32 protein-coding genes and 1 pseudogene are annotated in these 44,239 nt (G+C 59.3%); 10 read left to right on the top strand and 23 right to left on the bottom strand.

What is annotated here, in order from left to right; genetic code table 11:
* From PSV43_RS10560 to PSV43_RS10545, 4 genes and pseudogenes are all read right to left on the bottom strand, one after another.
* Nucleotides 1-2,270: pseudogene (locus PSV43_RS10560) on the bottom strand (hypothetical protein); the annotation flags it as partial.
* Between the two features lie 290 nt (nt 2,271-2,560).
* Nucleotides 2,561-3,163, bottom strand: coding sequence for a flavin reductase family protein (locus tag PSV43_RS10555; protein WP_300196533.1), 603 nt, complete (start codon nt 3,161-3,163; stop codon nt 2,561-2,563).
* A gap of 26 nt (nt 3,164-3,189) precedes the next feature.
* Nucleotides 3,190-4,512 (bottom strand): (Fe-S)-binding protein, encoded by a 1,323-nt coding sequence (locus tag PSV43_RS10550; protein WP_300196531.1) that lies wholly within the window; start codon nt 4,510-4,512, stop codon nt 3,190-3,192.
* 1 nt (nt 4,513) lies between these two features.
* Nucleotides 4,514-5,917 (bottom strand): FAD-linked oxidase C-terminal domain-containing protein, encoded by a 1,404-nt coding sequence (locus PSV43_RS10545; RefSeq protein ID WP_345784660.1) that lies wholly within the window; start codon nt 5,915-5,917, stop codon nt 4,514-4,516.
* A gap of 53 nt (nt 5,918-5,970) precedes the next feature.
* Between PSV43_RS10545 and PSV43_RS10540 the strand changes: the two genes are divergently transcribed.
* Nucleotides 5,971-6,915 (top strand): type I phosphomannose isomerase catalytic subunit, encoded by a 945-nt coding sequence (locus PSV43_RS10540; RefSeq protein WP_300196527.1) that lies wholly within the window; start codon nt 5,971-5,973, stop codon nt 6,913-6,915.
* A 93-nt stretch (nt 6,916-7,008) separates the two neighbouring features.
* Here PSV43_RS10540 and PSV43_RS10535 read toward each other — a convergent pair whose 3' ends face one another.
* The 4 genes from PSV43_RS10535 to PSV43_RS10520 form a co-directional block, all read right to left on the bottom strand.
* On the bottom strand, nt 7,009-7,368 hold the full coding sequence (locus tag PSV43_RS10535; RefSeq protein WP_300196525.1) for a hypothetical protein: 360 nt from the start codon (nt 7,366-7,368) through the stop codon (nt 7,009-7,011).
* On the bottom strand, nt 7,365-8,651 hold the full coding sequence (gene hisD, locus PSV43_RS10530; protein ID WP_300196523.1) for a histidinol dehydrogenase: 1,287 nt from the start codon (nt 8,649-8,651) through the stop codon (nt 7,365-7,367). The genes PSV43_RS10535 and hisD overlap by 4 nt, the downstream gene beginning before the upstream one ends.
* Nucleotides 8,652-8,768: 117 nt before the next feature.
* Nucleotides 8,769-8,972 carry a hypothetical protein gene (locus tag PSV43_RS10525; RefSeq protein ID WP_300196521.1) on the bottom strand — a complete coding sequence of 68 codons (204 nt, stop codon included), beginning with the start codon at nt 8,970-8,972 and terminating at the stop codon, nt 8,769-8,771.
* A gap of 20 nt (nt 8,973-8,992) precedes the next feature.
* Complete coding sequence (locus tag PSV43_RS10520; RefSeq protein WP_300196519.1) at nt 8,993-9,943, bottom strand: hypothetical protein; 951 nt, start codon at nt 9,941-9,943, stop codon at nt 8,993-8,995.
* A gap of 126 nt (nt 9,944-10,069) precedes the next feature.
* Here PSV43_RS10520 and uvrA point away from each other — a divergent pair, with 126 nt between their 5' ends.
* Nucleotides 10,070-12,964: an excinuclease ABC subunit UvrA gene (uvrA, locus tag PSV43_RS10515; RefSeq protein WP_300196517.1), complete on the top strand. Its 2,895-nt coding sequence runs from the start codon at nt 10,070-10,072 to the stop codon at nt 12,962-12,964.
* Between the two features lie 161 nt (nt 12,965-13,125).
* Nucleotides 13,126-13,572 carry a hypothetical protein gene (locus PSV43_RS10510; protein ID WP_300196515.1) on the top strand — a complete coding sequence of 149 codons (447 nt, stop codon included), beginning with the start codon at nt 13,126-13,128 and terminating at the stop codon, nt 13,570-13,572.
* 45 nt (nt 13,573-13,617) lie between these two features.
* On the opposite strand, the gene PSV43_RS10505 is transcribed toward PSV43_RS10510, so the two are convergent.
* Nucleotides 13,618-15,270 (bottom strand): alkaline phosphatase family protein, encoded by a 1,653-nt coding sequence (locus PSV43_RS10505; RefSeq protein WP_300196513.1) that lies wholly within the window; start codon nt 15,268-15,270, stop codon nt 13,618-13,620.
* A gap of 158 nt (nt 15,271-15,428) precedes the next feature.
* Between PSV43_RS10505 and PSV43_RS10500 the strand changes: the two genes are divergently transcribed.
* Nucleotides 15,429-16,181, top strand: a complete 753-nt coding sequence (locus PSV43_RS10500; RefSeq protein WP_300196511.1) for an ABC transporter ATP-binding protein — start codon at nt 15,429-15,431, stop codon at nt 16,179-16,181.
* 13 nt (nt 16,182-16,194) lie between these two features.
* On the opposite strand, the gene PSV43_RS10495 is transcribed toward PSV43_RS10500, so the two are convergent.
* Nucleotides 16,195-16,524 (bottom strand): VF530 family protein, encoded by a 330-nt coding sequence (locus PSV43_RS10495; RefSeq protein WP_300196510.1) that lies wholly within the window; start codon nt 16,522-16,524, stop codon nt 16,195-16,197.
* Between the two features lie 19 nt (nt 16,525-16,543).
* Nucleotides 16,544-17,287, bottom strand: coding sequence for a lysozyme inhibitor LprI family protein (locus PSV43_RS10490; protein WP_300196508.1), 744 nt, complete (start codon nt 17,285-17,287; stop codon nt 16,544-16,546).
* A gap of 635 nt (nt 17,288-17,922) precedes the next feature.
* Here PSV43_RS10490 and PSV43_RS10485 point away from each other — a divergent pair.
* Both PSV43_RS10485 and PSV43_RS10480 read left to right on the top strand, forming a co-directional pair.
* The gene (locus PSV43_RS10485; protein ID WP_300196507.1) at nt 17,923-20,166 is read left to right on the top strand and encodes an autotransporter domain-containing protein; all 2,244 of its coding nucleotides are present in this window, start codon (nt 17,923-17,925) and stop codon (nt 20,164-20,166) included.
* 159 nt (nt 20,167-20,325) lie between these two features.
* Nucleotides 20,326-20,907, top strand: a complete 582-nt coding sequence (locus PSV43_RS10480) for a pentapeptide repeat-containing protein (RefSeq protein WP_300196506.1) — start codon at nt 20,326-20,328, stop codon at nt 20,905-20,907.
* A gap of 30 nt (nt 20,908-20,937) precedes the next feature.
* Here PSV43_RS10480 and polX read toward each other — a convergent pair whose 3' ends face one another.
* From polX to PSV43_RS10445, 7 genes are all read right to left on the bottom strand, one after another.
* On the bottom strand, nt 20,938-22,680 hold the full coding sequence (gene polX, locus PSV43_RS10475; protein ID WP_300196504.1) for a DNA polymerase/3'-5' exonuclease PolX: 1,743 nt from the start codon (nt 22,678-22,680) through the stop codon (nt 20,938-20,940).
* Nucleotides 22,681-22,728: 48 nt separating this feature from the next.
* On the bottom strand, nt 22,729-23,748 hold the full coding sequence (lpxD, locus tag PSV43_RS10470) for a UDP-3-O-(3-hydroxymyristoyl)glucosamine N-acyltransferase (RefSeq protein WP_300196502.1): 1,020 nt from the start codon (nt 23,746-23,748) through the stop codon (nt 22,729-22,731).
* Between the two features lie 26 nt (nt 23,749-23,774).
* Nucleotides 23,775-24,803 carry a fatty acid desaturase gene (locus PSV43_RS10465; protein ID WP_300196500.1) on the bottom strand — a complete coding sequence of 343 codons (1,029 nt, stop codon included), beginning with the start codon at nt 24,801-24,803 and terminating at the stop codon, nt 23,775-23,777.
* An 85-nt stretch (nt 24,804-24,888) separates the two neighbouring features.
* Nucleotides 24,889-25,665, bottom strand: a complete 777-nt coding sequence (locus PSV43_RS10460) for a YdcF family protein (protein WP_300196498.1) — start codon at nt 25,663-25,665, stop codon at nt 24,889-24,891.
* Nucleotides 25,662-26,432 carry an ABC transporter permease subunit gene (locus tag PSV43_RS10455; protein ID WP_300196496.1) on the bottom strand — a complete coding sequence of 257 codons (771 nt, stop codon included), beginning with the start codon at nt 26,430-26,432 and terminating at the stop codon, nt 25,662-25,664. Before PSV43_RS10455 ends, PSV43_RS10460 begins: the two co-directional genes overlap by 4 nt.
* The gene (locus PSV43_RS10450) at nt 26,429-27,286 is read right to left on the bottom strand and encodes an ABC transporter permease (RefSeq protein ID WP_300196494.1); all 858 of its coding nucleotides are present in this window, start codon (nt 27,284-27,286) and stop codon (nt 26,429-26,431) included. The genes PSV43_RS10455 and PSV43_RS10450 overlap by 4 nt, the downstream gene beginning before the upstream one ends.
* Complete coding sequence (locus PSV43_RS10445; RefSeq protein WP_300196492.1) at nt 27,283-28,389, bottom strand: ABC transporter ATP-binding protein; 1,107 nt, start codon at nt 28,387-28,389, stop codon at nt 27,283-27,285. Before PSV43_RS10445 ends, PSV43_RS10450 begins: the two co-directional genes overlap by 4 nt.
* A gap of 88 nt (nt 28,390-28,477) precedes the next feature.
* Between PSV43_RS10445 and PSV43_RS10440 the strand changes: the two genes are divergently transcribed.
* From PSV43_RS10440 to PSV43_RS10430, 3 genes are all read left to right on the top strand, one after another.
* The gene (locus PSV43_RS10440) at nt 28,478-29,668 is read left to right on the top strand and encodes a protein kinase (protein WP_300196490.1); all 1,191 of its coding nucleotides are present in this window, start codon (nt 28,478-28,480) and stop codon (nt 29,666-29,668) included.
* Between the two features lie 101 nt (nt 29,669-29,769).
* The gene (locus PSV43_RS10435; protein WP_300196488.1) at nt 29,770-30,129 is read left to right on the top strand and encodes a DUF3147 family protein; all 360 of its coding nucleotides are present in this window, start codon (nt 29,770-29,772) and stop codon (nt 30,127-30,129) included.
* A gap of 36 nt (nt 30,130-30,165) precedes the next feature.
* The gene (locus PSV43_RS10430; RefSeq protein WP_300196486.1) at nt 30,166-31,272 is read left to right on the top strand and encodes a Gfo/Idh/MocA family oxidoreductase; all 1,107 of its coding nucleotides are present in this window, start codon (nt 30,166-30,168) and stop codon (nt 31,270-31,272) included.
* 79 nt (nt 31,273-31,351) lie between these two features.
* Here PSV43_RS10430 and PSV43_RS10425 read toward each other — a convergent pair whose 3' ends face one another.
* Complete coding sequence (locus PSV43_RS10425; protein ID WP_300196484.1) at nt 31,352-33,649, bottom strand: hypothetical protein; 2,298 nt, start codon at nt 33,647-33,649, stop codon at nt 31,352-31,354.
* Between the two features lie 98 nt (nt 33,650-33,747).
* Nucleotides 33,748-36,051 carry a hypothetical protein gene (locus PSV43_RS10420; RefSeq protein ID WP_300196482.1) on the bottom strand — a complete coding sequence of 768 codons (2,304 nt, stop codon included), beginning with the start codon at nt 36,049-36,051 and terminating at the stop codon, nt 33,748-33,750.
* 415 nt (nt 36,052-36,466) lie between these two features.
* On the opposite strand from PSV43_RS10420, the gene PSV43_RS10415 reads away from it, so the two are divergent.
* Nucleotides 36,467-37,891, top strand: a complete 1,425-nt coding sequence (locus tag PSV43_RS10415; RefSeq protein WP_300196480.1) for a sulfatase-like hydrolase/transferase — start codon at nt 36,467-36,469, stop codon at nt 37,889-37,891.
* Between the two features lie 533 nt (nt 37,892-38,424).
* Here PSV43_RS10415 and PSV43_RS10410 read toward each other — a convergent pair.
* The 3 genes from PSV43_RS10410 to PSV43_RS10400 form a co-directional block, all read right to left on the bottom strand.
* The gene (locus tag PSV43_RS10410) at nt 38,425-40,290 is read right to left on the bottom strand and encodes a hypothetical protein (RefSeq protein ID WP_300196478.1); all 1,866 of its coding nucleotides are present in this window, start codon (nt 40,288-40,290) and stop codon (nt 38,425-38,427) included.
* A gap of 155 nt (nt 40,291-40,445) precedes the next feature.
* Entirely contained in the window at nt 40,446-42,812 is a 2,367-nt protein-coding gene (locus tag PSV43_RS10405) for an FtsX-like permease family protein (protein ID WP_300196476.1), read from the bottom strand.
* A gap of 89 nt (nt 42,813-42,901) precedes the next feature.
* Nucleotides 42,902-44,038: a transposase gene (locus PSV43_RS10400; RefSeq protein ID WP_300196474.1), complete on the bottom strand. Its 1,137-nt coding sequence runs from the start codon at nt 44,036-44,038 to the stop codon at nt 42,902-42,904.
* Nucleotides 44,039-44,239 lie beyond the last annotated feature (201 nt).

Here is a 44,239-nt window from a genome sequence, read left to right as displayed (position 1 = left end):
CCCGTGCCCGTACTCGTGGCCATTAATGTCAGTATGCCACTGCCTTCCTTGGTGAGAATGCCGGAGGTAGCAGTGATGGCACCATGCACTTCAAAGTCGCCGCTGCCGGAAAAGGTGTAGCTGGTGGCACTGATCTGAGCGGCAATGCCACCCGCAAAAATGAGCGTGCCGCTGTCGGAGCTAAACCGCGTGGTGGACTGAAAGCGTACCGTGGGCGTGATGGTGTTGATGCCACTGAGATTGCGGATGGCCCCGTCGAGGGCGATGCCGTGGCCGTTAGCCTGGATCATTTCGTTCAAGGCAATACCGCCGGAAAGGTTCAAAGACGCACCTGCCATGATTTTGGTGATGCCGGTCGAGCCTGATGTGCCGAGCGCGCTGCTGTTGCTCACTTCCAGCACGCCGCTATCCACCGTGACCGTGCCGCTGAAAAAGTTTGCAGCCGTCAGCACCGTACGCCCGACACCATTGATGTTGAGGCTGACACTTCCGTTCCCGTTGTCGATGATGGCGGAGTTGATCGTGAGTGCGTTTGTGGTGGACATGTTGGTCAGCATCAACTGCCCGACGGCATTGTCCGCACCGCCAGCCGTCAGGTAGCTACCGTCTCCGGACGAACCAACTGCCAGCGCCTGCGCGCCCTGAATGACCTGCACGCCGCCGCTGTCGGCAAGCCGCAGGGTTTTGCCTGCCAGATCAAGCTGGCGTGCGCTGGCGGTGCCAGTCATCGAGAGCGTGGCCAGATCCGTGACTCCGGCGGCGAACAGTACATCTCCGCTGGACTCGTCTGAAATTTGCAGATTGGCAGCAGCCGTGTAACCCAGCAGCGCGGTGACTTCAGCGCCTGCCTGATAGGCGAGATCCCCGGTGTAAACGCCGACAACTCCACCGGTCATGCCGGCCCAGCCGCCGACAAGACCGTTCGCACTGCGGTAGGTGGCCCAGGTTCCCACCAAGCCCTGGACGGCACCGCCGACGCTGCCGGTGATCTGGCCAGTCACGGGCGCGGTGATGGCCACCACCCCGCTGCCCGTGCGGGAGATGTCTCCCAGGTCCATGCTCATGCTGCCGCCAAAGCCCGACACAAGCTTGATCGCAGTCGCGCTCTGCTGCACGCGCAGGCTGCCAAACGTCTGGCTGTTGGCCTTGCCTGCGGCACCGATGAGCTGCAGCTCCGTGCGGGTGGTGAGGCCGCCCAGCAATTGCAGCTCACCCGCCGTTGTGCCATGATACAGCATGTCATGGTCTGCCGCCGTCGCAGCGGTAAAATCGAGAATGTTCACCCCGCCTTCGGTGCCCGCGTTTTCGGTGGTGCTGACATAGCTGAGCACACGCCCCAGGATGGTGGCGCCGGTGTAGGTGCTGGGAGCCGCGTACGTAAGGGTCAGCGGAAGAAGTGTGTTGACGGGGGCGTAGGCGGTACGGCTGAAGCTCCAACTGCCCCCGGTCTCGCCAATGCCGCCGCTGATGGTGGTGTTGACCGTGTTGATATGCGTATGGAAGCGGGCGTCACCACTTAGAGTGATGGCCCCGCTGAACGTGGTGTTGGAGGGGTCCACGCGGACGGCACCGTAATTGGCGGCTCCTACGCCGGCAATGGTGAGAGCCGTGGTGTAAACACCTGCGCCCGTGGGATTAAAAATGGAGAGGGCCTTCACATCAATGCTGCCGAGACTGCTGATGTAGGTGGGGAGGCCAACGCTGAGGTAAATGCCACTGGTGGCCCCCGTTGCGCTGCTGAGTGTCAGCGTGCCGGTGAGATCCGGATTCACCGAACTGATGCGCACAAAGGCCGTAGTGGAGCCACCCGACTTTTGAAAGGTGAGATCGCTGCCTTTAAGCAAGGACGTAAAGGTGATCCACTGGCCACCCGTGCTGCCACCCGATGCCGCATTGGCAATGCTCACGAGCCCCCCGGAACCGAAATTGAGCGTGCCGCCGGTAAACGCGTGAGCGGTGGTTCCGAGCGGTGTCCCCAGCGAGTCGAAGATCATTCCGGCCAGTTTGATCTCACCATTCAGGGTGATCGTGCCGCCCGAGGTACTGTTGGTGTAGCCAAACTCGGCCACGCCCAGCCCGCTGTTGTCCCAGGCGCTGTACGCACCCTCTTTATACCACCTCAAATTGGTACTGACACCGGCATCCGTGCTCCAGACACCGTTGCCATTTTGAAGACCTGTCGTGGTGAGATCGCCATCCCATTGATAGGTTTGCGCTCCGGCCCAAGACGTCATTAACAACAGGCTCAGGAGTACTGGAGGTCGTTTCATATGAGAGGATGTGTTTGCCCTCCCCGCCACATGACCGTGGACTTCCATGACCAGCATGGGGCTGTTCTTTGACTCAAGTTTCGGGGGGGGACCTAACTACTTAGCATCCGCCATGCCCATCACGTTCATCCGGCAACACCTCGGCACAATAGTACCACTTTATGCTCCTGCTGTTTTGATTGTGGCTGAATGAACCACCTTCCTCTCATTGCACGCTAAGGACGATTAAATTCCCCTTCCAAATTCAGTCCCTAAAATCACCTTTCACTGACGCCTGCGTGCGAAAAAAGTCACTTCGGCCGCTTCATTTCAAACATGTCCTGCGTGCGACAGTACCAGCTCGGGCTCTGCATGCGGCCGATGGGGTGGTAGTTGCCGGGGTTTACGAGCCAGGTTTCGGGATCCAGAATGCCATCACGCACATGCACGCGCAGGACTTCGCCGATGATGAGGCGGTTGTCGCCGATCTCGATGATGCTGTGGCTGCGGCATTCGAAGCTGACAGGAGATTCGGCGATGCGTGGTGGTTTGACGACTGTGCTTGGCACGGCGGTGAGCCCAGCATGGAGCAGTTCGTCTTCACCGGGTGATAGTGTGGCGGCGCAGAGATTCATTTTTTCAGCGAGCGCTTCATCAACGAGATTCACCACAAACTCATGCGTGAGGCGGATGTTGCGCGCAGTATCCTTCGGCACACCCGCTGAGCGATCTCCAGGACAAAGGCCGACGATGGGTGGGGAATCTCCCAGTACGTTGAAGAAGCTGAACGGGGCTGCATTCACGCGGCCTTCGAGATCGACAGTGGTGGTGAGTGCAATCGGGCGCGGGGTGACGAGTCCGGCGAGGATCATGTAGGCGTCTTCGCGAAGCGGGCCGGTGAGGTCGAGTTCCATGAGAGGGGCAAAGGGTCAAAGAATCGTCAAGAGTGGGTCAAGGCGGGCGACTCGGCGCGGTACGCCTGCGCCAGCAAGGTCACGGGCTGCGTAACTTCGTGACAAGGATGATCACCACATGCTCGCAAACCGTTGGCAATTTGAAGATGGCAGCCGGGATTGCTGGTGGCGACGACGGGTGCTCCGGCCTGACGCAGGTTGGCGACTTTGCGGTCCAGAAGCTTCTGGCTCTGCTCAGGCTGCGTGATGTTGTAGATACCGGCACTGCCGCAGCACCAGTTTGACTCGGGGAGTTCCTTGAACACGAGTCCGGGAATGCTGTTGAGGATTTGGCGTGGCTGCGAGACGACTTTCTGGCCGTGGCAAAGATGGCAGCTTTCGTGGTAGGTGACTTCACTCACTCCGGCACCTGCGGTGGGTTTGCGGAAGCGGATTTGCACCAGCCATTCGTGGATGTCCTTCACCTTTTTGTCCCACATCTGCGCCTTGGCCGCGTAGAACGGATCCTCGTGCAGCAGGTGGCCGTAGGTCTTCAAATGCGAGCCGCAGCCACCAGCGTTGGTGATGATGGCATCGAGTTCGTCGAGATCAAAGCTGTCGATCTGCCTGCGAGCAAGTTCACGCGCGAGTTCGAGTTCGCCATTGTGCGCGTGCAGCGAGCCGCAGCAGCTCTGGGAGCGCGGCGTGATGACCTCGCAGCCGTTGGCGAGCAGGACGTCGGCGGTGTCGCGATTGATGTTGGAGAAAGCGAGATCCTGGATGCAACCGGTGAGCAAACCGACGCGGTATTTCCGGCCCGCTTGGGGCGACTCCTCCGGCCAGATAATGTCATCAGAGAACTGCGGCGAAATCTGCGGTGTCTGCGGCTCCAAGGCCGCCAGCGAGCGCGGCATGAGGCCGAAGAAGTGCACCTTGCGCATCAGCTTTTCGAGTCCGGTGCTTTGATACACGCGCAGCCCACGACCGATCAAACGTAGCAGCCATGGGCGCATGAAGATGACGTTCAACGAGAGCCAGCGCCAGAAGCCTCGCTGCATGCCGTCATTCACCTGCGCCTGCTCGACTTCGGCACGCGCCGTTTCAAACAGCTCGGCGTAGTTCACACCCGCCGGACAAGCCGTCTGGCAGGCGAGGCAGCCGAGGCAGTAGTACATTTCATCGGAGAGTGCCTTGGTGACTTCGAGTTCGCCATCGGCCACCGCCCGCATGAGCGAGATGCGGCCACGTGGGCTGTTTCGCTCCATCTTCGTCTCCACGTAAGTGGGACAAGTGGGCAGGCACATGCCGCAGTGCATGCACTGCTGCAAAACGGAGTAATCGAGGGATTTGAGGAGATTGGCAGATGGCATGTTAGTTCCTCGGATCAAAAATCTTCCCGGGGTTCAGCAGGCCCTGGGGATCAAGGGCTTGTTTAATGCTGCGCATGAGTTCGTAGCTGCCTTCGCCGAGCTGGCGTTTGAGGAAGGCTTTTTTGGCCAGGCCGACGCCGTGCTCGCCGGTGACGGTACCGCCAAGTCGGATGGTTTCATCGACAATTTCTTCGAGCGCGATTTCGATGCGGTGCATCTCTTCGAGATCACGTTCGTTGGTGAGGAAGGTCGGGTGCAGGTTGCCATCGCCAAGATGACCGAAGGTGCCGATCTGCAGCTTGTGCTTCTTCGCGACGCTGTCGATGAAGGCGACCATGGTGGCAAGTTCGCTGCGTGGCACGGTCACGTCTTCGAGAATCGTGGTAGGGCGCACGCGGGCGAGCGCGGAGAAGGCATTGCGCCGCGCAGCGGCGAGTCTGGCTCCTTCAGCTTCATCCGCAGCGGCGACGACAGCGCGTGCGCCGTTGGCTGTGGCGAGCGCCATCATTTGCGCGGCTTCTTCTTCGACGACGACGGGATGACCGTCTGTCTCCATAAGCACGAGGGCCTCCACATCGGTAGGCAGGCCGATCTTGGCGTAATCTTCGACGCATTGCACCGTGACGCGGTCGAGGAACTCCAGAGTACAGGGGATGATCTTCGCGGCGATGATGGCGGAGATCGTTTTCGCGGCGGCGTCCATGGAATCGTAGAGCGCGAGCATCGTCTTGCGTGCTGTGGGGCGCGGCAGTACTTTCAAGATGACTTCGGTGATGATGCCGAGCGTGCCTTCGCTGCCGATGAAGAGGTCCTTCATGGAGTAACCCGCCACGTCTTTGACGCACTTGTTGCCGAGGAAGGTCAGCGTGCCGTCTGGCAGCACCACTTCGATGCCCATGACGTAATCGCGCGTGACACCGTACTTGAGTCCACGCAGGCCGCCGGAGTTTTCGGCCACGTTGCCACCGATGGTGGAGATTTTCATCGAACCGGGGTCCGGCGGGTAAAACAGCCCCACCTTCGCTGCGGCATCGTCGATCTCCTTGGTGATGACGCCGCTTTGCGCACGCAGCGTGAGGTTTTTTTCATCCACTTCGATGAGCTTGTCCATCTTCACGAGGCAGATAACAAGGCAGCCTGATAGAGGAACGCTACCACCACTCAGACCGGTGCCTGAGCCACGGGTGACGACGGCGACGTTGTTTTTGCGGGCGAGTTTGACGCATTCGGACACTTCTTCGGCGGTCAGCGGGAAAACGACTGCGCCGGGACGCTGCTTGAGGGCGGCGGTGCCATCAAAACTGTAGGGCACGATGTCCTCGGCTGAGGTGAGAACTCTGTCAGGAGGTAATATTTCCTTCAGAGACTGGATAAAGCTGGCGTCAATTGGGTTCACGGAGGGCATTCTGGCGAGATCGTGGTAGAGCGTCAACGCAGGCTGTGGTTGATTCTCATCACATGAAATTCAATCGCCTCATTCGTTTCACGCCTATTTATCAAAGCCGCGTTTGGGGTGGCCGACGCATGGAGACTCTGCTGGGTGCCACGCTGCCGGATACAACGACGCCCTTTGGCGAAGCTTGGGCGGTGTCAGACCGTCCAGAGGCCCCGAGTGCGACGGCGGAAGGCGTGTCTCTGCATGAGCTATGGACGAACCACCGCGAAGAGGTGTTTGGCACAGCGCTGCTGGCTTCCACCAGCCCCACCTTCCCGCTGCTGATGAAGATTCTCGATGCCTGCGATGATCTCTCCATCCAGGTACATCCGCCAGCGAGCATGGCCACCGAATTGAAAGGCGAGCCCAAGACCGAGATGTGGTTCATCGCCCATGCCGATCCGGGCGCAAAAATTTATGCTGGCCTAAAACTGGGGACCACGCGGGCGAATTTTGAAGCCTCACTGCAAAACGGCACCGTAGCCGAGGTGGTACATGTGATCCAGGCACACACGGGCGACTGCCTGTTCATTCCGAGCGGTCGCGTGCATGCCATCGGCGCGGGGCTGCTGATCTATGAGATCCAGCAGAACAGCGACACGACGTATCGCGTTTTTGATTGGAACCGTGTCGGGCTGGATGGCAAGCCGCGCGCACTTCATTTGCAGGAGTCCATGCAGAGCATCGACTTCACCGATTTCGAGCCGAGCATGCAGCAGATCGCGGCGGATGGCACGCTGGTGACCTGTGAGTACTTTGACGTCAAATTGTGCAGCGGCTCCAAGCAGGCCGGAGCGGTGGGGGAAAGTATGACGCTGGCCGTGGTGAGTGGTGAGATCAGCGTTGGCGGCACAGTGCTGAAGGCTGGCGACTTTGCGCTGATGCCGGTCGCAATGGAGGCTGCTGCGCGGGAAGTGACGCCTGCGGATGCGAAAAGCCAGTGGCTGGAGATTCGGGTGCCGGTGTGAGGCATCGCGCTTGGCACAAAGTACTCCAGAGCTTTAGCTCGCTCTGGAAAAGGCCCCGCAACTCTCAAAACCTGGAACGAGCTACCGCGTAGCCTAATGCTGCGCAGGTGCGGCCTTCTCGTCCTCAGTAGCGGGCGGCTCGGCAGGCTTCGTTTCGACCGCAGGAACTGCCACTTTCTTAGTCTCAGTGACTGGTGTCTCAACCCTCTTGATCTCCGTCAAGGGCTTGTCCACCAGCTTAATCTCGGGATCTTTCGGGGTGCTGGGCACAGCGATGAACTTGGCTTTCTCGGGTTCCATCTTGGGCAGCTTGCCTTGAGGGACGGGAGGCAGCTTCTTCTCCGGAGCAGGCTTGGGAGCCGCAGCAGTAGCTTGGGCTTTGGGCTGGGGCTTGGCCTCCTCTTTGCCACAGGCAACAAGCAGCAGGGCGATGAGACAGAGACAGTGTTTCATGAGCAGCGAATGGATACCGAACGGGCGTGCGCATCAAGCCCCTCAACGGCACTGATGGCGCTGACGATGGGGTCCGACTTCGCGCAGCTTTCGCGATCCAAACGAATGATGCTGGTGCGGCGCTGGAACATGTCTGCCGTAATGCCCGGGAACGATTTGCCGGAACCGCCGGTGGGCAGCGTGTGGCTGGGGCCCGCGAGGAAATCGCCCACCGCGACAGGCGAGTGATTGCCAAGGAAGATCGCGCCTGCCGTGCGAATGAGCGGCAGGATGGCGTCTTCACGCGTGGTGATGAGCGTGAGATGCTCGGGCGCGAAATCGTTGGCGAGGCGTGCGCCTTCTTCCAAACTGGGGACCAACATGAGGAAGACGCCTTTTTCCAGTACCGGTGTTAGCTGGGCCTGACGACTGAGCGTTTTGGACTGTTCCTCTACCTGTACGACCACCGCAGCGAGCAGCGCTTCATCATCAGTGAGGAATCCCGCCATGCTGTCTTTGCCGTGTTCGGCCTGCGCGAGGATGTCCGCAGCGATGAAGGCGGGGTTGCCGGACTTGTCGGCAAGAATGAGTACTTCGCTGGGGCCGGGCAGCAGATCGATGGAGACAACGCCGAAGGACTGGCGCTTGGCTTCGACGACGTAGCTGTTCCCAGGACCGAAAATTTTAACGACGGGACGAATTGTCTCTGTGCCAAAGGCGAGTGCGGCGATGGCCTGCGAGCCGCCGATTTTGTACACCTCGGTGGCACCGGCGAGCTTCAGCGCAGCAAGCAGCCCCGGATTGACCGTGCCGTCGCGCCCGCAGGGGGTACAAACGACGATCTCCGGCACCCCCGCAGCGGCGGCGATGGCAACGGTCATGAGCGAGGTGGAGACGAGCGGCGCGGTTCCTCCCGGCACGTAGCAGCCGACGCGCTGGAAGGGGTGGAAGACTTCGCCGACCGTGGCCCCCTGCTCATTGGTGAACTCCCAGCCCTGACGCATGCTGCGTTGCGCAAAGGCCGTTACATTGCGGTGGGAAGATTCGAGGGCGCTCTTAAGCGGGGCATCTGCGGCGTCCCATGCAGCGTCGAGCTCGGCCTGCGGGATGCGCATCAGCTCATCGGTGAGTTTGGCCCCGTCGAATTTCTCGGTGAGTTCGAGCACGGCGGCATCGCCCCGCTCACGCACGGCCTTGATGACGCCCGCCACGACTTCACGCACGGCATCGCTGGCCTCGGCACGGCGGTTGAGAGTGGCAGCAGCGGCGGCATAGTCGGAGTCGGTGTGGCGGATGATCTTCATCGGAAGGAGTTACGTGGCAAGACAGGGGAAAGAGTCAAGAGGTGGTCAAGGAATCAAGACCTGCGCCAAAGCCAAATCGCACTGGGTCCCGCCTCAACGCGTCCGGTTCGGAGACAGTCAGTCCGCATTGCCCGCATCATCGAAATCACCGCTCTCCAAGCCATGAAACTCCTCAGACCGCCCATCGCCATACAATTCATTCGGCTCACGGCATGGGGCACTGCCACGACTGACCCGCGAAGTCCGATACCGTCGCCCAAAGAGATACGCTGCGAGAGCAATGCCCATCATAAGAACGATGATGACGATCAAGAGCATCATCAATTCGTTACAAAGTAAAGTTACGGCACAACCTCACCCGAGCCGGTGTACACCCACTTCTCGACGCGGCCGTTTTTGATGCGAGCCTGGGCTTCGGTTTCGAATTTGCCGAACATGGTCTGGGTTTCGTACTTCACGTTCACGGTCCAGTATTCGGTGCCGTCGATTTTTTCCTTCGTCACGTCGCTCCAGGACTTGATACTGTCGGGCTTGATCTCGGTGACTTCGCCAGACTTCATGCTGGCAAGAAGGAGCGGGTAGGAGCCATCGGCATCTTTGGCGGGCTTGTCATTGCTGCTGCCACCACCGGAGGAGGCGGCCGGCGCGTTTTGGGCGCGTTCAGCGGCAGCCAGACGGTATTCGTGGGCTTTGCGGGCATTGTCTGTCTGGACGACCTTCACCTGCTCATAAGCAGCGGTGAACACGTCCTTAAAGTCCGTGTCGTCCATGGCGACGAGGCCGCGCATGGGAGAACCTGCTGAGGCTCCCACCACAAGGTTGGACCCGTCCTGGCCCATGACGAAGATTTTAGCACCCGACTTGAAGGTGGTGGCAGCGGTGGCCTTGCCCATCTGCATCTTGAGTTCGAGGTCTTTCTTCATGGTCACCTGCTTGGGCGTATTAAAGAACCCTTTCGGCACCACAGCCCAGTTCTGGGTGAGTTCGTCCACCGGTGGGAATACGGGAGCGACGAAGGCATTTGGATCCACCGGCGGTGGTTCAGGAGCTTTGGGCATCTCCGGCTTTGGCTCCTCGGGCTTCATCTCCGGCTTCGGCGCGGGCGCCTCCATGACGATCTTCGGCACTTTTTTAACCGGCTTCGGCGCGGGGGCGACGACGATCTCCTTCGGCTCCTCCTTTTTGGGAACGTGTTTGGTGAACTTCATGGCATCAGCAAAAGGCGGATACACATACTCGTAGGAGACGTAACCGACGGCGAGGGCCAGGGCGATGACAAGGAGAGGTTTCATGGCAGTGGGGGAGTCTAGGAGAGAGGGCGGAGATAATCAACCGCCCTCATGCACCATTCTGGAAACGGGCCAGCCGGGCTTTTCTTGGGCTTGATCTCCCCTGCCCCACGCGGCTTGTGTGTACCCATGCCTGAAGACGTGATTCGCGTGCGGGGTGCACGGCAGCACAACCTCCAAAATATCGACGTGGACATCCCACGGCACCAGCTCGTGGTCCTGACCGGCGTCAGCGGCAGCGGGAAGTCTTCGCTGGCGTTCGACACGCTCTTTGCCGAGGGCCAGCGCCGCTACGTGCAGAGTCTGTCCGCCTACGCTCGGCAGTTCCTGGGCCAGATGCAGAAGCCAGACGTGGATTTTATCGAGGGGCTGTCACCTGCGGTGGCCATTGAGCAGGTGCATTCAAACCCGAACCCGCGCAGCACCATCGCCACGGTGACGGAAATCTACGACTACCTTCGCGTGCTCTACGCCGTGGCGGGCCAGCCCTACGATCCGCAAACCGGTGAAAAGCTCCACCGCAGCACGCCGCCGGAGATAGCCGACAAGGTGCTGGCTCTGGGTGAAGGCACGCGCGTCATGGTACTCTCCCCCCAGCCACCGGGAAGCAGCGTGGACACCCGCACTCTGTTTGAAAAGCTGAAGCGCCAGGGCTTTGTGCGCGTTCGGCTGAACGGCACCGTGGTAGAACTGGAGGACAAACTCAAGCTGGAGGAGGATGAAACGCAGCAGGTGCAGATCGTCATCGACCGTCTGGTAGTGCGTGCGGACTCACGCCAGCGGCTCATGGAGGCCATCGAAAGCTCCCTGCACTGGAACGAGCGCGAGGTGCAGTTTCTCGTAAACCTCGACGGCAGCGACGAAATCCTCAGCTACACCACCGCCTTTGCGAATCCGCGCACCGGCTATGCCATCGAGCGACTCACGCCCCAGCACTTCTCTTTCAATACCCACCTCGGTGCCTGCCCCGTCTGCGAAGGCACCGGCACAACGCCCACGCCCGATCCGACGCTGCTGGTACCTGACGAGTCCAAATCGCTCGCCGATGGCGCGATCAAAGCCTGGTGGGCGCGGCATCCGAAAGTGAAGGTGATTTTCAATCAGAGCATCGAAGCTCTGGCCAAGCACTTCGATGCGCCGATGGACGCACCGTTTCAGGATCTGCCTAAGGCCTTCAAACACGCACTGTTTCACGGCACCGGCGCAGCCGCCATCAGCACCGGCTGGAAAAAGACTGACAACAAACGCAGCGTCGCCAAGCCCTTCGAAGGCCTGCTGCCTGAAATCGCCCGCCTATATCAAAGCGCCGAGAGCGACGTGCTCCGCGCCGCCCTCACCCGTCTGATGAATCCGCAAGCGTGTGCCGCGTGTGGGGGAAAAAGACTGAAACCGGAATCGTTGGCGGTACGGCTGAGTTCCAACTTTAAACTTAAAACTTTAAACTTGCAACCCGGCCTAGGTTTAAACATTCACGATTTCACCGCGCTTCAAACACGCGACGCTTTGAAGTGGATGCGTGAGCTGGAGGTGACGGAGCAGCAGAAGGCGTATGTGGGCGAATTGCAGCGCGAGATCGCCAAACGCATTGAGTTTCTGGAGCAAGTGGGACTGGGCTACCTCGCCCTGAACCGTGAGAGCGGCACGCTCTCCGGCGGCGAGATGCAGCGCATCCGCCTCGCCTCACAAATCGGTGCCGGTCTGGCTGGCGTACTCTATGTTCTGGACGAGCCCAGCATCGGCCTGCATCCCAGCGACAACGAGCGTCTGATTCAAACGCTGCTGCGCCTGCGCGATCTGGGCAACACCGTTCTAGTCGTCGAGCATGACGAGGCCACGATGCGTGCAGCGGATCACATCATCGAGCTTGGCCCCGGAGCCGGACAGCTCGGCGGCAGGATCACCGCGCAGGGCACGCCCGCAGAGATCGCCGCGAATCCAAACTCCATCACCGGCGGATTTCTGAGCGGCAGAGTTCGGATCGAAGCGAAAGCCCTGCCTCAAACGCTGCTCACAGAGCCCGTGGGACCACGCTCCAAGCACGCACTCACCATTCACGGCGCAACGGAGCACAATCTGCGGAACGTCACCGCCGCCTTTCCGCTCGGCAGCTTCACCTGCGTCACAGGTCCCTCCGGCAGCGGCAAATCGACCCTCGTCGATGATATCCTCATGCGCGCGCTACGCCGCCATTTCTACGACGCCAAAGACATCCCCGGCGCGCACGAAAAAATCACCGGCTTGGAGCATCTCGACAAAGTCGTCGTCATTGACCAGTCACCCATCGGTCGCAGCCCCCGCTCCAATCCCGCCACCTACACCGGAGCCTTCGGCCCCATCCGCGAGCTCTTCGCTCAGCTCCCGCTCGCCCGCATGCGCGGCTACGATGCCGGGCGCTTCAGCTTCAACACACCGGGCGGTCGCTGTGAAAAATGCGAAGGCGATGGCGTCATTAAGATCGACATGCATTTCCTCGCCGATGTTTATGTCACCTGCGAATCCTGCAAAGGCCGTCGCTACGGCGCGGAGACCCTCGAAGTCACCTTCAAAGGCAAGAACATCGCCGACGTGCTCGACATGACCGTCAGCGAAGCCGTGCGCTTCTTTGACCGCAGCACCACCATCGGCCCGAAGCTGCGTACGCTGGAGGAGACGGGTCTCGGCTACATCCGCCTCGGCCAAAGCGGAGCCTCGCTTTCCGGCGGTGAGGCGCAGCGCATCAAGCTCAGCGCCGAACTCGCCAAACGCAGCACGGGCCGCACCCTCTACGTCCTCGACGAACCCACCACCGGCCTCCACAGCGCCGACATCCAAACCCTGCTCGGAGTCCTCCTCCGCCTGCGGGATGCGGGCAACACCCTCATCGTCATCGAGCACCACATCGACGTCATTCGCTGCGCCGACTGGATCATCGACCTCGGCCCCGGCGGCGGCACCGAAGGGGGGGACATTTTAGCCACAGGAACGCCCCAACAAATCGCAGCCAATGACAAAAGCGTGACGGGGCGTTTTTTGCGCCCAAGGTGACGGGGTCTCCGCCCCCGCCTCATTCAGCGCCCACTCCAACTCACCTCGCAACGGTCCCGCAAACCGCCCATCCTAGCAGACATGCGTCGCCTCAATTACACTAGACAAGTTTTTTTTCGATCCAATGTTGATGTGTCAACGCCTCGCATACCATCATCTCGATGAAAGCGTTCCTCTCAGCTTCAGTTATAGCCGCCATGCCACGCGAATACTATGCGCAGGGAGCGCTTGGATCTGTTTCTCTCGGCTTGTTTCTCTACATCCTTTCAACAGTAAGCATCGGCTTGTTCGTCGTCGTCATCATGAGGAAGCGTACCCAGCCACACCGGTCCTTTTCGCCGGAATTAGTGCTTACATTCATCCCGGTCTTTTGTGCCACGGCCTATCTCGTTCTTTGCATCTTTCGCATCTTGGAGGTCAGTAGCCGTGTTCAGGTCAGCCATGCAATGTTAAAAAATGAAATGTACTATTCTCTTCGGCCTCTTGGCATGGCACTCATCGCATCCAGCTTGATGCTGGTGCTCATCCTACTGGTGAGAAAGGCCATCATACGCCAGGAGCTTCGAAATGAAACTGGTGATCAGGCTGGGTTCGAACACCTGTCGTGAATGAGGAAAGAAGGGGGCAAAGCCCCTTCGCATTGGATTACACTTCTACTTCAGCGCCCTGACCAGCGGCTTGCCCATGCACATCGGCGGCTCCTGAATCCCCAAGCCTGCGGATAGGGTTGGTGCTAAGTCGGTGATGCTAAACTCATCCGCATAACGACCCGCTTTGAAGGGTGCGCCATAGAAGATGATGGGAATATGCGTGTCATACGTGAAGGGCGAACCGTGAGTGGTGCCGGTGCCGGGCTTGCCCGTACCAGAAATCATCCAAGGCTTGAGGATGAGCACGACGTCGCCGCTGCGCTCGCCATTGAAACCGTTCGCGATGCGCTGGCCGATCACACCGGGTGCGCGACCTTCCAACAGTTGGTCACGACCATAGACGGCATGAAACACTCCGGTGGACAGTGCCCATTCGCGGATGAAGGCGGTGAGGGTCTCGGGCTGCAGGTTCTTTTCCTGCAAAACGGCGTGATCGTAGTAGAGGTTTCCGTCCACTAGGCGTGGTTTCAAACTGCCTTTGGAAGAGAGAAAGTACCGGCCTGCACCAAAACGCTCCACCATCTTGGCCTGCAGTTCCACGAGTTTCTCCACAACGCTCGGACGCTCGCCATCCAGCCCCTGCTCCTTCGCATTTTCAGGCGTCGGCGCCACGCCATGATCGGCGGTCAGCACCATCACCACGTTTGCCAGCCCCACCTTCTTGTCGAGATAGGCAAAGAGTTCCTTCAACTGGCGGTCCAGCCGCAGGGTCATGTCCTGCACTTCCTGCGAATAGGGTCCGAACTTGTGACCACAGTAGTCGAGGGATGAAAACGAAACACAGAGCAAATCGGGCTTGGTCCCCTGCCCCAGTCCTTCACCTTCGATCGCCGCTTTGGCGAACTCAGCCAGAAGCTGATTGCCAAATGGGGTGGAGAGGATCGGCTCATAACCTTCCGCCTCTTCCTTGATGACCTTGTGGGGAAATGTGCTGGTTTTTTCACCGGCCAGGCGGCTCTCTCCCACAGCCTCATCTGGCATGGGATACTGCTTCTCATCCAGCAGGCGGTCCCAAGTCTGACCGACAAAGGCGTCCGGCCGCTTGCTGTCATTGAAGGCCTTCACCCAGGCAGGCAGTTCAGTCTGATAGTAGCTGCTGGTGATGAAATTGCCCGTGGCCGACTCAAACCAATACGCACCCGTGGGCTTTTTCCCCGCCGGCAAAATCGCCCCGCGATCCTTAACCGACATGCTGACCACCTTGGAGCCCCAGTGCAGCCGCATCTGATCCGCCACCGTTCCGCCGATGAAATTGCGCGGCGACATCTTGCCAGCCTTGGCGTCTGGCTTGGTGCCCACGCCCGTCACATCCGGATCCTCCACGCAGTACATCATTTGGCCGCTGCGCTTGTCGAACCAGTCATTACCGATCACGCCGTGCATCATGGGCGGACTGCCGCTGAAAAAACTGGCATGCCCCGGCGCGGTGACGGTGGGATAGTAATTGTACTGGGCGAAGGTCATGAAGGCCCCCTTGTCCGTCAGCTCGCGGAGTCCACCCTCAACAAACTGGTGGTGAAAGCGGTCCAGGTAGTCGTAGCGCAACTGATCTACGAGGATCGCCACGACGAGCTTCGGTGCCTTGGGCGGCGCGGCCTGTGCACCAGCAGAGCATGCGGCGAGGGCGAGGAGTGAGATCAGTGTGCGATACTTCATAAATGGAATGGGGCGCAGTAAACGCCCGGATTGTTGCGATAGTTTCAACCGCTTGAGTCCCAAGGTGACGTGGTCGGGAGCCCCCGTCACCTTGATTCATTCCTGACTTGAACTGACTGGCAACCGCAGCCATCGAGACTGCGTAGAATCAACACGAAATGACCTCCCCTGAAACAACCCAGCTCGCGGCGCATGTGAAGGGCATTTCAAAAAGCTTTGGCGATGGCGGCTCGCGACTGCAAGTGCTGAAGGAAATCGACCTGGAAGTGCGGCGTGGAGACATCACCATGCTGGTAGGGCCGTCAGGCTGTGGCAAGACAACACTGATCAGCATCATCGCCGGGACCCTGAAAGCGGATGCGGGCGAGTTGCAGGTGTTCGGCCATGATTTGCGCCAGATGTCCACGGCGGCGATCACACGCTTCCGCTCAAAACACATCGGCTTCATCTTCCAGTCCTTCAATCTCATCCCGACACTGACCTGCGCAGAAAACGTGAGCGTGCCGCTGCTGATCCAAGGCGTGGGAGCCTCAAAGGCGGAAAAGCGAGCGAAGGAAGTGCTGGAGCAGGTGGGGCTGGGCGATCGCTTTAAGCACCGCCCCTCACAGCTCTCAGGAGGGCAGCAGCAGCGCGTGGCCATCGCCCGTGCGCTGGTGCATGAGCCGCAGCTCATCATCTGCGATGAACCCACAGCGGCGCTGGATGCGAAGAACGGCCATGTGGTGATGGAACTCTTCGAAAACGTGGCGCGAGGCAAAGACCGCGCGGTGCTGATCGTCACGCATGACAACCGCATCTTTCACCACGCCAACCGCATCGCCAACATGGACGACGGCCGCGTGGTGGAGATCCATGACGTGGATGCGGACAATCCACCGCCCGAGCATTTGCAGCATGTGGAGCGGCTGTAATGCCGCCGGGTATTTAAGGAAACGGGGGTTCGCTTATCAGCTCCGAAGCCTGATCCCGGTTTGGATTGAGGGGGGCAGCTCCAGCCTCTTCTTGAGGAGCCTCCCCTTCCGGCTGCGGCTGCATATCCGGCAAAGAATCGATGTACAGAGCCTCAACCTTTTCACGTGCCCAAGGGGTGCGGCGGAGGAAGACGAGGCTGGACTTGATGCTGGGCTGCCAGTTGAAGCAGTTGATTGGAATCATGCGGCCGAGCATCTCCCAGCCGTAGTGTTCGACGAGCTTTGTGACCATCACCTGAAGCGTGATGCCATGAAGCGGGTTTTTGGGGCCTGCGGCGTGCATGATGAGTTCGTGTTGGGTTTTATTCTTCCGGCACTTCGCCCGATTTCGCGGCTTTGACAATCTTCACCTGCGCTTTCGCGTCCAAGGGTTTCACTTTGACGTAGCTACCATCAAAATAGGCACGTGCACCGTGATAATAGCCGGTGTTCGCACCGGTGATTTCAAGCCTCTTGTCGCGGAGGATGAAACTGAGATTGGTCTCGTCAGTCTTATCCTTGTCCAGACCCTTGTCACTGAACCAGCCGATGTTCGGGTTCCATACGGCCATGCCTGCCAGGCCACCCACGTGCGAGGTGGGGCCGCGCGCGCACTGGACCACGAAATGCAGATGCCCATCGCGCTCCACGACCTCAAAGCTGCCACCGTAGCTGTCCGTCCAGTAGCCGGTCACTGTTTCATCTTTCCAGTCGTGAATCAACGCTTTGAGCCACTCAGTGCGCATATCCTCAATGCCAGCAGCGGCTTCCAAATACGCAGGTGCATCAATTGCCAGAGCGTCCGATCCATTCGCACCAGTGTAAATCGGCGAGCGTGCGAGATAGTCGCGATACTCCACCCACGCGCGTTGCTCCTCCTTGAGCTTGTTAAATTCGCCTTCCGGCAGCGCCCGCTTCGCAGCGGCCCACGCTTCATTCAAAGCATGATCTGCCTTGTCGAACGCAGCTTTCGCCTCCTTCGCGCTCATCGGTTTTTCCTGTGCACTGAGTGTGCTGATACAGGCCACCAGTAGCAGCAGGGTGAAGAATGAAATCGCATTTCGCATGTATCGTCAGATTAGCTAAAGGCACCGGCGTGTCCATGGTTTGCCTTCTGTTATTTCGATCTCCTGATCTTGATGGGAGATCAAGAAGCGGAGGTTGATCTTAACGCGAAAGTGAAGCTGAAGACTTGATCATCAACAAGAGGATCGGTGGTGCTTGACCAAAGTGAGTCCCTCAAGCTCGTTCTGATATGATGTTTTTTGACCTGCTACTGAATATGTATATTTCTTATTATAACCGAGTAAATATCCGCATATCATCCAATCTCATGAGCGGGCATGAGCAGTGGCAAAACAAAAACAAGGTAGGGTTTCACCCCATAGCGGCGCGGTCAAGACTCACCTATGCAGGGTGAACGTGCGGACAAAAACCCGGACGTTCTACGCAAAGTAAACCAACCAAACTGCATAAAATAATCATGAACCAACTCACATCGGACAAAAATAAACAGCGAAACAGAGGCTCTCGTAAAGGTCTTTTCGCCGTGGCGCTGCTGGCTCTCAGCAGTCCGTTTCAAGAGGTCAAAGCGGGCCAAATATGGGATGGTGGTGGCGGGAATGGAAATTGGTCAACTAACTTAAATTGGGACCTGGATACAGCTCCCAATTATGCGCTCGGCCTTCAATTTGATGGGCTCTTGAACCTTGCCTCGACGAATGATGCAGCCACAGCCACCTCTGCTGGGATTACCTTCAATCTGCTTGCGGGCGCTTTCACTCTCGATGGCAGTGCGATTACTCTCACAGGCGGAATCACCAACAATTCCGCCAGCCTGCAGACGATTAGCTTTGCAGGCATCACTTTAGGCGCAGCACAAACGTTCAATGCAGGTCTAGGTGGGCTGAATGTGACTGCTCCGATCGATTTGGCAGGTTTCGCACTGGAGGTCAATGGGACCGCCAACACGAACATCTCGGGCGCGATCTCGGGCACCGGCCAGTTGAATAAGACGGGTCTTGGAACACTGCTTTTGAGTGGCCCGAACACTTTCAATGGCCCAACCACCGTCACTCAGGGCATCCTTCAGCTTCAAAACGGAGCAGCGATTGCAGATACTTCTGCAGTAATCGTGACGGCACCGGGTTCACTCGACCTGCTCACAAGTGAAACCATCGGCAGTCTTGCGGGAGATGGCAACACCACTCTCAATGCCAACACACTGACAACAGGAGGTGACAACACTTCGACCACCTACAGTGGGAGTCTGAGTGGCCTCGGCGGTTCGCTGGTCAAAAATGGCACAGGCATATTCACGACCTCCGGTGCCAACACCTACACGGGCACCACCGCAGTCAATGCTGGCACTCTCAACGTGCTGGGCACCCACATCGGTGGTGCAGATTACACGATTGCCGCAGGTGCTACGCTTGCAGGCACTGGCGTCATCACTGAGAATCCAGGTGCTTCCATCAACAACAATGGTGCAATCGTTGTTGGCAATGCCACCGTGCTTCCCGTCGCTTCTACGCTCACGCTGATTACCTCAGGGGCAGGCGCGCTCAACATGGGCCTCGGCAGCACTCTGGCGGTCGATCTCTTCACTGGAGCTGGTCTTGGCAACAACACCCTCGTGCTGGGCTCTTCCGACTCGCTCATCCTCGGCGGCAATCTGAATTCTGTCGCAGGCGGCACTTTGGTCATTGGCAACCCTACGGCACTGACTGGCTTCACTGGCGGCGACAGCTGGCAGGTGGTGACTCTCCTTCCAGGTGCCACCATTACGGGCAATCTGGGTCTCACCGGCAATCTCGATACCACCGCTCTGAATCTCACGGCGACACAGGTAGGCAACTTCAGCCAGACTTCCGGTGTCTTTACGGTCATCGACACCATCACCGGTCTCCAAATGGGCAACGCCATGGGGCAGGCCGTGCTCGCAAGTGCTCAGAGTGTCCTCACCGATGTGAATGGCCGCCTGTTCTTCCTCCGCGCGGGTCAGGGCGACCTTTCCGATGAAAACGAGTTCAACGAAGGCGTGGTCAATGGCCAGGGCGACGGTTATGGGAAAAACCCGACGCCGGGCCCAATCGCTCAGCGCCGCACTCGCACCAGCGAATGGGAAGTTTTTGCCTCGGTGAATTACAACAATGCCAATCTCGGTGCTTTCGGCAATCAGGCGGGAGTCCAGTCTGACAGTTGGAGCCCAGGAGTCGGCGCTGAAATTCATGTCACCCCTAATGTGGCCATCGGGTTCGCCCTCAACTGGCTGGATTCCAAACAGACATTCGCGAACGGCGTAGGCAACATGGACATGAATGGTTACGCGCTGAGCGCCTACACTTCTTATGTGAAGAAGGCCTTTTGGGCTGATCTGCTTTACAACTTCGGCAGCTATGACCTCGAAACGAACCGCAACACGATCGGGTTCGGCAATGCTCGCGGTGACACAGACGCCTTCACCCACTCTGTGCAGTTTAACTCGGGCTGGAACTTCCGCTTCCAGAACAACAGTCTGGTGACCGGTCCGTTCATTGGCCTCGACTACACCCACGTCTCCATCGACGCCTTTGGAGAGTCCAGCGGTGGCCTTGCTGCCCTGGCCTACAACAAAAATACCACCGAGTCCCTGATCTCACGCATTGGCTGGTCGGTGAGCAAGTATATCAAAACAGACTTTGCAGTCATCACTGCACAGGCCCGTCTGAGCTACGAGCGCCAGAACTTGAACAACAACAACGGCACCACCGTTGGCCTCATCAACCAACCCTTCGTGGTGAGCGCTGGAGGTCAGAATTATGGCCAGGATTACATGGTCGCAGGAGCTGGCCTGAACTTCCAGTTCACTCCAGCCCTCGGCTTGCTGCTCAACTACCAGGGTCAGTACTTCCGTCAGTCCGTAGAGGCTCATTACGTCGGCCTGCGCCTCAGCTATAAGTTCTGATTCATCAACGTTCGTTGCTAAATCCCGGGAGGCATTGCTGAAAGGCAATGCCTCCTTTTTTATGAATGGCAGGTGGCCTTTGCACCAGCATCTCACATGGAATAAACTCATCGCCGCTTCGAAGAGCAAGATTCACACTACCCCAACCACCCAATTCCGATGGATCATATTCCGACAGCTGACTCCGCCTACGCTTCTGAAGAGATCACCGCCAACTGGAGCGATCAAGTGCTGGAAGGGGTTGATTTCTCCCGTTGCAAGTTCTCCAACTGCACTTTCGAGAGAACCGTCTTCAATACTTGCACTTTTCAGAGTTGTGAATTCGAATCATCTGACCTCTCTTTGGCCAATGTCACAGGATCTTCTTACAGTTCAGTCATTTTCCGAAACTGTAAGCTACGAGGCATCAACTGGTACCAGACCGGATTTGCATTCAATGCGACTTTTTTAGACTCGCTGCTGGACTACTCCAGCTTCTTTGGAATGAAGCTTAACAAGACCAGGTTCTCAGGCACCCGTATGAAGGAAGTGGTCTTCACCAATGCGTTAGCTCGTGAAGCCAAGTTTGACGGGTGTAATCTTGCTGGCGCTGTCTTCAATCACACAGACCTAGAACGAGCGCTATTCACCGGGGCACAGAACTACGTGATCGACGTGACCCAGAACAAGGTCAAAGGCGCCATTTTCGAACTTCCAGAGGCCATGAGCCTGCTCTCCTGCCTGGGGATCGAGATTAGATAAAGGATGAGCCTGATGCCCACTGCCAGGCATTCACCTTCTTTTCGTCCGCAGCACCTCCTCCACCTCCCCCAGCGGCAGGCAATTAATGACATCCTTCCGCGTCAGCCAGCCTTTGCGGGCGGCCTTTATGCCGTAAATCACCGCCTGCAGCCCCTGAGTGCTGTGGGCGTCTGGATTGATGCTGCATTTCACCCCTTTCTCCTTCGCGAGCTTCCACCAGCGCCAGTCCATGTCGAGACGCCACGCGCACGCATTCAGTTCGATGATCGTCCCTGTCTCCGCCGCCGCATCAATCACGGCTGCGATGTTTACGTTGTAAGCCGGGCGTTGCAGCAGCAGCCGGCCTGTCAGGTGACCCAGCATCGTCACATGCGGATTTTCAATAGCTCGGATGATGCGCTTCGTCATCTCCGCCTCGGGCAGATTGAAGACGTTGTGCACAGACGCCACCACGTAGTCGAGCTGCGCCATGATCTCGTCGCTGAAGTCAAGGCTGCCGTCTTTGAGGATATCCACCTCGCTGCCGGCAAAGACACGGAAACCTTCCGCCTTCATCTCTTCATTCAGCGCCTTGATCTCCTGAATCTGCGCCAGCAGCCTCTCTTCATTCAGCCCGTTCGCTTGGAAGGACGACTTGCTGTGATCAGCGATGCCCAGGTACTGCAGCCCCAGATCGTGCGCCGCATCGGCCATTTCGCGAAGCGTCGCGCCGCCGTCACTCGCCGTGGTGTGGTTGTGGAAGACACCGCGCAGATTCTCCAGTTGGATCAGCCGCGGCAGACCGCCATGCTCGGCAGCATCGATCTCTCCTTTATTCTCACGCAGCTCAGGGTCGATGAAGTCCAGATCCAGCGCGCGGTACAATTCCGCTTCGTCATGAATCGGCGGAATCACCGGCGCATCCGCGTGATCTGGCACCTGGGTGAAAGCATACTCATTGAGCGACCAGCCACGCGCCAGCGCACGCTGGCGGATGGCCACATTATGCTCTTTACTGCCGGTAAAATACGCCAGTGCAAAAGGGAACTCCTTGCTCGACACCGCCCTCAGATCGCACTGCACACCATGGGTCACATGCACGCTGGCTTTCGTCGGCCCCTTGGCGATAACATCTACAACCAGCGGCAATTGCACAAAGTCCTCGATCACTAGTTCTGGCTTCCTCGTAGCCACTAGAAAATCGAGATCATGCACCGTTTCCTTGCCACGGCGGTAGCTGCCACACACCTCCGCATGCGAAACATTCGGGTGCTGCCGCAGCGCCTCCAAAATGTCCTGCACCAGCGGATGCACCAGATCCAGACGAAATTCAGAGGCATGCAGCTCACGGAATGCGATGCTTTCGAGAATCTTCTCCACCGTTTTCCCCCCAAAGCCTGAGAGCTTCGCCGCCTCGCCGCTTTCGCAGGCACGCTTCAGATCTGCGATGGAGGATACGCCCAGTTCCGCATGCAATGCGGCAACTTTCTTGGGCCCGAGACCCTGCACCTCGAACAGCTCAAACAGCGTGTCAGGAAATTCCGCCTTGAGCTTCTCGTAAAACTCCAGCTTCCCGGTTGTGGCCATTTCATGGAGCTTGTCACGCAGCGCTTCCCCCAAGCCTTTGATGCCCGCGAGTTGGTTCTCAGCCGCCAGCTTCATGATGTCGCCACTGTAGCTTTCCACGATCTCCGCGCCGGTGCGGTAGGCGCGTATTTTAAAGGTATTTTCCCCCTTCAGTTCGAGCAGCAGGGCGATGCGTTCAAAGAGGGTGGCGGCGTCTTCACGGGTCATGCCGCATCATGGCGTGAGTTGCCGTGAGGTGAAGCGCGAAATCAACCGTCAGTCTTCTTTGGTGCCGTTCAACCGCTTTTCCAAAATTTTCAAACGGCGCAAAGCTTCCGGCATTTTCGACAGGGCAATCCACTGGCGCTTCGCCTGCTTGTCCGGTGCCGATGGATAACCCAGCACGGTTTCACCCGCAGCAATGTCGCGCATCACGCCGGATTTGGCACCGATGGTGGACTGGGCACCCAGTTTGAGATGACCTCCGATGCCCGATTGCGAGGCAATAACGACGTAGTCGGAAAGATGCGTGCTGCCCGCAAAGCCTACTTGGCCCATGATCAGGCAATGGCGGCCCATGACCACATTGTGCGCCACATGAACTAGATTGTCGATCTTGGTCCCCTGCCCGATCACCGTGGAACCCAGCGCGCCGCGATCAATTGAGGTGTTGGAACCAATTTCGACATCGTCATGAATCACGACGTTCCCCACCTGCAGCATTTTGCGGTGGCGGCCCTGGTCAAAAACATAGCCGTATCCGTCCGAGCCGATGGTGGTGCCCGCATGGATGCTGACACGGTTGCCGATCTGCGTCCTGGCATACAGCACCACATTCGGATACAGACAAACATCATCTCCCACATGACTGTCACGGCCGATGTGGTTTCCACCCATGAGCACCGAGTTTTTTCCCAGTGAAACACCGGCACCCACGACGCAGTGAGGGCCGACGCTGGCGGTGGCGTCAATCTGTGCGGAGGGATCAATCACCGCGCTGGCATGGACACCCACGGCATGCTTTTCGGGCGGAAAGAATAGCGGCAGCACTTTGGCAATGGCGACACGCGCATCCTTCACCCGGATCAAAACTTTCGTTGCAGATTCGAACCCCTGAGGCACTAGGACGGCACTGGCCTGACTTGCCTCGGCAGCGGCGAGGTAGCTGGGTTTCTCCGCAAAGGTGAGATCCCCGGCAGCGGCGACATCCGCTGGAGCGATACCCGTGAGGATCACCGAGCCATCCCCCACCACTTCGCCACCGATCAGCTCTGCAAGATTAGATACGGTGAACATAGGAAAATCGGTGTGCCGAATGGCGCTTACCGGGTTGTTGAAGGTAGCGGCACCATCCGCTGCAGCTCCGTGTCCCAGACCTTCAGCCGCAGGCAGCGGAAGATGTCACGCGGACTCAGCGTGGTGATCTTCGGCTTTTGCAGTTCAGGCATGGCCTTGAGCACCTCTGGCAGGCGGTAGAATGGGATGCGCGCGTTCAGATGGTGAATGTGATGGTAGCCGATGTTGGCGGAAAACCAGGCCATGAGCTTGCTGGTCTTCATGTAGCTGGAAGAATCCAAAGCAGCACGCTCATAGGTCCAGCCCGCCTTTTCATAAAAGGCCACGTCAGGAAAATTGTGCTGCGCATAAAACAGGTAAGACCCAATGGCATAGGTGATGAAATGCGGGATGACCTGTGTCAGCAGCCAGATCTGCCAGCCGAAGAAATGAACCAGCGCCACAGCGATGCCCGCATGCACCAGCAGGGCCAGCAGGCAGTCCAGGTGCTGACGGGGCTTCATGACAAACGGGCGCAGGCACATGCCGTGCAGGAAAACGAAGAAATAACCAAAGAGAATGGTCAGCGGATGACGCATGAAGAGGTAGATGAACCGGGCCGATTTGGATGCCTTCAGGTAATGCTCCTTCGTCATGATCGGGAACGAACCGATGTGCGACCCCTTGATCTTCGAGTTGTGATTATGATGGTGGTTGTGCGAGCTCCTCCAGATGCTGCTGGGACTCAGCGCGAGTATGCCAAAACCACGCATAAGCCATTCCGCGACCTTGGAGGTGGGCAGAATGGCATTGTGCTGCTGGTCATGATAAATGACAAACAGACGCAGCAGCAGCAGCCCGGAAAGAATGCTCAGAGCTATCTTCACTGGGAGATACGGTATCCACAACGTTCCGGCGATGACCGCCAGCCAAAGTGAGAATGTGGAAAGGATGCACCACCAGCTTTTCGCGGTGTTGTCCACGGCAAAGGGCTTGGTGGCCAGGATAAGCTCAGTGCCTGTCCTGTTTCTGCCCCCAAGAGTGATGGAATCGGCTAAAGCCAGGCCACTAGTCATGTGAAGGACACACAACTCTGCTACGGCAAAAAAGCAAGCCTTCTTTCCTTCGTTTCTGAGCAGATTGCGGGCCAATATAAAACACCTAAACCCAACCACATAGGCGATAAGCCCACCAACCAACCATTTCATGCATCCATGCCTCGAAATGACCTAGGTTGGTGGCATTCGGAACGTCGAGCCATTTGACGCTGTGCTCACGCAAAGCCACACTGAGATAATTGCACGGAACGGGCACGACAGACGTTCCCGCAGTTTCAAAGACAGCTCTGGCACGGGTCATGTGGTAGGCGGATGTCACCAGCGCCACCCTCTTCCAGCCGTGTTTGAGTGCCAGAGCGGCGACCTTGACGGCCTCGTCATGTGTATCCAGGCAGTTACCCAGGCTTTCCACCGGCACCGGTGAGAGCTGCCATTCCTCTACCCAGAGTTTGGTGGCATCCGCCTCGGACTCGATTCCGGAGGTCGTCTTGACACTGCCACCGCCAACGACCAGCAGCTTACCCCGGCCCTTTTTCGCTAGCGTCAAGCCAGCAAACAACCGGTCTGCGCCCCCCTTAAAATGAATGCCTGAAGGCTCGCTACGGGACGGCTCCATGCCACCACCAAGCACGACGACCGCGTCGCATTCGGGCAATGCCGCCAGATCCACGGGCGGCCAGTGAGACTCCAAGGAGGCCAGCAACCTGTGCGGCAAGCCTGTGGCAGAGGTGATCGTAAGCAACAGCCATGCAGTGCCCGGCAGAAGCAGCGCCCGCCATTGACGACGCCGAAGGTTGATGATCAACCATGCCGAAAGCAGCAGCCAGACCATTCCGGTGGGCTCGATGAAATCTGCCAATGATCTGAGAATGGATGTCATACGTGGCGTTGGAGGCGGGAGCTGAGGGCGGCAAAGAGGAAGGTACTGGCAATGAGCAGGGTGCTGAGTGCGTTGATCATGGGAAGGCTGCGGCTGGTTTTCATCATGCTCGCGACTCGCAGCGGCAGCGTGGTGGTTCCCGGCCCGGAGACAAAGAAGGTGATGACATAGTCGTCAATCGAAAGCGTAAAGGCCAGCAGCCCTCCAGCCAGCACACCGGGCAGCAGCAGCGGCAGCAGCACCATTTTTACGGCCGTGGCTTGGCTTGCACCCAGATCACGCGCGGCATCGAGCAGGGTGAAGTCAAAATCCTGCAGACGGCCCAGCACGACCATCGTCACAAAACTCAGACAGAAGGAGACATGCGCGATCCAGATGGTGAGCAGCCCGGTTTCCACACCTGTGAGGACAAACAAAGCCAGCAGTGACATGCCCATGAGAATGTCCGGCATCACCAGCGGCAGCGTGATGAGCATGTGATGCACGTTTTGCAGCCAGGAACGGAACCGGTGCAGCGCATAGGCCGCCAGTGTACCGAACACCATGGCCGCCAGAGAGGCGGAGAGGGCAATCTTGAGAGTGATCCACAGCGATTCCCAGACCTCTCCCGCAGCCCAGAGTTTTACGTACCAGTTCCAGGTAAAGCCCTCCCACTCGCCGCCAAAGCGCGAGGCGTTGAAAGAATTCACCACGAGAACCACCAGCGGTGCGAACAGAAACAGGATCACGCCCAACGTGATGAACGCCGGCAGCCTGGAGCGCTTCATTCAGACTCCTTTCGGCCAAACTGCTGCCAGAGCACGACGATCAGCATGGGCACCAGCACCGCCAGCATCAGGCCACCGGCCAATGCGCTGGCATGTGGCAGATTGCGATCTGAAAACACCCGCTGGGCGATCTTGCTTCCCAGCATTTCATCCGAGGTGCCGCCCACCATCTGCGGAATGACGTACTGCCCGAGGCAGCAGACAAACACCATGACCGATGAAGAGATGAGGCCGCGACGCACGCCGGGAACGAACACTTTGGAAAATGCCCGCCAGGGCCCTGCCCCAAGATCACGTGCGGCATCCAGCAGGCCAAAATCAAACTTCTCAGCCGCAGCGTAGAGCGGCAGGATGGCGAACGGCAGTTGCGTGTAAACGAGCACCAGCAGCACCGTGCCCACATGGTTTAGCAGCACGGCATTTTCTGGAATGAGATGCAGCCAGATGAGCAGCTTGGTCAGCGGCCCTTCGGGATGCAGCAGAGATTTCCACGCAAAGATACGAATCAGGAAATTAGACAGAAACGGAATGACAATGAGCAACAGAAGCACCTGCCGCATGCGCTGCCCCACACGTGCCATTTGAAAGGCCACCGGCAGCGCCAGAGCCAGACAGACCAAAGTCGTCGCTCCGCTGAGCCAGAGAGTGCGCCAGAGGATGGGCAGGTAGACCGGATCCTGCACTTCACGCAGTGTCGCCAGCGTCCAACCCGGACCGACACCGCCCTGCAAATCCGCAGGCCGAAAGGCGGTGATGATGACCAAGAGGGCCGGGATCACAAAAAACAAGGACAGCCATGCAAGTGAGGGAAATGTGAGCAGCCACTGCCCGACAGTCCGAGATTCTTTGCTCATACCTCCCCCTCCAGCCGCACGACACGCCCTTCATCCGGGTGAAAACTCATCCACACTTCCGCACCTCGCGCGGGGTTGATCTCCCCGCCACTGAAACGGCTGCGCTGCATCTGAGCCAGGATTCTGTGCTCCCCGGCACGAATGCGGTAGCGCGTATGTGATCCAAAATAAGCCATGTCTTCCACGACCCCACGGAAGGCGTTCACACTTTCACCGCTGAGGGGGCGGGCGAGCGTGAGAATGATTTTTTCCGGCCGCACCATGAGCCGCAGCACCTCATTCACAGTGACCGCTCCGTTGCTCAGAACGAGCGGACTGCCAAGCCCTTCCACCAGTACGCGAACATAGCCTTCGTGCAGCACTTCCAACGCGACCCCCGTGAAGAAATTGGCATCGCCAATGAAGGAGGCCACAAAGCTCGTATTCGGTGTTTCATACAGATGCTCGGGCGAATCCACCTGCTCAACCTTGCCCGCGTTCATCACGGCAATTCGGTCACTCAGGCTCATGGCCTCACCCTGATCATGGGTGACATAGATGAAGGTGGTACCGACCTTCTCATGGATGGCATTCAACTCCATGAGCATGTGCTGGCGCAGCTTGAGATCCAGCGCAGCCAGCGGTTCGTCGAGCAGCAGCACCTGGGGGCGGTTCACCAAAGCCCGCGCAATGGCCACACGCTGCCGCTGCCCGCCACTGAGCTGCGCGGGGCGCTTGCGCGCGTGCTCGCTGAGACGCACAAGCTCCAGCATACGGTCCACACCGCTGCGGATTTCTTCACGCGGGCGGCGGCTCATGCGCAGGCCAAAAGCAATGTTATCCCAGACGCTTAAATGCGGAAAGAGGGCGTAGTTTTGAAACACCGTGTTCACTGGACGCAGTTCCGGCGGCAGAGCAGTGATGTCCTGCCCCCCGACCAGAATCCGCCCGCTGTCAGGCCGTTCAAAGCCCGCGATCATGCGCAGCAAGGTGGTTTTCCCGCAACCGCTGGGACCGAGAAGCGAAAACGCCTCCCCCTGAGCCACGGTCAACGACACATCATCCACGGCACGCTGCGCGCCGAAGATTTTGGAAACGTGGTCGATGACGAGAAAATCATCCATGCAGGAGATGGGGGCGGCACATTAGCCTGCAAATAATGGATGTGGCAAGAAGCTTGCGGGATTCACTGGAACGGGCCAGCTTTACTGAATGTCATCCCGTTTTGAAATTCTGCGTCCCTTGGAAGAGGACACCGCCAGCAAGCTATTGCTCGTCCGCGACAACAAACGCGGCGACGAACTCCGGCTGCGGCGTTTCAAAACCACCAAGCCCGAGGAAATCGAGGGCCTGCAGGAATTGTTCCGCCAGCTTGCCACCTTGGAAAATCCGCATCTCGATCGGCTGATCGATTTCGGCACCGACAAGGACGGCTTCTACACCATTGTTGCAGGTCCGCTGCCGGGAGAAACCTTGAGCGAAGTGCTGGAACGCGGACCGCTCACGCAAAAGGAATTTGAAACCGTGGCCTCGCAGCTCCTTGAGGTGGTTTCAATCCTCCACGAGGACGCCATCGTCCATGGCAGCCTGCGGCCTGATTTTGTACGTATCTCCGGCAAATCCGCCGCTGACTGGCAGGTGACGCTGCATGGCTTTGGCCAGGGCTTCGCAGGTCGGACAGACAGCAAGGAGGAGCAGATCCGCGCCTACCGCTGCACCGCCCCAGAGCAGTGGCAGGACGGCACCACCCGTCGTCGCACTGACGTTTATGCGCTGGGCTGCATCCTCTATGAATCACTCACCACAAGACCTCCCTTTGGCAGTCGCACACTCAAGGAACTGAAGCTAAAGCACCTCGGCCATGACTTGGCCCCGTTGCAGAAAATCGCCTCGCATGTCCCGGCTTGGATGTGCTCCTGGGTGATGCACCTGATGGCGGCGGACCCTGAACAACGTCCACGCAAGGCGGCGGCGGCCCGGGAGTTGTTCGAGCGCCGTGAAGCCCCCAACCTGCCGGAACTGCCGCCACGCCAGGAGCCCTCGCCTGAAACCGCCCAAGCCACGCCGACAGTCCCCTTTCTCCAGCAGCCGCTTTCTTCTCCCGTTGTTCTTCCCCATCGGCAGCAAGGCGCACGAAATGCTACTTCAAGCACCATTCCCATTTCGCCCGGCCCCCATTTGGCCGCCAACAGGCCCAAGCGCCCCACAGCGGCCCTGATGCCCGCACAGCGCAAAAATTCCACACCTCTGCAGCGCAAACCGCCAACTCCTGCAGCGAAAAACATCAAGCCCATGGTGGTCGCCGCAGTGGCTATCATTCTCATGCTTGTCGTGTTCATCGTGCCACGTTGCAGCGAGAAACCTGCGCCAGCAAAAGGCGGCACGGCGCAAAAGAAGCATTAAGCTGGCGCTGTGCCTAGAGGTTTGAAGTTGTCCAGAGTTGATCCAATGGACGTCAGAAATTCAATGAGTTGCTGCTACATTTCATTATCCCCACTCCGACCATGACTCTGAATCTCATCCTCAAGTACCTGCTCAGCGCAGGCATCATCACGCTCGTGAGCGAGATGGTGAAACGCAGCGACAAACTAGGCGCGCTGCTGGCGGCTCTGCCGTTTGTCAGCGTCATCACTCTCTTCTGGGTGCACTTCGAAAGCGCGCCGGAGGTTCGGTCACAGAAGACGGCAGACCACATGTACTACATCTTCTGGTATGTGTTGCCCACGCTGCCCATGTTTCTACTGTTCCCAGCGTTCCAGCGCTGGTGGGGCTTTTACGGCGCTCTGGGCGGCAGCGCCGTGCTGACTTTGCTGCTGTTTGCACTGCTGCGCGCCATCACAGCACGCTTTGGTTTGATGCTGTGAACTTGACGGCAAGTGAAGGCGCATGCTTCATCCGGCATGACCAATCACAAGCACTGCCGCTGGGGCATCCTGGGTGCCGCTTTCATCGCTCGCAAAAACTGGCAGGCCATTCGTGATGCGGACAACGCCACGCTCATCGCCGTAGCCAGCCGTGATCTCTCACGCGCACAGGCTTTTATTGACGAATGCCAGAGCAGCGCACCGCATGAGACCGTCCCGGATGCGATGGATGACTACACAGCACTGCTGGCCCGCACGGACATCGACGCGGTGTACATCCCGCTCCCCACAGGACTGCGCAAGGAGTGGGTGATCAGCGCGGCGCAGGCCGGCAAACATGTACTGGTGGAGAAGCCGGTGGGCGTGAATGCGGCAGATGTGGCGGAGATCATCGCCACCTGTGAGCAGCACGGCGTGCAGTTCATGGACGGAGTGATGTTCATGCACGGGCGACGGCTGAAACGCCTGCGCGAGGTGGTGGATCATGATGTCGGCCAGGTGCGAAACATCGCCACGCAGTTCAGCTTCATGAGCGATGACGAATTCCAACGCAGTAACATCCGTGCGCATGGCAAACTCGAACCGCTGGGCTGCCTCGGAGATCTGGGATGGTACTGCCTGCGCTTCACACTCTGGGCCATGAACGAAGCCACGCCCACGCATGCAACGGGCCGCATCCACACGCAAACGCAGCAAACGTCGGATTCACCGCCTGTCCCTCTGGAATTCTCCGGCACGCTGAGCTTTGCCGATAGCGCCAGCGCATCCTTCTACTGCTCCTTCACCACAGCGAATGCGCAGTGGGCCATCGTGAACGGTGACAAAGGACTGCTGCAGGTTTCCGACTTTGTGCTGCCCTTCTCCGGCCCGCAAACAAAATTCAGCCTCACGCGTTCGGAGTTCGCGCTTGATCGCTGCCAGTCCCACATGCTCGAAAGCCGGCAGATCGAAGCCCTCGATGAACCCAGCAGCAACGCGCCCGGCTCGCAGGAGTCACGCCTGTTTCACACATTTTCCCAACTAGTGATTGATGAGAAATTGGATGCTCACTGGCCCAAGATCAGCCTGCTGACGCAGCGAGTGCTGGATGCATGCCTGACTTCCGCCAGAGAGGGTTCGCGAGTGATCTCCTTGCGAGACTGATCAAAGATCGTTCCTGGGCGATGGCGCCGTTGACGGTGGGTTCAGGGCTGGCGACCCGAGCAGCGACGAAGCAGTGTTTTCATGGCCGTGGCGGTGGCGCGGGAGGATTGGAAAGCTGGTCGCGCAAGTTCATGGCTCCAGGCGGCAGTGTGAGGGGGAGACCGCTGCCACGTGTGTCACTGCTTTCCGGCGGAGCGGTGACCTCCACTGGGGGTGGCGGCACGGGGATGGCCTTGGGCACGGCCGGTTCCACGGCAATAGCTTTAGGCACTGCTGCAGGCGTGGGTTTGGAAGAAGGTGCCACAATGGCGGCGGACTGAGGTGGGGCCACGGCTTCCACAGGAGCGGGTACATTCTTTTTCTGCCAGAGGGCGGAGCCTGAGAGGTGGGCGCACATGGCACCGATGACCATGGAACCGCTGAGAAACACGGCGGCCTTGAGCCAAATTGGGACGTCCTCGCGCACCATGAGATGCGCAGGCAGCGCGGTGGTTGCACTGGCGGCGGCAACTGCCCAGTCGGGGGCGTCTGGCGGTGAAGGTTCGCTGCCGCCATTGCGGAAGAGCAGTTCCGCGAAGCCAATGGTCGGCTTTTCTCCGCCCTTGGCCGCACCACCGGAGGTGAGGGGGGCCCCAGGTGAGCGGGGAGAATCGACGCCCAACGATGCTGACATTCCACTCTTTAAGGGGGCTTTGCTGGCAGGAATGGGTTGGAGACGTGGCTTCAATTTGTGCTCCATCGCAGATTCCGCGCCTCCTGCGCGGGCGGGCTCGTTCGGTTTGACGTGGTCGTAATGCTGGATGATTCGCGCATAGCGGGCAAGAAAGTCGCTGCGTTGCGCAGGCTTGGCATCGGCCACCTTGGCGATCTCCTCATCCAGAAGTCGCGCGACGGTTTCACGTTCACGCGCGCCGCCCATGGGTTCAGTGTGAATGCCAAGAGGAGGCTCAAAGCCAAGTAGAAACTTGCATAACGCGGCGAGCCAGCCGCCATGCCATGCAGTGGCTCTGGTGCCGTGCTCAGGTGGCAGCAGCACACCCGGGTCTGTGCCTCTCCCGGACATGGAGGCGAGCGTGGGATGCGCACGCACGATGATGTTAAAGGCGGGCCACTCATTGAGCTTGGAGACGAGCAGCTTGGTGCTGCGCGAGTCCTCCCGGGCGAATCCGGTGAGCAGAAAAATGTCCTCCAACCGCAGTTTGCAGGCGGGCAGCGTGGATTTATCCAGCTGTGTAAGCGCGGTGTCGAGCCCGGCAAGCACGAGGTAGGCCTCCTGCACTTCCAGGCAGTGGCGCTCACGCATGAGTTCAGCAAGGCTGATGCCCTCGGCAACTTCCTCCGCGAGGCAGGTGATGTCGTCGGACTCATTGACGAGCGCGAGGGTGATGAGGCTGGGATTGTCGCGCTGTTTGGTGATCTTGAAGGCGGAGTCATCGGCCTCCTTCACACTCACATGAGAGATCCGTGCGGGCGGCACCTGCTCGATGAGCACAGAACGTCCCGTCTTGGTGAGCGTGCCGCGCATGCTGTAGGGATTGGCCATGTCGAGGCGCTGGCTCTGAATTCGCACGAGATTGACCAGGCCGCGTGCCACATCCTGATAACCAGCCAGCAGCGGGGCGAGCAGGGCGCGAGGCTTCTGCGCTGTGGGGATCTCCCCAGAGAGCTGCTGAGGCGCGAGCTTTTGCAGGCTGGTGCGCAGCTCGCGCATGGCGGCAATGACACCGACACCCGCGCTGGAGAGGCAGGCACCGAGGAGCTCGGCGAAATCCGCTACCGCGACGGCATGGTCCGGCAGCGTGCCACCCTGCTCCACGAGAAAGGTGCGCAGGAATTTGGCCTGTTTTTCAAAGCTGGCCTTCAGCGCGCGCTTTTTGCCAGCGCTGGTGTCGATCACGCGAAAATCAGCCGCCAGCACCTGCACGGCCTGCGGCGCTGTCTGCACAATGCGCAGGCTGTCGAGAGGAGTCTCTGAAAGGAACTCGCCGCGCTCACACAGCGCCACGGCGGTCTCCAGCGCACGGGTGGCGATCATGATGGCGAGCCATCCGGGAATGTCCTGCAGCCGGGCGAGGTAGGGCCGCAGGGCCTCGCCATCCACGTTGCTGGTGATGTAGAAAGGATTTCCCTCATCCTCGCCAAACTCGATCATGCGCACCAGCGCCGGGTGGCCGCGCTTTTGCAGCGTTTGGCAGGACTCTTCAAATTCAGCGCGGTTCTCCAGAGGTTCCAGCAGCACGTGGCAGTGCACGTATTCCAACCGCTGCAGATCAAACGCCAAGACCGCCACCTGCTCGGAATTACGAACCAGCTCGACGTTGTTGCCGTCGGCGTCTTGAACGATTTGATAATGCCTGAATAAACTCGGCTCCGACATGGGGGGCGCTGTGGGGGGAGGGATGCTGGACTATCCTGCCATGCGACAGATGTTCAAGCCAGCGTTTCCTCGGAAGATAAAGTGTTTTCGTCTCAGCCTTAGGCCGGAGGCTTCCATGCGGCGATGGTATCGGGCGAACGGGACTTCATGCCGAGGCGCTGGGTGGTGAACTCATCGGGCAGGAGGATCTCTGTGGTGGAACCGTAATTGAGCGAGCCCAAAAAGTGCGTCTCCGTGCGTTCGGCAGATTCTGCCAGCCAGGCAAAGGAGCGGTGGTAATGGCTCAGAAAGGTTTCCACGTACGGCGAGATGCATTCGGAGGCCCGCGAAGCCATCTGCATGCCGATGCCCCGCATGCTGGCGGCATCCACCAGTGTCATCGAAACACCCGGCATCTCCGGAATCGGACCAGGCATGAGATGATGGTTCAGGGTGACGGTCCTCCGACCATCCGTGAAGGGAAACGGCGCTCCATCCATGGTAGCCATAATCTGGCGCAGGAGATTGAGCATCTTCGGAACGACGGACTGCAGCGCAGTGAGGAAAGCACTGGGATCATCCACATTCGCAAACTTTGCATTGAGGGTCTGAAAGGCAAAAAAAGTAGTGAGCAGCTCGCGAAAGCAGGGCAGTGCGCCGCTCATCGCTTCATAGATCGTGACCCAGGCGGGGAGATCACGGCGGCGCACGCGCAGCCACTCGCTGAGGTCTGCGGACTCGCTCCACCAGAGCAGGCCGAGTGCTGCGGCAAAGCGGCGCTCCAGCACGCGCTCACGCTCCTGTAGCGGGCCCTCCATGTGCTCCATGACCCTGCGTTGGCAGGAGGCCTCTTCACGAAGGGAGCCGGGGGTGGAGTCTTGGGTGCCAAACTGCATGCGCGAGACGGTGAAACCCGCAATGCTCAGCGTGGTGGCGGCTTCAAGATCGCGTCGGCGCTGCCATGCGAGGTTCCACTCCTGCAGGGCCACCTTGAACTGCGGCCCCCAGGCGATGATCTCCACCCTCACGCGCAGGATTTCGCGCTGTAGTTCCGGCAGCGCCACGGAGGTGGTCGGCGTGCTGCCCAGTCCGCACATCGCGCGCTCCGGGTGCGCGAGCCCGCCGAAGTAACGGCGAATGACGAGCAGAGCCTCTTCCTCGCTCCGGTTTTGATGAATGACCTCCTCATCCGCCACCATGCTGTGCTCGTGCAGGTTCAATCCCAGCCCGTGCTGATAGTAGAAATAACTGACCTGCCGCGAGAGATCGACAAACTGCCGCAACAGCGCGGCCGAAGGCTGCAAGTGGGACAGATGGGCAACAATGGCTGCCCCCTTGGCGGTTTCGCCTGCGCCCGTCCTGCTTTCGCCAGTGCTTTTCGGCTCGGTACTGGCCGCAGCCGCTTCCGCACGTGCTGAGGCGCGGTCCTTTGCCTCCGTAGCGACATGGCGCGCCATGAGCAGCGAGAGATTTTCCGGCAGGTGATGCTGGATGATGCCTTGTTGAATCTCCTGCTGTGCCGCCTCCCATGCCCCGGTGAGCAGGTCTAGCTTGTGCTGCATGCGCCGGTACATGTCTTTGCCGATGACATTGACACCACAGCGTGCTGCCGAGCGCCGGATGAACCACAGCGTGACCACGCTGACCAGCCTGGCGGCAAGCGCAAAGACCATGAAGGGAAATTTGGCCGCCCACATCCAGCCGCGCATGAGCCTGCGACTCAGGTGGTGCCACTCGGGCTTGCGCTGCGGCTTCACATCCGTATACACCTCCCACGGGTCGCGATCCAGTGCTGCGCGGAAAAACCAGGCATTCATCTCCCTCACCACATGCACCAAGGGAGTGCCGATCCAGCCAGCATTGTGGCTGAGCTCCTGAGCCAGCAGGCCCCCGAGCTCGCGCGAGGTGATGACGGACACCACCGGCAGGCCAAGATGCAGCACCGTCTGCCCGCTGAGGATGCCGCTCAAACCGCCCAGCATGGAGCTGCGCACACTGGTCGTGCAGTCCAGCCAGACCTGCACCGGCGGCTGCGCACGAAGATGCCAGCAGAGCAGGTCGATGATCTCAAAGAGCTGCGGCTGCGTAGCCACACTGACCTGCACCGCCACCTGAGCGCGCTTTGGCCGGGGAAGCAGAGGCCGGAGCATGAACACCCAGGTCACGCCCATGAAGAGGAACTTTAGCAACTCAGCAGCCATGCTCCAATGCAGCAAGTCGCTCCAAACCTTGTGACCGGTGAGCCGCCAGACCTCCCAGCCCATCCACAGCAGCAAACCCAGCACCAGCAGGAGGTAGCAGAGCAACAGAACCAGCGTGCAAGCGCCGGACAAAATCAGAAGCCCAAACTGCAACGGCCAGCGCCACGGTGCGATGCGCACTGGCGTGTCGGGCAATTGCTGGGAGACTGGGGGGGCAGGCATGAAAGATCTAAAGAGCCCGAAAGCGGCACCGAGAGCCATAATTAACCCTGTTTGATATGGTAATTCTAGTTAATTATTGATGTTTAAGGGTGCTTTAGCCGAATTCTGAATATTAATTCACTTCCCTGAGCCGTTTCCCTCTAGGCATCATGCAATGCAGACCCGCCTGTTTGCTCGCCCGTGGCAAGGTGCAACACTTGCATCTCCGGGCGGATTGTATCCCGATCACGGGTGGAAGAGGGGCGGACACGAAACATCACGCGCCTATGGGTCGATAAATCCATGATCGTAATGATTTGATAATCTGTGGCATAGGTCGCTCACTCTCAAATTTTGCCTCTCATTTTATTTCGGCGTTTGATCCGGCATTTGACCCAGTCGGGCAAGTTCGCCCATATCGGCCCGTTTTCCTGCCATGTTTCCCGCCCTGAAGCATCTCTGTTTTCTCGCCCTCTGGCTTGCCAGCCTAGCCTCAGCAACCGCCGCACCGCGCTCACGCAATCTCGTCTTCATCCTCACCGACAACCAAGGTGCCTGGACGCTGGGCTGCTACGGGAACCCGGACATCCGCACGCCGCACATCGACCGGCTCGCGGCGGAGGGCGTCCGCTTCACGCATGCGCTGAGCAGCAACCCCGTGTGTTCGCCCACGCGGGCGACGTTTCTGACGGGGCTGCTCCCATCCCAGCACGGCCTGCATTCCTTCCTCGATCCCAAGTTCATGATGGGGCCGGAGGCCTGCAACACACTGCAGGAGTTCACCTCCTTGGGCGAGGTGCTACAAAAGTCCGGCTACACCTGCGGTCTCAGTGGGAAATGGCACCTGGGCGCAAACATGACACCGAGCGAAGGCTTCACCACTTGGACCACCAAGCCCGACGGCAGCACGCAGGAGTTCTACGACCAGCAGGTCATCGAAAACGGCCAGCTCCGCGTGGAACCCGGCTACACCACAGACTTCTGGACGCGCAAGGGCGTGGAGTTCATCGCCGCGAACAAGGACCAGCCCTTCTTCCTCTACCTCGCCTACAACGGCCCCTACTCACTCGGAAAACTGATGTCGAATGAGTCCAAAAACCGCCACGCGGCCTACTACGCGGACAAGCCGCTGCACTCCTTCCCGCGCGATGCCATGCACCCCTGGCAGCATGACAACAAAGCCTTTCACAACACCGACGCCGCCCGCCGCCGCATGGCCAGCGAAGTCAGCGGCGTGGATGATGGCGTAGGCGAGATCATGGCCGCACTCAAAGCCAACGGGCTCAATGACAACACCCTCGTCGTGTATTCCAGCGATCAGGGCTGGATGGGCGGCCAGAACGGCATGTGGGGCATGGGCGATCACTTCCGTCCCATCGGCGCGCATGAGCTGATGATGCAGATCCCGCTTATCTTCCGCCAGCCCGGCACCATCCCGCCCGCGCAGACCTGCGACGCCTTCGTGAGCAACTACGACTTCATGCCCAGCGTCCTCGCTCAGCTCAGCCTCAGCGACAAAATGCCGCAGCAGCCGAAGTCCCCGGGCCGCGACTTCTCCCCTGCCCTGCGCGGCCAGCCCCTCGCAAACTGGGACAGCACCGTCTTCTACGAAATGGAAACCACCCGCGCCATCCGTACTGACCGCTGGAAATACGTCGCCCGCTTTCCCTCCGGCCCCTACGAACTCTACGACATGCAGACCGATCCGCAGGAACGCTTCAATCAATACGGCCAGCCCGGCACGCAAGAGATCAAGGCGGATCTGGCCAAGCAACTCGATGTGTTCTTCAATCGCTATGCCGATCCGAAATATGACATCTGGAAAGGTGGCGGATCGAAGGCGAAGCGGCACGTGCAGTAAACGCTCAATTGTTACCTTGTTGGCGCTTCTCCCACCCAACGTTTCCTCGGGGGCAAGGGATCGCTGGATGCTATCGCATCCAAAAATCCACGTGCGAGCGCACGATCATCAAAGAAGCGGGGAACAACTGCGATCCATGTGGAGGTCAAACTGTAGAGATACACATGATAGGCTCTGCTCTCCGGCTTTCCTCTGATTCGGCCAGAAACCGTGACCTCCACTGGCTGAGGCAGCTTCGCTGGCAGCAATCCCAAGGTGAACAGCGGAGCCATCAAGCCCATGCCGCACACCGGCAGGCAAGCGACCGCAGTGACAGACTCGACAACAAATCCGTCTTTGGCCTGCTGGCTCACGACATATCGGGAAAGCCGGTCAGAAGCACTTGTGTCATGCAGATTTGACGTTCTCGCACGCGGAAGTCTGGGAGCGTCTGATGAGCAGAAGACACGGGTGACGCATGAGGACAACATGAGAGAAGCAAGCATGATCATGACAAGTGTTTTGTGTCTTGTCATAGTACATTGCCTTCCGTTTCACTTCCCCTCAAACCTCTTCCGCAATTCGTTGAAGTAGCGCCGCACCTGTTCGCGACGTGCGGGTGGCAGGGCGGCCTCATCCAGCGCGGCTTCTTCAACTTGGATCGCCTCAAGGGCGGTCTGCGTGGAGGTGCGGGTGGATTGTTCATTGCGCGCACCGCCTTCGACGCTGCGCACGGTGCTCTGCCCTTCGTTGCCCTGCTGGGCACGGACGACGTTTTGATTGTCGGTGTTCTGCTTTTGCGTGGGCGTGTTGTTGAGATCGGCTTTGCTGTTGCCGGGGGGCAAACCGGAGCCGGGCACGGAGAGCATCGGACCATTGGGATCAGGCGGCGCGCCATCACCCCTGATAATGATCGTGGAGGCTTTGTCATCCGGCTTGGCTCCACCGGGAATGGGGGCGAGCAGCATTGGCTGACCATCTCCGGGCTGGCCCTGCTTTCCAGCTTGTCCAGGCTGCCCTTGCCCCATGCTCATCATGGGCTGCTGTTGCTGGCCCTGCCCTTGTCCGTCCTGAGGCTGCTGCATTTGATTCTGCTGCCCGGACTGGCCCGCGCCGGGAGGATTGAGCATCTGCTGGCCATTCTGCGACTGTCCTGTCTGCGGTGCACTCTGCTGCCCCTGCTGCTGAGATGACTCCCCCTGCCCCGCCTGGCTCATCTGCTGCATCGCCGCATTGCTGCTGTCCTGCTGCCCCGCGATGTTGCTGCCAGAGTCACGCAACTGCTGTGCAAGCTGCTGCAGTTCCTTGCGCGACTGCTCACGCAGCGCGAGGTCGCGCAGCTTGTCGGCGAGCTTTTGAAATTCTTCACCAGCACCCGCTGGCTTGCCCTGCTGCATCTGATCGCCCGCTGCGAGGACATTTTGGCCCACGGCGCGTTTGCGGTCCTCCTGATCCGCCTGCTGCTGCGCATCCTTGAGCGTTTCATTCATCCGCTCTTTTGCTTCAGCACTGAGCTGGGGTGCTTTGAGCTGGGTGGCGAGCGCCTCAGCGGCCTGCGATGCAGTCTGCGCATTCTTTGCGGCCACAGCATCTCCGAGATCCGCCGTGTCGGCGTGCTGGCGCAGGGCATCGATGAGTTTTTCCGATGCCCAGGGTTCCTTGCCGTTGCCCAGTTCCTCCGCCAGCTTCTCCGCTTCACGCGCGCGCTTTTCCAGTTCGGCCAGCACATCGCGTGCATCCTTCCCTCCTGCGTTGGCGAGAGCTGAGGCGGTTTTTTCCAGCTTCTGCTTCAAGTCCTCCACCTGCTTGGATTCCTCATCTTTGAGACCCGCGAGTTTCTTCTTTTCCCAATCGGTCTGCGCCAGTTTCTTCGCCTCTTCGGCGGCCTTGCGCGTCATGTCCTGATCCATCACCACCACTTCAGAAGGCGGGGCCAGAACAATGCTAATAAAGCTGCCGAGAATCGCAATGAGCAGCGGCACCGCGAGCCAACGGTCCGGCCGCAATGGCAGATCTTGTTTCAACGAAGCGGGCCATGCCTGTGCCAAAACCTCACGCTGTGCGTCGATGTGCGCACGCGCAGTCTCGCCTTCTTCCGCGTTCTTCTCAAACCACCACGCAGAGGCGAAAGCCTCGCGTCGTCCTGCCGCCTGATCCCACAACGCCAGCGCGCTGAACTCTCCGGGACGCTGCCACCACACATAGCCGAGACAGCCACCCAGCCACGTCATCAGCCCCAGCCATGGCGAAAACACCACGCTTGAACCACGCAGCGCAGCCAGCATCAGGAGCACCAGCACCAGCGAGGCCGGAATCAGCGTCATGCGCAGCACCGTGAGCCAGCGGCGCAGTGCCACCCACACCTGGACACGCTGTGCCACGAGGGCAAAGGCCGGGTTCTGAGAGGCAGTCTCGATCATGCCCCGCATTACACCTCAAAACGCAGACGAGGCCAAGCATTTTGACGGCACCCGGTTGAATTCCGCAGCAGCTGCCGCAGACGTCCAGACCGTCACTCCCTGCAGTCGCAGCAATCGCTTTGCATCCCCATCTTTCAAATCAACCGAATTGGCGCTCAATCCCTCGCCTTCAGCACGCCGACCATGTCCAGCTTCCGCAGCATGCGGCTGACGACGAGGAAGGAGGCGCAGGAGGCGGCTGCGACGACGAGGACGGCCATGGTGTAGGTGTGCAGGCTGATGACCAGGGGCATGCGGATGGTTTCGGTACTGACTTTGGCAATGATGAAGGTGGCCAGGCCTTTGCCAAATAAGAGACCTGCGGGGATGGCGGTGCAGATGAGCAGCAGCAGCTCTCCGAGCAGCACGCCGGCGACTTCGCGTTGGGTGAAGCCGACGACGCGGAGGGTGGCAAGGTCACGGCTGCGTTCGGAGAGCGCGATGCGGGCGCTGTTATAGACGACGCCAAAGGCCACGACGACGGCGAGCACGAGGTAGAGCTTGCGCAGGATGCCGATGCTCTGGCCGGTGGTGCTGCGGAAGGAATCGAGCTGGTCCTGCTTCACCAGTGTGATGGCGATGCGCGGCGTGTCCTTCACTGCGCGCATGAAATCACTCCAGCGGGCTTGATCCACGGTCATGTAGGCTCCGCTGACGGTGTCACCTTCACGCATGAGGCGGTGCAGCGCGTTGATGTCCATGAAGGCGGAGATGCCGGCGAAGTCCTCCATGAAACCGCGGATGGGAACACCCACGGTTTCGCGCCTGCCTTCGAGCGCCTCCACCTGAACGACATCACCGATGCTCGCGCCGAGTATTTTGCCGAGCTGCGCGGACATGACGATGCCTTCCTCAGGCAGCACGATGAGGCGGCGTTGCGCATCCAGCAGGCGGTTCAGGTCGGCATCACGCGGCAGACCTGTCACAGCGATCTTGCGCGAGTGGTGGCCGTAGTGGAGGCGCGCTTGAACGGCACGCACGGGCTCGGCGCGCTGCACACCAGGCAACTGCTCCAGATTGTGCAGCGCATCGCCAGAACTGGGCTCGGCGAAAAACGCGACCACATCCTGCCGCTGCACATCGTTCCATTGATAGGTCAGCATGTAGTCGATGCTGTCCGCCATGGAGCCGGGCAGCACCATCAGCCCCGTGGCCAAGGAGAGACCGAACACCGTGAACAGAGCCTGCACGGGACGACGCTCGATGTTTCTCAAGGCCATGCGCAGCGCGGGACTGCTGCCACGGGTGAGGCCCATGCGCTCAAGCATCGAAGGCTTGAAGTCCGCTGGTGGTTCAGGCCGCATGGCCTCGGCGGGCGGCAGTTTGACGGCCATCCAGACGACACTGATGACGCCAAAAAATGAGGCCACGGTGCTGACGACCAAAGCGATGCCCAAGGCGCTGTAATCCATGCGGAAGTTCAGTGCGGGAAAGCGGAAAAAAAGATCGTAAATGCTGACCAGTCCGCCGCCCATCCATCGACCCACGACACCGCCGATCAGGGTGCCCAGCACGACAATGACCAGCGCATAGTTCAGGTAGTGTCGGCCCACCTGCCACGAGGAATAGCCCAGGGCCTTAAGTTGCGCGATCTGTTCCCGCTGCAGGCGCACCAGCCGCGCCAGCACTGCATTCACCATGAAGGCCGCCACACTGAGAAAGACCACGGGATAGGCCACGGACAGCGCACGCACGACGCGCAGTTCGTCATCCAGCCGTTGCGCGCTGTTGTGCTCGCGCCGGGTGTAGGCTCCCTGCGCACCGTAGCCAAGCAGCAGGCGGTCAATCTCCGCCATCACCGGTCCAGACTGCGCCCCGGGCGAAAGGTCGACGCAGAGGTCATTGAACGCACCGTCGAGATCGTAGGGGACGGCGATGGATTCGTAATTCATCCAGAAGACGCCGTAACGTTTGTTGTCCGGCAGGGTCTGACCGGGCCGCGCCTCGAAGACAAACTCAGGCGAGAGGCCGAGGCCGCAGATGATGATGATGTCGCGGTGCCCGTTGATGATGGCGATCAGGCTGTCGCCAATTTGCAGTTTGTTCGCCAGCGCGAAAGATTCACTCACCACGGCCTGCCGTCGTTCATCGGGCAACGGCAGCCGGCCTTGGCGTATGAAGACTTGGTTGAGTGTTTGTGGCCGACCTTTCGGGATCGAAACCAGATGCGCGGTCGCTGGCTCCGTCATGCCCACGAGATCGAGCGTGGCATCGACTACGACACGCGCATCCACCGCAGCCACGCCGGGAATCTCCGCCACGCGTTCGGCCAGCGAGAGCGGTGCTCGTTTTAATGAGGCAAAGACATCCGCCAGACGGTAGCGCTGGTAGTAGGCATCCCGCGTGCTTTCCAGAGTCAGCACGATGCTGCGCGTCATGATCATCATCGCCAGCCCGCAGGCCATCACGAGACTCACCGCGACGATCTGGCCCTTCATGCGACCGAGATCGCGGAAGAGTTTTAAATCGAGGGGGGTGAGCATGCGGCAGTATGGATACGTTCATCCGCGTGCTTTGCAAAAATAGATGCCATTATACGGCCCATGAGCGGTGCAATGTCTTCAAAGTTCCATCATCCCAGTGGCTTGAGCCGCAGCTGCCTCAGCGTGTAAAAGGGCGCATCCGATTCCGTCATGCGCCGCGCTCCTTTTTTGCGCTTCGGGCCGAACAGCTCCCGCTGCGCCTCGAAGATGCCTTCCACAAACTCCTTGCTACCCAGCACCAACCCGTCGGTGAAGTAGCGCACACGCAGTTGCACCAATTCCGCTGAGCTGAGCTTGCCTTTCTCGGCCAGCACGGCGCGTGCTGACTCGGCAGTCACGCCGCGCGTCACCACGTTCTCATTCTGCGCGTCTTTTACCTCCCGCCCCTCGGCGTGCAGCAGGCAGCGATATGCGGCGGCCGCTCCCTCTCTCTTCCAGCTGTCCACCGGCTTGCTCAGTGCCTTGCACAACCCACGTTGCGCTCTGCGGCTGCCGCCCAGCGCCTCCGCATACCCGCACCAGCGGTAGTCCTTGGGATCTTTGACCAGACCGGCGCGCACGGGGTTCAGATCAATGTAGGCAGCCATCGTGCGCAGGGGTTCGCCTTTGCCTTCGACCAGCACGCTCTTGAAGCGGTCCATCCACAGTGTCCCCCTGCGGCCACGTCGTTTGTTGAACCAGCGGCTGAAGCGTTCTTTGATCTCTTTGACGAACAGGGAGAGATCGCAGAAACGCTTCTTCATCGCGTCCAGTCTCTGACCCGCCAGCACCGCCATGCCGCGTGAGCGCAAATCGGCCAGTTCATCACGCAGCAGCCCCACGTAGGTGCGGCTGTAAAGAATGCTCAGGTGCGACAGCAGTTTCGCCTCACCGTCTGGCCCCTCAAAGCGTTGCAGCCAAGTCTGCCGCTGCGGCACCTCGGTCAGCAGATGAAAATGATTCCCCATCAGGCAGTAGGTCAGCACCTTGATGCCAGAGAACTCCGCCATGCGCCAGATCACCCGGCGCAGCGCCTCTTTTTCGACGTCATCCAAGAACACCTCCCCACCGCAGGTGCGGGACATGACGTGGTAGCAGTAGGACTCCAGCGGCCCCTTGCCCAGAACCCGAAACCTGCCGCCGGACCACGAACGCGCGCCGGGATAGAGGCCGGTTTTCGCATTCACACCGACGAGCTGTTCTTCGAGAGAAATCGCCTGGGGTTCAGAGCTTTGAGCGGGGTTCATGGGGTCAACGGTGGACAAAAAATAAGTAAAGTCAACTAACTAAATGCCTGGCATCTTTTTGTTGGCATCTTTTTGTTGGCATCTTTTTGTTGGCATCTTTTTGTTGGCATCTTTTTGTTGGCATCTTTTTGTTGGCATCTTTTTGTTGGCATCTTTTTGTTGGCATCTTTTTGTTGGCATCTTTTTGTTGGCATCTTTTTG

It is taken from the genome of Prosthecobacter sp., from assembly GCF_029946185.1.
In the GTDB taxonomy this organism is placed as follows: Bacteria; Verrucomicrobiota; Verrucomicrobiia; order Verrucomicrobiales; family Verrucomicrobiaceae; genus Prosthecobacter.
The sequence above is the reverse complement of the archived record's forward strand: the minus strand, read 5'-3'. Positions and strand labels throughout refer to the sequence as shown.

Excerpts from the sequence above, each read along its gene's own strand:
- PSV43_RS10500 (WP_300196511.1), top strand. The coding sequence starts at position 15,429 with ATGACCTCCCCTGAAACAACCCAGCTCGCGGCGCATGTGAAGGGCATT.
- PSV43_RS10535 (WP_300196525.1), bottom strand. The coding sequence starts at position 7,368 with ATGAAACACTGTCTCTGTCTCATCGCCCTGCTGCTTGTTGCCTGTGGC.
- PSV43_RS10555 (WP_300196533.1), bottom strand. The coding sequence starts at position 3,163 with ATGGAACTCGACCTCACCGGCCCGCTTCGCGAAGACGCCTACATGATC.
- PSV43_RS10490 (WP_300196508.1), bottom strand. The coding sequence starts at position 17,287 with ATGCGAAATGCGATTTCATTCTTCACCCTGCTGCTACTGGTGGCCTGT.
- PSV43_RS10550 (WP_300196531.1), bottom strand. The coding sequence starts at position 4,512 with ATGCCATCTGCCAATCTCCTCAAATCCCTCGATTACTCCGTTTTGCAG.
- PSV43_RS10415 (WP_300196480.1), top strand. The coding sequence starts at position 36,467 with ATGTTTCCCGCCCTGAAGCATCTCTGTTTTCTCGCCCTCTGGCTTGCC.
- PSV43_RS10495 (WP_300196510.1), bottom strand. The coding sequence starts at position 16,524 with ATGCACGCCGCAGGCCCCAAAAACCCGCTTCATGGCATCACGCTTCAG.
- PSV43_RS10545 (WP_345784660.1), bottom strand. The coding sequence starts at position 5,917 with ATGCCCTCCGTGAACCCAATTGACGCCAGCTTTATCCAGTCTCTGAAG.
- PSV43_RS10445 (WP_300196492.1), bottom strand. The coding sequence starts at position 28,389 with ATGGATGATTTTCTCGTCATCGACCACGTTTCCAAAATCTTCGGCGCG.
- PSV43_RS10465 (WP_300196500.1), bottom strand. The coding sequence starts at position 24,803 with ATGACTAGTGGCCTGGCTTTAGCCGATTCCATCACTCTTGGGGGCAGA.
- PSV43_RS10480 (WP_300196506.1), top strand. The coding sequence starts at position 20,326 with ATGGATCATATTCCGACAGCTGACTCCGCCTACGCTTCTGAAGAGATC.
- PSV43_RS10510 (WP_300196515.1), top strand. The coding sequence starts at position 13,126 with ATGAAAGCGTTCCTCTCAGCTTCAGTTATAGCCGCCATGCCACGCGAA.
- PSV43_RS10430 (WP_300196486.1), top strand. The coding sequence starts at position 30,166 with ATGACCAATCACAAGCACTGCCGCTGGGGCATCCTGGGTGCCGCTTTC.
- PSV43_RS10410 (WP_300196478.1), bottom strand. The coding sequence starts at position 40,290 with ATGATCGAGACTGCCTCTCAGAACCCGGCCTTTGCCCTCGTGGCACAG.
- PSV43_RS10435 (WP_300196488.1), top strand. The coding sequence starts at position 29,770 with ATGACTCTGAATCTCATCCTCAAGTACCTGCTCAGCGCAGGCATCATC.
- lpxD (WP_300196502.1), bottom strand. The coding sequence starts at position 23,748 with ATGTTCACCGTATCTAATCTTGCAGAGCTGATCGGTGGCGAAGTGGTG.
- uvrA (WP_300196517.1), top strand. The coding sequence starts at position 10,070 with ATGCCTGAAGACGTGATTCGCGTGCGGGGTGCACGGCAGCACAACCTC.
- PSV43_RS10460 (WP_300196498.1), bottom strand. The coding sequence starts at position 25,665 with ATGACATCCATTCTCAGATCATTGGCAGATTTCATCGAGCCCACCGGA.
- PSV43_RS10450 (WP_300196494.1), bottom strand. The coding sequence starts at position 27,286 with ATGAGCAAAGAATCTCGGACTGTCGGGCAGTGGCTGCTCACATTTCCC.
- PSV43_RS10525 (WP_300196521.1), bottom strand. The coding sequence starts at position 8,972 with ATGATGCTCTTGATCGTCATCATCGTTCTTATGATGGGCATTGCTCTC.
- hisD (WP_300196523.1), bottom strand. The coding sequence starts at position 8,651 with ATGAAGATCATCCGCCACACCGACTCCGACTATGCCGCCGCTGCTGCC.
- PSV43_RS10425 (WP_300196484.1), bottom strand. The coding sequence starts at position 33,649 with ATGTCGGAGCCGAGTTTATTCAGGCATTATCAAATCGTTCAAGACGCC.
- PSV43_RS10520 (WP_300196519.1), bottom strand. The coding sequence starts at position 9,943 with ATGAAACCTCTCCTTGTCATCGCCCTGGCCCTCGCCGTCGGTTACGTC.
- polX (WP_300196504.1), bottom strand. The coding sequence starts at position 22,680 with ATGACCCGTGAAGACGCCGCCACCCTCTTTGAACGCATCGCCCTGCTG.
- PSV43_RS10420 (WP_300196482.1), bottom strand. The coding sequence starts at position 36,051 with ATGCCTGCCCCCCCAGTCTCCCAGCAATTGCCCGACACGCCAGTGCGC.
- PSV43_RS10405 (WP_300196476.1), bottom strand. The coding sequence starts at position 42,812 with ATGCTCACCCCCCTCGATTTAAAACTCTTCCGCGATCTCGGTCGCATG.
- PSV43_RS10505 (WP_300196513.1), bottom strand. The coding sequence starts at position 15,270 with ATGAAGTATCGCACACTGATCTCACTCCTCGCCCTCGCCGCATGCTCT.
- PSV43_RS10540 (WP_300196527.1), top strand. The coding sequence starts at position 5,971 with ATGAAATTCAATCGCCTCATTCGTTTCACGCCTATTTATCAAAGCCGC.
- PSV43_RS10455 (WP_300196496.1), bottom strand. The coding sequence starts at position 26,432 with ATGAAGCGCTCCAGGCTGCCGGCGTTCATCACGTTGGGCGTGATCCTG.
- PSV43_RS10400 (WP_300196474.1), bottom strand. The coding sequence starts at position 44,038 with ATGAACCCCGCTCAAAGCTCTGAACCCCAGGCGATTTCTCTCGAAGAA.
- PSV43_RS10440 (WP_300196490.1), top strand. The coding sequence starts at position 28,478 with ATGTCATCCCGTTTTGAAATTCTGCGTCCCTTGGAAGAGGACACCGCC.